This is a genomic window from Nonomuraea sp. NPDC049750, assembly GCF_040659625.1.
Taxonomy (GTDB): Bacteria; Actinomycetota; Actinomycetes; order Streptosporangiales; family Streptosporangiaceae; genus Nonomuraea.
Genome location: NZ_JBFANB010000032.1, coordinates 56,841 through 113,064, shown reverse-complemented (window position 1 = coordinate 113,064; position 56,224 = coordinate 56,841). Strand labels below are relative to the sequence as shown.

At 69.8% G+C, this 56,224-nt stretch carries 52 protein-coding genes and 2 pseudogenes (2 of these 54 only partly in view); 31 read left to right on the top strand and 23 right to left on the bottom strand.

Translation table 11 applies throughout. The annotated features are described in order from the left end of the window. From AB0J16_RS48265 to AB0J16_RS48255, 3 genes and pseudogenes are all read left to right on the top strand, one after another. Nucleotides 1-312: pseudogene (locus AB0J16_RS48265) on the top strand (IS5 family transposase); its annotated part reaches 115 nt to the left of the window's first position; the annotation flags it as partial. A gap of 94 nt (nucleotides 313-406) precedes the next feature. Further along, nucleotides 407-916 (top strand): DUF5946 family protein, encoded by a 510-nt coding sequence (locus AB0J16_RS48260; protein WP_357619408.1) that lies wholly within the window; start codon nucleotides 407-409, stop codon nucleotides 914-916. Between the two features lie 239 nt (nucleotides 917-1,155). Next, the gene (locus tag AB0J16_RS48255; protein WP_358552869.1) at nucleotides 1,156-2,388 is read left to right on the top strand and encodes a serine hydrolase domain-containing protein; all 1,233 of its coding nucleotides are present in this window, start codon (nucleotides 1,156-1,158) and stop codon (nucleotides 2,386-2,388) included. 381 nt (nucleotides 2,389-2,769) lie between these two features. On the opposite strand, the gene AB0J16_RS48250 is transcribed toward AB0J16_RS48255, so the two are convergent. The 3 genes from AB0J16_RS48250 to AB0J16_RS48240 all read right to left on the bottom strand — a co-directional run bounded on the left by AB0J16_RS48250 (nucleotide 2,770) and on the right by AB0J16_RS48240 (nucleotide 4,912). Beyond that, the gene (locus tag AB0J16_RS48250; RefSeq protein ID WP_358552867.1) at nucleotides 2,770-3,105 is read right to left on the bottom strand and encodes a hypothetical protein; all 336 of its coding nucleotides are present in this window, start codon (nucleotides 3,103-3,105) and stop codon (nucleotides 2,770-2,772) included. A gap of 915 nt (nucleotides 3,106-4,020) precedes the next feature. Then, complete coding sequence (locus tag AB0J16_RS48245) at nucleotides 4,021-4,431, bottom strand: hypothetical protein (protein WP_358552865.1); 411 nt, start codon at nucleotides 4,429-4,431, stop codon at nucleotides 4,021-4,023. Nucleotides 4,432-4,660: 229 nt separating this feature from the next. After that, nucleotides 4,661-4,912, bottom strand: coding sequence for a hypothetical protein (locus tag AB0J16_RS48240; protein ID WP_358552863.1), 252 nt, complete (start codon nucleotides 4,910-4,912; stop codon nucleotides 4,661-4,663). Nucleotides 4,913-5,745: 833 nt separating this feature from the next. Here AB0J16_RS48240 and AB0J16_RS48235 point away from each other — a divergent pair. Beyond that, a complete protein-coding gene (locus AB0J16_RS48235) occupies nucleotides 5,746-6,651 on the top strand; it encodes an erythromycin esterase family protein (protein ID WP_358552861.1) in 906 nt (301 codons plus the stop codon). A 52-nt stretch (nucleotides 6,652-6,703) separates the two neighbouring features. Continuing rightward, complete coding sequence (locus AB0J16_RS48230; protein WP_358552859.1) at nucleotides 6,704-7,870, top strand: hypothetical protein; 1,167 nt, start codon at nucleotides 6,704-6,706, stop codon at nucleotides 7,868-7,870. Nucleotides 7,871-7,901: 31 nt separating this feature from the next. Here the strand turns inward: AB0J16_RS48230 and AB0J16_RS48225 are convergent, their stop codons facing one another. The 3 genes from AB0J16_RS48225 to AB0J16_RS48215 form a co-directional block, all read right to left on the bottom strand. Beyond that, a complete protein-coding gene (locus AB0J16_RS48225) occupies nucleotides 7,902-8,483 on the bottom strand; it encodes a dihydrofolate reductase family protein (RefSeq protein ID WP_358552857.1) in 582 nt (193 codons plus the stop codon). 65 nt (nucleotides 8,484-8,548) lie between these two features. After that, nucleotides 8,549-9,388, bottom strand: coding sequence for a helix-turn-helix domain-containing protein (locus tag AB0J16_RS48220; protein WP_358552855.1), 840 nt, complete (start codon nucleotides 9,386-9,388; stop codon nucleotides 8,549-8,551). A gap of 125 nt (nucleotides 9,389-9,513) precedes the next feature. Further along, nucleotides 9,514-10,698: a PHB depolymerase family esterase gene (locus AB0J16_RS48215; protein WP_358552853.1), complete on the bottom strand. Its 1,185-nt coding sequence runs from the start codon at nucleotides 10,696-10,698 to the stop codon at nucleotides 9,514-9,516. A 173-nt stretch (nucleotides 10,699-10,871) separates the two neighbouring features. On the opposite strand from AB0J16_RS48215, the gene AB0J16_RS48210 reads away from it, so the two are divergent. The 4 genes from AB0J16_RS48210 to AB0J16_RS48195 all read left to right on the top strand — a co-directional run bounded on the left by AB0J16_RS48210 (nucleotide 10,872) and on the right by AB0J16_RS48195 (nucleotide 14,608). Continuing rightward, nucleotides 10,872-12,113, top strand: a complete 1,242-nt coding sequence (locus tag AB0J16_RS48210) for an MFS transporter (RefSeq protein ID WP_358552851.1) — start codon at nucleotides 10,872-10,874, stop codon at nucleotides 12,111-12,113. A gap of 280 nt (nucleotides 12,114-12,393) precedes the next feature. Further along, the gene (locus tag AB0J16_RS48205; protein ID WP_358552849.1) at nucleotides 12,394-12,852 is read left to right on the top strand and encodes a MarR family transcriptional regulator; all 459 of its coding nucleotides are present in this window, start codon (nucleotides 12,394-12,396) and stop codon (nucleotides 12,850-12,852) included. A gap of 40 nt (nucleotides 12,853-12,892) precedes the next feature. Further along, entirely contained in the window at nucleotides 12,893-14,281 is a 1,389-nt protein-coding gene (locus tag AB0J16_RS48200; RefSeq protein ID WP_358552847.1) for an MFS transporter, read from the top strand. A gap of 33 nt (nucleotides 14,282-14,314) precedes the next feature. Beyond that, entirely contained in the window at nucleotides 14,315-14,608 is a 294-nt protein-coding gene (locus AB0J16_RS48195) for a DUF1330 domain-containing protein (RefSeq protein WP_358552845.1), read from the top strand. 116 nt (nucleotides 14,609-14,724) lie between these two features. Here the strand turns inward: AB0J16_RS48195 and AB0J16_RS48190 are convergent, their stop codons facing one another. From AB0J16_RS48190 to AB0J16_RS48180, 3 genes are all read right to left on the bottom strand, one after another. Then, the gene (locus AB0J16_RS48190) at nucleotides 14,725-15,432 is read right to left on the bottom strand and encodes a nucleotidyltransferase domain-containing protein (protein ID WP_358552843.1); all 708 of its coding nucleotides are present in this window, start codon (nucleotides 15,430-15,432) and stop codon (nucleotides 14,725-14,727) included. 97 nt (nucleotides 15,433-15,529) lie between these two features. Further along, on the bottom strand, nucleotides 15,530-16,141 hold the full coding sequence (locus AB0J16_RS48185; RefSeq protein ID WP_358552841.1) for an AAA family ATPase: 612 nt from the start codon (nucleotides 16,139-16,141) through the stop codon (nucleotides 15,530-15,532). Nucleotides 16,142-16,288: 147 nt separating this feature from the next. Continuing rightward, nucleotides 16,289-16,894, bottom strand: a complete 606-nt coding sequence (locus AB0J16_RS48180) for a hypothetical protein (protein WP_358552839.1) — start codon at nucleotides 16,892-16,894, stop codon at nucleotides 16,289-16,291. 260 nt (nucleotides 16,895-17,154) lie between these two features. On the opposite strand from AB0J16_RS48180, the gene AB0J16_RS48175 reads away from it, so the two are divergent. Together AB0J16_RS48175 and AB0J16_RS48170 are read left to right on the top strand one after the other, a co-directional pair. After that, nucleotides 17,155-18,075 (top strand): alpha/beta hydrolase, encoded by a 921-nt coding sequence (locus AB0J16_RS48175; protein WP_358552837.1) that lies wholly within the window; start codon nucleotides 17,155-17,157, stop codon nucleotides 18,073-18,075. Between the two features lie 7 nt (nucleotides 18,076-18,082). After that, complete coding sequence (locus AB0J16_RS48170) at nucleotides 18,083-18,394, top strand: hypothetical protein (RefSeq protein ID WP_358552835.1); 312 nt, start codon at nucleotides 18,083-18,085, stop codon at nucleotides 18,392-18,394. Between the two features lie 141 nt (nucleotides 18,395-18,535). Here the strand turns inward: AB0J16_RS48170 and AB0J16_RS48165 are convergent, their stop codons facing one another. After that, nucleotides 18,536-18,904: a hypothetical protein gene (locus AB0J16_RS48165; RefSeq protein ID WP_358552833.1), complete on the bottom strand. Its 369-nt coding sequence runs from the start codon at nucleotides 18,902-18,904 to the stop codon at nucleotides 18,536-18,538. A 1,088-nt stretch (nucleotides 18,905-19,992) separates the two neighbouring features. Here AB0J16_RS48165 and AB0J16_RS48160 point away from each other — a divergent pair. Both AB0J16_RS48160 and AB0J16_RS48155 read left to right on the top strand, forming a co-directional pair. Further along, the gene (locus AB0J16_RS48160) at nucleotides 19,993-20,487 is read left to right on the top strand and encodes an ATP-binding protein (protein WP_358552831.1); all 495 of its coding nucleotides are present in this window, start codon (nucleotides 19,993-19,995) and stop codon (nucleotides 20,485-20,487) included. A 195-nt stretch (nucleotides 20,488-20,682) separates the two neighbouring features. Continuing rightward, a complete protein-coding gene (locus AB0J16_RS48155; RefSeq protein ID WP_358552829.1) occupies nucleotides 20,683-21,441 on the top strand; it encodes a maleylpyruvate isomerase family mycothiol-dependent enzyme in 759 nt (252 codons plus the stop codon). Nucleotides 21,442-21,474: 33 nt separating this feature from the next. Here the strand turns inward: AB0J16_RS48155 and AB0J16_RS48150 are convergent, their stop codons facing one another. Both AB0J16_RS48150 and AB0J16_RS48145 read right to left on the bottom strand, forming a co-directional pair. Next, nucleotides 21,475-23,373 (bottom strand): LCP family protein, encoded by a 1,899-nt coding sequence (locus AB0J16_RS48150; protein WP_358552827.1) that lies wholly within the window; start codon nucleotides 23,371-23,373, stop codon nucleotides 21,475-21,477. Between the two features lie 135 nt (nucleotides 23,374-23,508). Beyond that, nucleotides 23,509-24,495, bottom strand: coding sequence for a neutral zinc metallopeptidase (locus AB0J16_RS48145; RefSeq protein ID WP_358552824.1), 987 nt, complete (start codon nucleotides 24,493-24,495; stop codon nucleotides 23,509-23,511). 624 nt (nucleotides 24,496-25,119) lie between these two features. Here AB0J16_RS48145 and AB0J16_RS48140 point away from each other — a divergent pair. Beyond that, nucleotides 25,120-25,989, top strand: a complete 870-nt coding sequence (locus AB0J16_RS48140; protein WP_358433634.1) for a LysR family transcriptional regulator — start codon at nucleotides 25,120-25,122, stop codon at nucleotides 25,987-25,989. 137 nt (nucleotides 25,990-26,126) lie between these two features. On the opposite strand, the gene AB0J16_RS48135 is transcribed toward AB0J16_RS48140, so the two are convergent. Beyond that, nucleotides 26,127-27,473, bottom strand: a complete 1,347-nt coding sequence (locus tag AB0J16_RS48135; protein WP_358552822.1) for an ATP-binding protein — start codon at nucleotides 27,471-27,473, stop codon at nucleotides 26,127-26,129. Next, complete coding sequence (locus AB0J16_RS48130) at nucleotides 27,466-28,140, bottom strand: response regulator transcription factor (RefSeq protein WP_358552820.1); 675 nt, start codon at nucleotides 28,138-28,140, stop codon at nucleotides 27,466-27,468. Before AB0J16_RS48130 ends, AB0J16_RS48135 begins: the two co-directional genes overlap by 8 nt. A 145-nt stretch (nucleotides 28,141-28,285) precedes the next feature. On the opposite strand from AB0J16_RS48130, the gene AB0J16_RS48125 reads away from it, so the two are divergent. The 3 genes from AB0J16_RS48125 to AB0J16_RS48115 are packed head-to-tail and all read left to right on the top strand — an operon-like array spanning nucleotide 28,286 to nucleotide 31,363. Next, a complete protein-coding gene (locus AB0J16_RS48125) occupies nucleotides 28,286-29,446 on the top strand; it encodes an outer membrane lipoprotein carrier protein LolA (protein ID WP_358552818.1) in 1,161 nt (386 codons plus the stop codon). Then, the gene (locus AB0J16_RS48120) at nucleotides 29,443-30,426 is read left to right on the top strand and encodes an ABC transporter ATP-binding protein (protein WP_358552816.1); all 984 of its coding nucleotides are present in this window, start codon (nucleotides 29,443-29,445) and stop codon (nucleotides 30,424-30,426) included. The genes AB0J16_RS48125 and AB0J16_RS48120 overlap by 4 nt, the downstream gene beginning before the upstream one ends. Continuing rightward, a complete protein-coding gene (locus tag AB0J16_RS48115) occupies nucleotides 30,413-31,363 on the top strand; it encodes an ABC transporter permease (RefSeq protein WP_358552814.1) in 951 nt (316 codons plus the stop codon). The genes AB0J16_RS48120 and AB0J16_RS48115 overlap by 14 nt, the downstream gene beginning before the upstream one ends. A gap of 116 nt (nucleotides 31,364-31,479) precedes the next feature. On the opposite strand, the gene AB0J16_RS48110 is transcribed toward AB0J16_RS48115, so the two are convergent. Together AB0J16_RS48110 and AB0J16_RS48105 are read right to left on the bottom strand one after the other, a co-directional pair. Beyond that, nucleotides 31,480-32,229 carry a YcnI family protein gene (locus tag AB0J16_RS48110; RefSeq protein WP_358552812.1) on the bottom strand — a complete coding sequence of 250 codons (750 nt, stop codon included), beginning with the start codon at nucleotides 32,227-32,229 and terminating at the stop codon, nucleotides 31,480-31,482. Nucleotides 32,230-32,280: 51 nt separating this feature from the next. After that, nucleotides 32,281-32,814: an MFS transporter gene (locus AB0J16_RS48105; protein ID WP_358552810.1), complete on the bottom strand. Its 534-nt coding sequence runs from the start codon at nucleotides 32,812-32,814 to the stop codon at nucleotides 32,281-32,283. A 129-nt stretch (nucleotides 32,815-32,943) separates the two neighbouring features. On the opposite strand from AB0J16_RS48105, the gene AB0J16_RS48100 reads away from it, so the two are divergent. Further along, nucleotides 32,944-33,417, top strand: a complete 474-nt coding sequence (locus tag AB0J16_RS48100) for a hypothetical protein (protein WP_358552808.1) — start codon at nucleotides 32,944-32,946, stop codon at nucleotides 33,415-33,417. Nucleotides 33,418-33,471: 54 nt separating this feature from the next. Here AB0J16_RS48100 and AB0J16_RS48095 read toward each other — a convergent pair whose 3' ends face one another. Genes AB0J16_RS48095 through AB0J16_RS48085 form a run of 3 tightly spaced genes read right to left on the bottom strand, consistent with a single transcriptional unit; the run spans nucleotide 33,472 to nucleotide 35,913 of the window. After that, on the bottom strand, nucleotides 33,472-34,233 hold the full coding sequence (locus tag AB0J16_RS48095; protein ID WP_358552806.1) for an ATP-binding cassette domain-containing protein: 762 nt from the start codon (nucleotides 34,231-34,233) through the stop codon (nucleotides 33,472-33,474). 2 nt (nucleotides 34,234-34,235) lie between these two features. Next, nucleotides 34,236-35,024 (bottom strand): ABC-2 family transporter protein, encoded by a 789-nt coding sequence (locus AB0J16_RS48090; protein WP_358552804.1) that lies wholly within the window; start codon nucleotides 35,022-35,024, stop codon nucleotides 34,236-34,238. Continuing rightward, on the bottom strand, nucleotides 35,017-35,913 hold the full coding sequence (locus tag AB0J16_RS48085) for an ABC-2 family transporter protein (protein ID WP_358552802.1): 897 nt from the start codon (nucleotides 35,911-35,913) through the stop codon (nucleotides 35,017-35,019). Before AB0J16_RS48085 ends, AB0J16_RS48090 begins: the two co-directional genes overlap by 8 nt. A gap of 130 nt (nucleotides 35,914-36,043) precedes the next feature. Here AB0J16_RS48085 and AB0J16_RS48080 point away from each other — a divergent pair, with 130 nt between their 5' ends. From AB0J16_RS48080 to AB0J16_RS48060, 5 genes are all read left to right on the top strand, one after another. Further along, on the top strand, nucleotides 36,044-37,018 hold the full coding sequence (locus AB0J16_RS48080) for an alpha/beta hydrolase (protein WP_358552800.1): 975 nt from the start codon (nucleotides 36,044-36,046) through the stop codon (nucleotides 37,016-37,018). Between the two features lie 162 nt (nucleotides 37,019-37,180). Beyond that, nucleotides 37,181-38,014: a siderophore-interacting protein gene (locus tag AB0J16_RS48075; protein ID WP_358552798.1), complete on the top strand. Its 834-nt coding sequence runs from the start codon at nucleotides 37,181-37,183 to the stop codon at nucleotides 38,012-38,014. Nucleotides 38,015-38,208: 194 nt separating this feature from the next. After that, on the top strand, nucleotides 38,209-39,744 hold the full coding sequence (locus tag AB0J16_RS48070) for a protein kinase (protein WP_358552796.1): 1,536 nt from the start codon (nucleotides 38,209-38,211) through the stop codon (nucleotides 39,742-39,744). A gap of 92 nt (nucleotides 39,745-39,836) precedes the next feature. Continuing rightward, nucleotides 39,837-42,482: a protein kinase gene (locus tag AB0J16_RS48065; RefSeq protein WP_358552794.1), complete on the top strand. Its 2,646-nt coding sequence runs from the start codon at nucleotides 39,837-39,839 to the stop codon at nucleotides 42,480-42,482. A 2-nt stretch (nucleotides 42,483-42,484) separates the two neighbouring features. Next, complete coding sequence (locus tag AB0J16_RS48060; RefSeq protein ID WP_358552792.1) at nucleotides 42,485-44,710, top strand: protein kinase; 2,226 nt, start codon at nucleotides 42,485-42,487, stop codon at nucleotides 44,708-44,710. A 95-nt stretch (nucleotides 44,711-44,805) separates the two neighbouring features. On the opposite strand, the gene aceA is transcribed toward AB0J16_RS48060, so the two are convergent. Continuing rightward, on the bottom strand, nucleotides 44,806-46,092 hold the full coding sequence (aceA, locus tag AB0J16_RS48055) for an isocitrate lyase (RefSeq protein WP_358552790.1): 1,287 nt from the start codon (nucleotides 46,090-46,092) through the stop codon (nucleotides 44,806-44,808). Nucleotides 46,093-46,383: 291 nt separating this feature from the next. Between aceA and AB0J16_RS48050 the strand changes: the two genes are divergently transcribed. Next, nucleotides 46,384-47,823: a helix-turn-helix domain-containing protein gene (locus AB0J16_RS48050; RefSeq protein WP_358552909.1), complete on the top strand. Its 1,440-nt coding sequence runs from the start codon at nucleotides 46,384-46,386 to the stop codon at nucleotides 47,821-47,823. On the opposite strand, the gene AB0J16_RS48045 is transcribed toward AB0J16_RS48050, so the two are convergent. Both AB0J16_RS48045 and AB0J16_RS48040 read right to left on the bottom strand, forming a co-directional pair. Further along, nucleotides 47,820-48,476 carry a response regulator transcription factor gene (locus AB0J16_RS48045; RefSeq protein ID WP_357957377.1) on the bottom strand — a complete coding sequence of 219 codons (657 nt, stop codon included), beginning with the start codon at nucleotides 48,474-48,476 and terminating at the stop codon, nucleotides 47,820-47,822. The genes AB0J16_RS48050 and AB0J16_RS48045 overlap by 4 nt on opposite strands. Then, nucleotides 48,473-49,612, bottom strand: a complete 1,140-nt coding sequence (locus AB0J16_RS48040) for a HAMP domain-containing sensor histidine kinase (RefSeq protein ID WP_358552788.1) — start codon at nucleotides 49,610-49,612, stop codon at nucleotides 48,473-48,475. The genes AB0J16_RS48045 and AB0J16_RS48040 overlap by 4 nt, the downstream gene beginning before the upstream one ends. Before the next feature lie 85 nt (nucleotides 49,613-49,697). Between AB0J16_RS48040 and AB0J16_RS48035 the strand changes: the two genes are divergently transcribed. From AB0J16_RS48035 to AB0J16_RS48015, 5 genes and pseudogenes are all read left to right on the top strand, one after another. After that, a complete protein-coding gene (locus AB0J16_RS48035) occupies nucleotides 49,698-51,209 on the top strand; it encodes a hypothetical protein (RefSeq protein ID WP_358552786.1) in 1,512 nt (503 codons plus the stop codon). Between the two features lie 67 nt (nucleotides 51,210-51,276). Further along, nucleotides 51,277-51,558, top strand: coding sequence for a metal-sensitive transcriptional regulator (locus tag AB0J16_RS48030; protein ID WP_358552784.1), 282 nt, complete (start codon nucleotides 51,277-51,279; stop codon nucleotides 51,556-51,558). 18 nt (nucleotides 51,559-51,576) lie between these two features. Beyond that, nucleotides 51,577-51,786: a cation transporter gene (locus AB0J16_RS48025; RefSeq protein WP_358552782.1), complete on the top strand. Its 210-nt coding sequence runs from the start codon at nucleotides 51,577-51,579 to the stop codon at nucleotides 51,784-51,786. A gap of 135 nt (nucleotides 51,787-51,921) precedes the next feature. Further along, nucleotides 51,922-52,233: pseudogene (locus AB0J16_RS48020) on the top strand (heavy metal translocating P-type ATPase); the annotation flags it as partial. 316 nt (nucleotides 52,234-52,549) lie between these two features. Then, the gene (locus AB0J16_RS48015) at nucleotides 52,550-53,524 is read left to right on the top strand and encodes a hypothetical protein (RefSeq protein ID WP_358552780.1); all 975 of its coding nucleotides are present in this window, start codon (nucleotides 52,550-52,552) and stop codon (nucleotides 53,522-53,524) included. 342 nt (nucleotides 53,525-53,866) lie between these two features. Here AB0J16_RS48015 and AB0J16_RS48010 read toward each other — a convergent pair whose 3' ends face one another. Continuing rightward, nucleotides 53,867-54,451, bottom strand: coding sequence for a TetR family transcriptional regulator (locus AB0J16_RS48010; RefSeq protein WP_358552778.1), 585 nt, complete (start codon nucleotides 54,449-54,451; stop codon nucleotides 53,867-53,869). Between the two features lie 229 nt (nucleotides 54,452-54,680). Between AB0J16_RS48010 and AB0J16_RS48005 the strand changes: the two genes are divergently transcribed. Both AB0J16_RS48005 and AB0J16_RS48000 read left to right on the top strand, forming a co-directional pair. After that, nucleotides 54,681-55,847 (top strand): MFS transporter, encoded by a 1,167-nt coding sequence (locus AB0J16_RS48005; protein WP_358552776.1) that lies wholly within the window; start codon nucleotides 54,681-54,683, stop codon nucleotides 55,845-55,847. 130 nt (nucleotides 55,848-55,977) lie between these two features. Further along, nucleotides 55,978-56,224, top strand: partial view of an acyl-CoA dehydrogenase family protein gene (locus AB0J16_RS48000; protein ID WP_358552774.1) — the 5' end (the start) only. Its footprint extends 962 nt past the window's final position; only the first 247 of its 1,209 coding nucleotides appear in the window; the start codon lies at nucleotides 55,978-55,980; the stop codon falls past the right edge of the window.

The following is a 56,224-nucleotide window of genomic DNA, read 5'->3' as shown; positions in this document are numbered from 1 at the left end:
CACGGTTCATTCCGCTGATGGAGTCCATCCGCATCCCGCGCCGCGGGGCGCGGCCGTCCCCGCAAGCGGCCTGGCCGCGCGATGGGCGACAAGGCGTACTCCTCCAAGGTCAATCGTGCCTCCCTGCGCAGACATGGTATTCAGGCGGTCATCCCCGTCAAAGAGGACCAGAAGGCCAATCGGCTCAAGCGTGGCTCGGCCGGAGGCCGCCCGCCCAACTTCGACGCCGAGCGGTACAAGGAGCGCAACACCGTCGAGCGCTGCTTCAACAAGCTGCGGCAGTTCCGGGCGGTGGCCACGCGCTTCGATAAGCGCGAACGCATCTACCAGGGAACCATCGACGTCGCGTCCATCAAGATCTGGCTCCGCGACCCGGTTCGGCGATCAAGAACATAACCTGAACCGCATGAGTGTGTGCCCCGGGTGCCGCCTTGAACTGCCCGACGAACGACGGACGAGCAACGAAACCCGATACAACGCCTCGCCCGAGTGCTTGCGGCTTTCTGGCGAGGTCGCCGCGTTCAACCATGCCCATCCCGCCCGGCTCGCCATCTGGCACCAAACTTGTGTGGACGCCTACGGCGCCCAACACGTCAGCGCAGGCACCAAACCGATCGCCGTGGCGTTCGCGCTGAACGGCCTCTACCTGGTCTTTGAACGCGGATTCACCGGTCTGCAAGCTCGCAACGCCCACGGCTACCTGGCCAACACCGTCCCGTCTTGGCCCCGCTTCACCCCGCCAGACAACGTCGGCAAGGTCACGGTCTTCGACGTCACTATGGCCTCCTCCGTGGGCGAGCACATCGACCTGGTCCAAACCTGGGGCCGCAGCGTATGGGCCGCCTGGAGCCACGTCCACAACGAGATCGCCACCATGACCGACGCCCAGCTCGGTTCCTGGCACCCACACTCCTGATCCGAGCAGATCCTGCACAGAGCCGAATCCAGCCACCGTCAACTCCGGGAAACACGCCCTAGCGTGCCCACTGTCACGGAGTCCCGGTCGAGATCAGGGGTTGTCGAGAAACGGTGACATCACGCGCGCGGGCCGGTGATATTCGCGACGAAATATCGCAGCCATGACCAACAGCGCGCGGGACCATCGCGTCCCTCAACGAGCACTCGCCTCCTGCCTAGTGCGGGGAGGGCGATGACATGGGCTCGGATTCCGTACGTGGTGTCGAGCGGCGGCGGCTGCTCGGATGGGGCGGGCTGGCTGCCGGTGCGATGGCGGCCGGCACGCTGTTAGACGCCGGGCTCGGCACCGCCCCCGCCGCCGCGTCCGAGCCGTCCGAGCAGGACCGGATCCCGCCGGACACCCGGCCCGGCGGGGCCTACGACCGGTACGTGGCGAAGCTGGCCGCCGAGGACAAGTTCTCCGGAGTGGTACTCCTGTCGCACCGGGGCCGGACGGTGCTGTCGCGCAGCTACGGCATGGCCGACAAGGAGAAGGGGATCGGTAACCACGAAGGTGTCGCGTTCAACCTCTACGGCGGACCGTTCGTCAGCCTGTCCATTGTGCAACTGGCGCAGCGGGGCAAGCTGAAACTGTGGGACACGGTGGGCACCTACCTGACCGGTTTCGCCAAGGAGATCGCTGAGCAGGTGCGCATCCACCACCTACTCATGGGCACCTCCGGGTTGTCCTTTCCGGAGCACGACTACAAACGCGTCTTCCGCAGTAAGGAGGAGCAGCACGAGTACTACCAGCAGTACACCCGGCAGGCGAAGCTGGTGGCCGCCCCCGGCGCGGGTTCGGAGAAACCCGGCTGGGGCGCGGATGTCACCGTGCAGATCGTCGAGGCGGTGACCGGCATGACGTTCTGGGACTACGTGCGTGAGCACATCTTCGGGCGCTGCGGCATGGCCGGCTCGGCGTACTACACCAGGCCGCAGTGGCTGGCCGACGAGCACATCGCGCACTCGTACATGAAACAGGCCGACGGCAGCTGGGTGGACGCCGTCCGCAATCTGGACAAGGACAGCCCGAGCCCGGGTCTGGCGGGCCGGAACAATGCCCGCAACTTCGTCCCGGACGGCGGGTTCGTCACCGCACCGGACCTGATCCGGTTCGCGGAAGCGTTGTACGACGGCACCGTGCTCGACCCGGCCTGGGCCGACGTGTTCACCTCGGTCAAGGCCCCCAACTTCCGAGGCTCCCCGGGGTTCAGCACCTACGGGCCGACAGCCCACATCGTCGAAGGCCAGTGGGAGCTCTCGCGCAGCGGCGTCCACCCCGGCAGCTCCACCCACTGGAGCATCTACCCGGACGCCGGATGGGTCGGCGTCGTCCTCAGCAACTACGACGACATACCGCTGCAGGAGATCACCGGACAGCAGACGCGGGCCATCATCGGGGCTTCACCCGGCGGCGGTGGTGGCGGCTGACGCGCGGCCATGGCATAGCCGACCTGAAGAAAGAGGCGCGGGCTGGGAAATCCGCTGGCTCGGGACGGGTGGATTCCCCGGCCTGGCAACCAGATCGCCCGACGAATCATCGCCTCCGGCGGCGGCAGCGGCGATCCTCATGCTCGGCGCCGACCCGGCGAGCCATGGCTGATCGCCACGGTGCCCGTGGTCGGCTACCGCATGGACGTGACCGATGGCGACACGGCCAGGAGGTGGGGCGGAAGCGGCGAAGCCGCAGGCTGTTGGTGACGACGAAGATATGCGCCCGCCAAGAACTGGTCCGCGTCGAGACCTCGCTTCCGCCCGGCAGCGAGATCGAGCAGAACCGCACCGGTTGCGGATCCAGACCGGAGCGGCCACTCAAGCCGCAGTGGCACGTCGACGCGGATCGTCCGACCGCCGGTGATCCGGAATCGGCGGGCTGGCTTCCGCCTCGTGACTTCGACACATCCGGAGGCTACCGGCAGCTGAGGGAGCCCGCCCGTTCCAAGCCCGACCCTCGGGCTCCTGGGCGGCGGTGCGCAGCAGTGGGACACAGGCGGTGTAGAAGGCCTCGACATCGGCCGCGGCGGCGATGACCAGGTCCTCGATCTGCCGTTTGCCGATCACGTTCCCGCACCGGTCGATGATCGCGGCATGCGCGGCATCGACCGCCATACGTAACCCCGCGCTACGGACCAGCATCCGCTGCTTCATCTGGGCGAAGCTCCGCTGACAAAGCGTCCGCCCTTTCCGACGGATCAGAAGGTTGAGGTTTCGAGTACCTCCGGCCGCACACAGCATCAAGGTCCGTTACCAGGGAAAACCTGGAACGGGCCTTTGTGTTTGTCCTGGCAATATCTGGATCTTGCTGACACCGCTGCTAACAAGGGGTGCTCACTCGTTGATCGCCTGGGCGAAGATGTCCGCCGCCGACGCGTCCGCTGCGCGGATCACGTGGGCATAGACCCGGAGAGTGATCTCGACCCCACCGACTTGGCTGCCCCCCGGGAGAGCCGGGGACGCGTCGTGTCGCCGGCCTGCGAAGGGAGGAGGTCGCAGCCGGGGCGGCGATCAGCCAGGACTAGTACATCCGCATCAAGCAGGGACGCCTGACATCCGCGGAGCCGGTCCTCGAAGCCATCGCTCACACGCTGCGTCTCACCCCGGATCAGGGCATCTACGTCGAGAGACTCGCGCAGTTGGTGCCGGTCGAGGCTGGCGTGGGTGTCGAGCAGGCGGGCGCGGTCGTAGCTGAGGCGGGCGACGGCCGGTGTGCGGGCAGATGTCGCCGGCCGCCGGCCGACGCGCCGGGACAGGGCGCCGCTCGGACAGGGCGCCGCTCGGACAGGAACAGCGGGCCTGGCGAGGGTGACATGCCCGCCCGCAGTGCCGCGATTTTCGGCGCGGCGCTCATGCCGGCCCGCTGCCCCGGCTGGGGGCAGCGGAACCTGGAATGGTCGCCGCGGTCGGGCTACTACAAGTGCAGCGAGTGCGGCCACACATGGCTGAGGAAGAGGCAATGGAGTTTGGTGAGCGAGGAGACGGGAGCGTGATCGAGAACGCCGACGGGCCGTGGGCGCTAGCCGGACCCGGGCATCGCAGTCCGGCTAGCCCTGGCTGGCTTGTGTCCTACCTCCAGTGCAGTATGGCCTCACCGGTATAGGTGTGGGTGCCGGACGGTTCGAAGAAGGTGGCCTGGTACGTGAAGGGCTGTCCGATCCTCAAGCCTTTACTTTCGTAGTCGTAGACTCCGATGCTGGTCTCCCAGGTTCCCTGAGGGCTGCAATCGTCGTCGATTTTGGCTGACCACGTCCCCTCGTAGACGAAACCTACGATTCTCCCTTCGGGTTTCTCGCAGGTGCCGCGCCAGCGCAGGCCGATGTCCTTGGGGGAGGGCATTGTCAGGGCTCCTACGAAGGAGAAGGTGTCTTGCGCGGCGGCCTGCGCGGTGCGGGCTTGGGCGGGTGACACTGTGCCGACGAGCGCGCCGATCGCTACAGTGGCCACTGCCGTGGCGGCCAGGCGTGCGAGGTGCTTCATAGCGGTCGTGCCTTTCTGCTTGGCTGGGCGAATTGGTCGAGGGCGTGCTCGGCTTGGGGCAGGTCGCTCTTAGGTGCTGGCCGGGACGATCGCAACAGCCTCGCCCGCATCCTCGGCAACCTGCAGCACGTCGCCGGCGACGGCATCGTCCCAGCTCGCCTTGAGCCAAGGAGAACGGGGGCCGTGACGGCGGTGCCTGGTCCGGCTTTCCGGTGCGGGCTCCTCGCGATCAGGCCAGAGTGTCCTTGACCTTGATCTGGCCGCCGTCGATCACGCACTTCTGGTTGTTGTGGTTCATGCACTGCCACAGGCGGACATCGGTGCCGTTGGTGCGGTTGGGGGCGTCGATGCACATGGGGGTCCCGGCCTGGGCCGCAGGCCCAGCGATCTGCCGGGCGGAGGCCGCGGTCGGCTGGGCGAGGAGTCCGCTGATGGCGGTGGCGAGGACGGCTGCGGACAGCAGACGGGGGAAAAGCAGCATGGGTGTTCCTCCGGGAAGTGGATCAAACCAAGAACACCATGCCGTCACTTAGAGTAGTCATGCAATTACTTTAGTTGATATTCGCCTCACTCAAGAGATGGGGGAGTGACGCCATCCCTGGAGGGATGGCGGCTGGGCGCGCCGCTCGACGGCCCCGTCCAGATTCGCCTGGAGGGCCCGCACTAGCGGAGACCAGGGATCGCGACGGCCTGGTGGCCCTGGCGGTCGTCGTGGCCGTCCCCGCGCCTGCCACGGCATCCGCCTCCCCGGCGGCACATGGACGAGTGCTGGCCGGCACATGCAGCTCGAGCAGCCGATGTCGCGCCGCGCGGCGGCGCGGCTATGGCGACGAAGATGCCGACCAGGACCGCCGTGATCGCGTAGCTTCCAGGATCGTGGGTGCCGACGACTCTACCCAGACACCACCGAGGCGCTCTCGGAGTCGATGAACCCACTCCGCGGGGAACCTGCGGGGGCCGTCTGAGGCGCGGCATACGATGATCCGCGTAGGCGCCTGAGAGGCACGCAGCCGTACAGCAGTCCGTACAGCAACCTCGTCTCACTCGACCACATACCGCCGCTCCACCATCACCGCCTGGACGGGGCGGTATCTCGTTGACAAGGGCTCTGCCCTACCCTGCGGATCAGAGGGTTGGTTTCGAGTAATCGCCGGACGCTCTCAACCGTTTGAATGTGAGGCGCGTCCAACGCATTGAACGAAGTCGCGCTGTCCGAGTCACTGGGGCATCTCCTTGATTCCTCGCGGGATCCAGCGGAGGGGGGAGTAGGCATGGGGATCTTCAAGCAGGACACGAACGACGCCTTGGCGGCCAGTGCCCGAAACGCCGCAGCTGAGGGACGTACGGTGTTCACGGCTCAGATCATCGGAGCGGCCCGTACGATTCGCCGGCTGCCTGGCCGGGAGCCCGCAGGCGGCGCTCGACAAGGTCGCGGCCTACCTGCGCGACGCGGACCGGGACGCGCTGCCGCTGGCCGAGCGGGCCTTCCGGCTGGCCGGTGGCGGACGCGACGTCCCCACCATGAAGATCTTCACTGACCACACGCGGCTGGCGCCCGCCGTACAGGATGAACTGAGCGCGCTCATCAGCAGACTGGTCGTCTGCATGGAAACCATGGCCGCCTACCAGCGCGGTCAGGGACGCGGGCGTGAACACGCGCAGGCGCTCCACCACCTGCGCAACGCCTGGTACCTCGACCACGCCGCCCGCGACTTCACCGGCCGGGGACTCGCGGTGGGCTCGGCGTGCATGGACGCCGCCGGAGCCGACACCGTTCTGCGGCTGCTGGAGGGCGGCGAGAAGGTGGTGGTCGCCACGCACAACACGCACATCCGCAAGACGGCCATCGAGCACGAGGGCGACTTCGGGCTGTTCCCCCAGGGCTACCATCTGGCCCAGGCGCTCGGCGACGACTACGTGTCCATCGCCGCCACCAGCGTCGCCGGCCGTACCGCGACCGGGCAGGTGGCGCCCGAGCACCCCCTCGGCATCGAGACCTTCGACACCGAATTGCCCCCGCTCACCGACGACTGCGTCGAAACCGCCTTCGACACCGGCGCTGCCTTGGCCATCGCCGATCTGCGCGGTGAGGATCCGGACAGGTACCGGCGGATCAGGATGCTCGACTACTTCATGGACCTCCCGGTCGCCCAGGCCTTCGACGCGGTCGCCTGCGTCCCCGAAACCCGCAGCGTCTCCGGGATCGAGCCGAGGCGATGACCGGCGACCGGGGTACGGCACGGCCCCCGTAAGATTCCGATGAGGAGGCGGGGTGCGAGAGATCGAGTTCCGGCGGGCAGGCCACGACCTCATTGAGATCGTCATCGACGGCGTTCGGTTGCTCGACCTCGTGCGGGAGGCGGAGCTCCCGTACGCGCGGTCCGAGCAGCTCGAACGAGCCGAGGAGTTCGCGCCCGAGCCCGCCCCACTGCTCGCGGGCGAGTACAGCTACTTCCCGGGGACCGGCTGGCCGAGCCGGCATTACCTGGGCGAGCCCACAGAAGTGGCCTACAACCAAGAAGACGACGAGACCATGTTGCTCGGCTGCACCTGCGGCATCCCGGAGTGCTGGGCGCTGCTGGCCAGAATCGAGGTCACAGACACAGAGGTCCGCTGGTCGGGGTTCTCCAACAGCGCCAGGGATTGGGACCTGTCAGCGACTCTCGGACCGTTCGTCTTCTCCCGCCGGCAGTACGAACAGGCCCTGCGTGCCACCGCCCGCCCCGCACCTGCGCCGCCGACGCCGGTGGTCCATGATGACGTACGGCTGGTACCAGTGATCGACGCGCTGTCCGATGTCGTACACGAGCTGACCGAGGACTATCCCGCACTACCGGATGATGAGTCGCTGTGGGATGCCTACTGGTTGAAGAGGATCGCCGCGGCAGGGCTGCCGAAACCGATGCCGGACAACCCGCGGCTGATTCCGCTGTCGGGTTTTCTCGCGGGAGGTTACCTGACAACGCTGGTCCGAGCCACGCTCCAACGGTCGCTCGGCGGGGGTGAAGAGGGCGCGCTCGACAACGTCAGCTGTCTGGAAGGGGGATATTGCCTGCTGGTGTCGGGCAAGCTCGTCGTCGAGCCGGGATGCTGCAGTGATCTGACGGACTTGGCGAGCTGGCGCGAGGCCGCCCGATACCGCGAGCCGTCTCCTTCGATGGTGTGGATCGGTCATCCCTGGCTCCATGTCGCCGCGGACGGCGACAGACTCCTGTTAACCGGTCCGACGGACACGGACGACCCGGGCCACGAGCTGGCCTGGGTCTCCCGCCGAGCACTTGAGCACGCTGTTCGGCGAGCCGCCGCAGAGGTTCGCTACTTCGCTCGGCCGCTCCACGCGCTCTGCACTTCTCAGACGGATGGCGGAAAAGCGGATGCGCTGTGCTCGGCGCTTCTGGGAGCCTCCTGGCTTCGCTCCGGCGGCGACTGGCCGGCATGAACGAGCTTCCTCGCGTACCCGTTCAGATCAGTTATCGGCGCACCCGATAGCGCAGGTGAAGCACCCGGTTGCCCTGAATCACCACGTCAGGGTCCTCCAACAGGTGCTGCGCGTGGACCGACCCGAAGTAGCGCTTGCCGGACCCCAACACGACGGGTACGACGTCCATGCGCACCTCGTCGACCAGGCCCGCGGCAAGCACCTGGCCACCGACGTCGCCGGCGGCGACCTCGACCATGCGGTCACCCGCGAGCTCCTGCGCCTTGGCCATGGCGGCCTCGACGCCGTCGACGAAGTGAAACGGCGCCTCGGGGTCCCAGCCCTCGGGCATCGGCCGGTGCGACACGACGACCACGTGGTCGATCCCGGCCGGAGGTTTCCCGTCCCAGCCATCCGTCATGTCGAAGACGTGGCGGCCGACGATCGTGACTCCGATCTGGTCCCAGTACGGCCGGGTGTAGTCGTAGGACGTCTGCGACACCTTCAGCTCGCCGCTCTCGTCCAACGGGACGTCACCGCTGGACAACCAGTCGAACAGCGGTCCGGGCTGGTCATTCTCGTCCGCGACGAAGCCGTCCACCGACACCGAGCTGTACATGACCACCTTGCCCACGGGGCTCTCCTCTGCTTTGGGGTGCCCCAAATTAGCGTGTCGTGAGCTGTCGCTCTTGTAAGAAATCAATCGGCCGGCAGCGGCCAGCCGTCCATCACGTGGCCGGGATGTTCGCGCAGGAACCGCCGCCGGACTTCGACGTACCGGGTCGGCGTGAGCCCGGTGAACGCCCGGAACTCGTGGCCGAAGTGGGCCTGGTCGAAGTAGCCTGCGCCGGCGGCGAGCTCGCCCCACTCGATCGGTCCGGCGGGGTCGATCGCGAACGCGGTGGCGGCGAAGCGGTAGGTGCGGGCCAGCCGCTTCGGCGTGACGCCGATGAGCTCCTTGAACCGCCGCGCCAGATGAGTGCTGCTGACACCGGCTGCCACGCTCAGGTCGCCGATCGCCACCGACCCGCTGGTCGCCGCGATGACGCCGCTCGTATGGCGGACCAGCCCCAGGCCGGCGGTCTCGCACAGCCGTCGCATCAGCTCCTGCTCGAGCAGCGTCAGCATCTCGTGCGGTCCGTTCGCCGTGGCCAGCCGGTCCCGCAGCTCAGCAATGGCGGGCCGGCCCCAAACCTGCTCCACCGTCACCGGCCGGTCACACAGCTCGGCCGCGGGCATCGGCAGGAACGGCGCCAGCCCCCACGGCTTGACATGCACGCCGACTGACCGGGTCCCCGGCGGATAGCCGAACTCGAAGGCGCGGGTGGGCATGGTGACCACGCAGCCGTCGGCGTACTCGGCCGTCTCGATGTCGGTGCCGGCGCGGATGCGGAACGGCGCCCCGAGGTTGACGATGAGCAACGCCGACGGCATCGGCGGCAGCGTCAGCCGGGCGTACGGCGGTGCGCCCTCCAGGTAGTAAAGGTCGTCGATCAGCCCGTCCAGCGGTGGTCGCGGCACTCTGGACACGTACTTCACGCGTCACAGCATCGCCGATGTACGGGCGGACCGCCAGGTCGTCGCACGCCGTCCGCCGTCCGCCGTAGGACGGCGGCGGGCGCTTCTTCTCCTTCAGCGCCTGATGATCAACCGTCCACTCTGACCTAGCAGGTGGTGCCGGCCACCTCGTAGTAGTTCGGTCCCGTCTGCCGCAAGGTCGTGGTCACGAACGTGTTCCACAGGCCCATCGCCTGGTCGGAGCCGTTGGCATAGGCGTAGCCGCCGGACTGGTGGGCCCGGCCCGCCTGGGTGTGCGCGTAGTTGGTGGCGGTGAAGCAGGGCTGCGGCGATGGGGTGGGGGTGGGCGTCGGTGTGGAGGTCGGCGGCGATCCCGTGTCGAGGCCGAAGAAGTGGGTGTCGTAGTACGCCGAGCAGATGGTGTCGAGGAAATAGGCGCCCGCCGTGCCGCACTGCTCCGCGGCGCCGCCCGGATCGACCGGCGTGCCGTGCCCCATCCCGGCGATTCGGTAGAAGCGGACCTCACCGCCGCCATAGGTCTCCATCGTGGTGCCACCGGGCAGGCTCGTCGTCGAGGCGGGGGCCTGTGACAGGCCGAGTACGTCGGTGAACTGGTCCCTGAGTTCCACGCCGTTGGCCTTGTTGACCACGTAGTCGGCCTGGCCGTGCCAGATCGAGACCCGCGGCCGCGGGCCGGTGTATCCGGGGTACGCGCCGCGCACCAGGGCACCCCAGTCCTTGGGGGTCTTGGTGACCGGGCCGTTCATGCAGGTGCTGGTCGAGGCGGGTGGGGAGCAGCGGTACGGCAGGCCCGCGACGATCGACGCCGCGTCGAACAGCTCCGGGTACGCCGCGACCATGACCGCGGTCATCGCGCCGCCCGCGGACAGGCCGGTAATGGAGATGCGACCGGGGTCGAGCTGGTAGGTGCTGATCGCGTACGACACCATCTGGGCGATGGACAGCGCTTCGCCCTGGCCGCGCCCGATGTCACCCTCCTGGAACCATTGGAAACAGTTCGACGGCGGGGTGGTGGCCTCGGGGAAGATCAGCGCGAAGCCGTACAGGTCGGCGAACTTCCGCCAGCCGGAGTTGGTGTAGTAGGCGTTGGCGCTCTGCGTACAGCCGTGCAGAGCGACGACGGCGGGGGAGCCCGCGGGCAGACCGTCGGGGCGGTAGACCCACATGTTCAGGGCGCCCGGGTTCGAGCCGAACCCCGTGACCTTCGTCAGGGAGGCCGCCCGGGACGGGCGCGCGACGGCGAGTAGGGCGAGGATGAGGACGAGCGCCGTCACGGCTCTGACGACGGCTCGGCTGGGGAGTGGAAACATCGGCGACTCCGTGGTTCACACGCCTGGCGATTGCCCGTGACGGTACGTTCCTGGCGAACGGCCTGATATGTGGCACGCACCAGAATTCCCGGAGGCGCACATGTGAGTCCGGCCCATACCTCTGTCGCGGACAGCCTTGTCAAGCTCGGCGACCGACCCCCCATGATCTATACGTGAACATCCGACAGGACAGGAACGCGCGGCGGATGCCCGCCGGGTTGGTCGCGCTCGCGCTCGGCGGCTTCGGGATCGGCCTGACCGAGTTCGTGATCGCGGGCCTGCTGCCCCAGGTGAGCCGCGGCCTGGACGTCTCTGAAGCCACGGCCGGGTGGCTCATCTCGGGATACGCCCTGAGCGTCGCGATCGGCGCGATCCTGCTGACCGCCGCCACCACCCGCATCCACCGCAAGGCCGTCCTCGTCGGGTTGGCGGCGTTGTTCGTCCTCGGCAACCTGCTGTCCGCCGTCGCGCCCAGCTACGCCGTGGCGCTGCTCGGCCGCGTCGTCGCCGCCCTGTGCCACGGCTCCTTCTTCGGCATCGGCTCGCTCGTCGCCCGGCGCATGGTCCCACCGGAGCGGGCCTCGCAGGCGGTCGCCGTGATGTTCGCCGGGCTGACGGTCGCCAACGTGCTGGGCGTGCCGTTCGGCGCTCTGGTCGGCGAACGCTGGGGCTGGCGCGCCACGTTCTGGGCCATCACCGGGATCGGCGTGCTGGCCGTGGCCGCCATCGCCGTGTGGGTTCCGGCCTGGGCGGGCGCCGTGCACGAGGCCCACCGGCCGGTCGGTCCGCGCCCCCAGCTACGCGCCTTCCGCTCCTGGCAGGTCTGGCTGACCCTGGCCGCCACCGCCCTCGGCTACGGCGGCATGTTCGGGGCGTTCAGCTACATCGCGTACACCTTTACCGAGGTCACCGGCTTCACCAGCGCCGATGTCGCCTGGCTGCTCGTCGTCTACGGCAGCGGCCTGGTGATCGGCAACGTCGCCGGGGGCCGGGCGGCCGACCGCGACCGCGACCGCACGCTGATCGTGTCCCTGGCGGGACTCGCCGCCACGCTCGCGGCGTTCGGGCTGCTGGCCGACGGGCGGGTCGCGTCGGTGGTCCTGGTCTTCCTGCTGGGCGTCTTCGGGTTCGCCGGCGTGCCCGGCATGATCACCCGCGTCACGGACGCAGCGGGCGGCGCGCCGCTCGCCGCCAGCGCCAACGTCGCGGCCTCCAACGTCGGCAACGCCCTGGGCGCCTGGCTCGGCGGCCTCGCGATCAGCGCGGGCCTTGGTTACACCGCGCCGCTGTACGTAGGCGCCGCGGTCGTGGCGCTCGGCCTCGCCGTGATGGTGGTCGCCGCCCGCACCGGGCGTGCCGCCTCAGCTCCGGCGTCCTTTGGTCAGGCGTCTGTCAGCCTCCGCCGTCTGCCGTGACGCGGTTGCTCGCCCAGCGCCCTCAGCCTGCTCAGCTTGCGGTCCATCGGATCGCCCGCGGCCACCTCGAGCGGATACGACTTCAACAGCGCTTACGTGTCGCGGGTCATGTGCAGGCGGCCGTGGTCGGAGGTGGTGACGGCGTCGGGGTCGATGTCGGCGCAGCGCAGAGTCTCGAAGTAGGTGGGGCCGTGGTCGAGGTGGAGCGACAGGGCGGTCGCGGCGCCCAGCGCAGCACCATTTCCATAAACTATGAATATAAAAATGCTATGCTTCGGGCATGAGTCGTCAAGACACCGCTCCTGGCGCGTCCGCCGCCATCGGGGCAGCCCTCTACGGCCTGGCCACCAGGGCCGCGAGACGCCTGCCCCGGGACATGAGTCTGACGTCCGCCGCCACCCTGGCCACCCTGGACCGGACCGGCCCGCGGCGCATCACCGATCTGGCCGCGGTCGAGGGCGTCACCCAGCCCGCGATGACCGCCCTGGTCCGGGTGATGGAGGAGTCCGGCCTGGTCGAGCGGCGGGGCGACGCGTCCGACAAGCGGGTCACGCTGGTGTGCCTGACCGAGGCCGGCGCCTCCTATGTCCGGACGCGGCGCCAGGCGGGCGTCCACGCGTTCGAGCGGTTGATCGGCGAGCTCACCGGCGAGGAGGTCGAGGCGCTGGTGGCGGCCCTTCCGGCGCTGAAGCATCTGGCAGAGCTCGAAAGCCAGGACCGCGAAGGGCCGAAGCAGTGACCGGCAGCCGGTCGGCGGGGTCGCGGTGAAGGCGTTCCCGGTGGCGCGTTCCGAGGCGCGGCTGCTGGTCCCCGCCCTGATGTTCATCGCTCTGGTCGTGGCGGCGGTCGCCAGCCTCGGGACGCCGCTCATCACCAGCGTGGCGACCTCGTTCCACGTCTCGCTCGGCAGCGCGCAGTGGACGCTGACCGTCGCGCTGCTCAGCGGCGCCGTCGCCACGCCGGTCCTGGGCCGGCTCGGAGCCGGCCCGCACCGGCGGGCCACGATCCTCGCCACGCTGGCGGTCGTCGTCGCCGGCAGCGCGCTCACCGTGCTGCCGCTGCCGTTCGCGTGGCTGCTGGCCGGCAGGGCGGCCCAGGGCGTCGGGCTCGGGCTGACGGCGCTGATGATGGGCGTGGCCCGGGACCACCTCCCCGAGGAGCGCAGCGCGGCCGTGATCGCCCTGATCTCGGTGGTCTCGATCATCGGGGCCGGCGTCGGCTACCCGCTGGCCGCACTGCTCGCCGAACTCGGCGGGGTACGGGCCGCCTACGGCCTCGGCCTGGTGGTCACCGCCGCCGCCCTCCTGACCGCGTGGCGCTCCATGCCCGAAGCCCCCGAAGGCCGCTCCGCCCACGTGGACGTGGCAGGCGCGGTCGTCCTGGCCGCTGCGCTGCTCCTGGTGCTGTTCCTCGCCGGTGAACGGAATCTGTGGAGCCGGCACCTCGCCGTGGCGGCGGGCCTCGCCGTCGTCGCGGTGGTGCTGCTCTGCGTCTGGGCCGTCATCGAGCTGCGCACCACGACGCCCCTGGTCGATGTGCGGGCGGTGCGGCACCCGGCGGTCGCCGGGGCGAACCTCGCCATGTTCGTCGGCGGGATCGGCATGTACCTCCTGCTCACGCTCATCACCCGGTACGCGCAGACGCCGCACGGCGCCGGCTACGGCTTCGGGCTGACGACCTTCGTCGCTGGGCTGGTCCTCATCCCGTTCTCGGTGCTGGGGTTCGTCGCCGGCAAGCTCACGCCGCGGGTCCGGACGCGGATCACCGACCCCCTGCTCCTGGCCGGCAGCGCCGTCGTGGTCGGTGGCGGGTTCGCCCTGTTCGCGGCGGCCCGATCGGACCTGACCGAACTGTTCGCGGCGATGGGCGTGCTCGGCTTCGGCGTCGGCGGCTTCTCGGCCGCGATGCCCGGCGTCATCCTGGCCGTCACCCCCAAGAGCGAGACGTCGAGCGCCATGAGCTTCAACTACGTCGTCCGCAGCGTCGGGTACTCCCTGGGCAGCGCCATCGGCGGCCTGATCCTCACCGCGGGCACCGGCCTCGGCCACCTCTTCCCCGACGACAGCGCCTACACCACCGCGGCGCTGGTCGGCATCGGCGCCATGGCGATCACGACGCTGACAAGCCTCGCTCTCGCCCGCCGACGCTCGTCCGAGACCAACCCGTAAGTCAGATGCACTCATCCCAACACTGGAGGTTCCATGCCCAAGGGCTACTGGGTCAGCGCCTACCGCACCATTTCAGACCCTGAGAAGCTGGCTGCTTACAACAAGCTGGCCGGTCCGGCCGTCGCGGCCGGAGGCGGTCGGGTCCTCGTTCGTGGCGGTCGGGTCGTGGCGCATGACGCCGGAATCGCCGAGCGCACCGTCCTGATCGAGTTCGACAGCTTCGAGCAGGCCGTCGCGGCGCACGAGAGTGCGGCCTACCAGGAAGCGTTGGTCGTCCTCTCCGACGGCGTCGAGCGCGACTTCCGCATCGTCGAAGGCATCGACTGACCGAGGTCAAGATGGTGGATCTTCACTGAAGATCCACCATCTTTCTCCGCGCCCAACACAACCAGTTCCTGAGCCGCCCCGGTAGACAGCGACAGCCGTGGTCCGCAGCAGGGCGGTCAGCGCTCGGCCGGTGGATTCCAGTGGGCGATGCGGACCTCGCGCAGCCAGGCTTCGACCGTGGCGGCGTCGGGCTGGGCGGGCAGCGGCGTGGGCGCGGTGTCGAACGCCTTCTCGGTGGCCGCCAGGAGGTCGTGGGCCTCCTGGGTGTTGCCTTCTGCGACCCTTTCGCCGAAGGCGCGGATCGCCTCGGGGTCGGGGAGCCGGATCGGCAGGTGGCCGGTCTCGTACAGCTCGCGCCCCTGGTGCAGGAGGCGGGCGAGATGGCGGGCATGCTTGCTGGTCCGCTTGCGGGTGTCGGCCGAGAACGAGCCGTCGCCGCGCCGGTCGAGGCGCTGGAACTGCTGAGTGGCGTACCCGAGGTAGGCGTCGCGGACCCGCGGGCCGGACAGGAACGCCGTCCGGATGGCGATCAGCTGGTCACCGAGCGGGGTACGGGTCTCGTACAGGTCGTCGGGCAGCCACACCAGCTCCATCACGGTCGGATTGCCACCCAGCGCGAGAGAGCACCACTTGCCCACCTCGTGGAGCGTCCGGTCGGGGTTGGTGTGGACGATGCTGTCCTTGGGCCGGGACAGACCGACCATGGCCAGCGTGGGGGTGGCGAAGATGCCAAGCCGGTCGACGTCGGAGTCGGGCCCGGCCAAACCGTAGGCGGTGGAGCCGACGACGCCGGCCAGCAGCACGGTGCCGGGGATGTTGGTCACGGGAGGTCCTTCGGGGGCGGTGATCGGGCAGCGCCCGCAGGTGGTGGGTGTCGTAGGAACCTCAAGGCTCCTGCCGCGGGGCCAGGCGCGCGTGCGGTCAGCGGGGGACAGGCCCGTCGAAGTGGATGCCTTCGAGGAGGTCGGCGGTCGGCCGGTCCAGGACGTGCGCGCCGGTGGCCGGGCTGGTGCGGCCGGCCCGGACCCGCCCCAGCAGCGCCTCCCAGCGGCGATTGTGCTGTGCGAACGTCCGCGTCGTCACGACCCGGCCCCTGGCCTGCTGGCCGGCCAGCGCGTCCGCGGGAGGGGCGTCGAGCAGCAGCAGGTGGAACGGGACCGCCGATCGGCGCGCCAGCCAGGCGAACCCGTGCAACACGGCGGATCCGCAGCCGCGATTGTGCGCGATCACCGCGGTGCCGCCCCGCAACGCCCGGCCGATGCGCCACACGTGCGTCGTGAACACCACCGCGGTACGCAGCGGCTTGGGCGCCCAGCCCAGACTCGTGCTCCACCGCAGGCGTGACTGCGCCGAGTCGATCACCACCACCGCGCCCGCCACGACCGGGCGGCTCTCCGTGCCGTCCAGGGCGTACAGGCGGCGCAGCAGCGTGGTCTTGCCCGCGCCGGGCAGGCCGGTCAGGATCACCAGGGAGCCGGCCGGGTAGCGCAGCGTCCCAGCGGCCTCCGGAACCGCCGGCACCGAGATTGTCAAGACCCTCACCTTCACCCCGATAGTACGGACACGTGCGTTGGTCACATTTTGCTGCACGTCAGGTGACAAGAGTGCCGTATCGGCGTGTTTATCCGCAGATCTAGGGGGATGGCGTCACAGACTGTTCCCTTGGCGGCGGGCCAAGGATCAAGGGGCATCGGTCCAGCGGCGCTTTCGCCACGGGAACGGCGCGATCTCGATGCGCGAGTTGACGGAGCCGTTCCACTTGGCCTCGACCCCGTGAGCGGTGAGGGTGTCGCACACCTCTTGTGCGATGGCGGCGCTCGCCGCGTCGCTCTTCGCCTCGTCGTCTTCGAAGGCGCCGAACGCCAGCATCAGCCCGTCGCCCTGAACCCCGGACTCGAGGTCCTGGCCGTGATAGAAGACCGCGCCGCGGGGCTTGTCCGGCAACTCCGAGGCGGCTTCGAGCGCGTCGGTCCAACCGTCGGACATCGTGAAACCCGCGTTCTGCAACGCGACGAGGCCGCGCTCGTTCAGCTCCTCGAATGCCTGGTCGATGGCGTCGTTCACGGTGGGGGTGAGCCAAGTGTCCTCACGCGCCCGCTCCTGCCGGAACAGCTCTTCCGCGTACGCCTTCAGCTCCTCCAGCAGATCTTCGTCGGTCGTTTCGTCCTCTAGCCAGTCCTCTATGTCGTATTCATCGTCGAAACCACCGAGAACTGCGAGTTCGATCTGCTCTCGTAAGAATGCGCGTTCCGTTGCCAACTCATCCGCACCGTCGTCACCATGCATGCGAGGAACCTACATGATCACTCCGACGCATCTTGCGGCCGCGTGGACGGCCGGTGAATGTCGATGGTGCGTGCGGGCCGCGACGCGTACGCCGACGGTGTCCGGGGGCCGACCTCATCGGCCGGGGTCGGCCGGCAGCGCCAAAGATGGCGGGAAAGCGCTTTCAAGGAGGGCGTCCCATGATCCGCCAGGGCTCACGCTGATGGCCCCCATCGCGCTGTGCCACACCGATCGCGGCGAGGGCGAGACCCCTGCTCCTCGTGCACGGCTGGGGCGGTCACGCCCGTACGTGGGCGCCCATCGCCGACGCGCTCCAGCCGGGTCACCGGGTGATCGCCGCCGACCTGCGCGGGCACGGCGGGTCGCCGGCGCCCATGGCCGGCTACCGGCCCGTCGACCTGGCGGGGGACCTCGTGGCCCTGCTCGACCGCCTCGACGCCGGACCGGTCGTCGCCGTGGGGCACTCGATGGGCGCCCAGGTCGTCACCGCCATGGCCGTGGAGCACCCCGAGCACGTCTCCGCGCTGGTGGTCGTCGATCCTGCCTATGGTGCGGACGCCGCCGAGGAGCGGCTGTTCGGAAAACGGCTGGCCGCCCTGCGGTCCAAGGGCGCGGCGGCGGCCGTCCGCCAGCTCGGCACCCTGCCCGCCGAGGTACGCGCCCAGTTGCTCGCCACCCCCGGTCACGTACTGGCCGCCTGCTATGAGGGCATGTACCTGGGCCCGGACGCGTTCGGCGCCCGGCCCGCGACGCGCCGCTACCTGGCCAGGCGCACCCGCCCGGTCCTTTGCGTCCGCTCGCTGAGCGAGCCGGCGGCGTGGGAGTCCTCTATCCCCGCACCTTCCGGGTCGCAGATGGTCACGTGGGACGGCACCGGGCATTTCCTGCACCTGGAACGCCCCCAGGCCTTCCGGCCTCCTTCGCCGCTGGCTGGCCACCCTGCGCCCGCACGCCCGCGCCCGCGCGTAGCGCCAGGCCTTACCCGTCCGCGACGTCACTGCCGCAGCAGGGCGAAGTCGGCGCGATCGTACGCCTGCCGTTTCAGCGGCTCGGCCTCTGCGACCGGCAGCCGACTTCAGCCAGGCCAGGGGTCAACGCATCCTCAACATGACCTCAACATCCCCGCTCCTATGGTCGGCGTGACATTTCGGACGGAGAAAACGGAGAAAGGGGACACGTAAGATGAGCATGAGAGGAAAGATCCGACTCGCGGCGATGGCGGCACTCGTCTCTGCCGCTCTGGTCGTACTTCCTGGCTACAGCGCCTCGGCATCGACCGAGTCGGCCGCCCGGGACGGCGCCCCCGACTGCGCCACGACCTGGACTGGACACGACTACAACAAGTGGGTCAAGGTCCGCAACGACTGCGGGCACACCATCCGTGTCAAGATCGTCATCCAGTACAACTTCGACAGTGAGTGCAAGGTGCTCAAGCCGCACAAGACCTTCCTCTTTCGGCACGGCTGGGGCTCCTACCTCGACGAAGTCAGGGCCTGCTGACTTGGCGATCGTATGAATGCCGGATCGCGAATTCCGGTACGAAAAGGTGCCTTCCACTCTGCCTCCGCTGCGACCCCAGCATGTCGCCGCCAGACAGGTGAGAAGGCACCTTTTCGCGCTATCTCATATTTCGCCGATAAATCAGGACCGTTGCCAACCCTCGGGAAGAGGGGCCTGCTTCGCGGAAGGGGCCGCGTCGTAGAGGATGAAGAGCGCCCAGTCCCGCCCGTTGGTCGCACAGGCCGAATGGTCCCAGGTCCACCAGCCCTGACTGGCGCCCCATCTACGCTGCGCTTCGCAGGTCCCCTCGTCCGGATAGAAATTGAAGATGTACCAGACTCCCGCCGCGGCGTTCGCCTGCGTGATGGACGATGCGCTTTCCGCCCAAGTCGGCGCGGCCAGCGTCATGCCGCCGGCGGCGAGAGCGGCCGTGATCGCGAGTGTCGTCGCGGCTTTCTTGATATTCCGCACTGTTCTCTCCTGAGTGTGATTCATCGGATCGAAGGTCACGGGGAGGGGTCGTAGACGACCCAGAGGGCCCACTGGCCGTTGAGGGGCCGGCAGGTGAATCCAATAGCTCCGTTTTGGTGGACGTATGCCCGGCCGACTTCGGCGCAGCTGTCCAGGCTGGAATACCAGCCGCCCCATTCCGTGTGGCTCTCCACCTGCGCGGGGCCCGCCACTTGCCGGGTCGACGAGCTGCTCTGCGCCGCGAATGCTGGGACCACGGGAGTCAGGGCCAAGCCCAGGCCGACTAGGCCGACGGCTATTCGCCTCGCCATGCGATTGTGCATACTTCATCCCTTCTTCTGGATCGAAAACCCTTAGACGGGGACGGAGACGCTGAGGCGGTCTCCGACCGGCACGGGACTCGTACCCGGAGCGATGATTAGGGACAGTCCCTGGCAGTGCGTTCCTTGGTAAACGGTGACAGCGACATTCGTGCGATTTGTGACATTGCTGAAGGCTGATGCGGTGCTGTAACAACCGGCCGTGGGATTGTTATACATGATTCTTTGCCCGGCAGGGCTGATGGAAAGAATCAGTGTTCCCGTGGCGGCGTTCGCGGGCGCCGCGACGAGCGCCATGCCTGCGACCAGTGTCGTCATCGCGAGTAACCGTGCTGTCGTTCTCAAGGCGACTCTCCTTTTGTCGCGAATCTCCAAGGGATTTCGAGGCCGCGGACATCATGCTCGCCGCTTCGGCTTTCGTATCGCTGGCGTGGCGCTGACATGTCCTTGTGGAAGGAGTCAGTGCGGCGAAAGGGGATCAGCGTGCGGGGCAATGGTCCGATCGGACGGGCCGCGGTTTGCTGCTGGGGGCGGGGCTTACCGGGCAGGCCGTGATGGAGAGTCGCCGAGTGTAAAGGCCGCCGGGTCGCGGTGCGCGGCGGGCAACGGTGCGGAGCGGGCCACTATGTGTGGCGGGTCGCGGTGCGCGGGGGGCCACTATGTGCGGCGGGTCGCGGTGCGCGGGAGGCCATCATGTGCGGCGGGTCGCGGTGCGTGGGGGCCGGCGAAAAACGATTTTTCAAGATCCGCCTTTTTTGACCTCTCTTCCGTACACGTTTCGACAGTTGAACGCGGAAGGAGAAGCCAATGACCCCACTGCGATCCGTCCCGCGAACACACGCCGAGCATGCCTGGCCCCTGCGCGAAGACGTGCAGGCCGTCCGGTATGCCCGAACGGTCGTCCGTGACGCGCTGACCGGACTGGAACTGAGTCCCGATCTCGTCGATGACGCCGTGCTAATGGCCAGCGAATTGGTGACAAATGCCTTTCTGTATGGAGAGGCACCCTATGAGCTGGTGCTTCACGCCGATCCCGAGGAGATCGTGTGCATGGTGGTGGACTGCGGTCCACCGCTGCCGGTGGCCCGTGTGGTCGACGCCGACGCCGAGCGCGGGCGGGGGCTGTGCATCGTCGCCGCGCTCTCCGAAGGCTTCTGGGGATGCCATCCCCAGAAGTACGTCACCAGTCCGGGGCGTATCGGGAAGGCGACGTGGTTCGCGTTGCCGTACCGGCGTCCGAGGATGCCGGCCGTACGGCGGGGCGGGCTGTTCGCCGGGAGAGGGCCCGGAAGCGCCGCCTAGCGCCTGACGCCGGAGCGGGAGAGGAACGGGCGCTGTGGGGGCGCCTGTTCGATCCGCGAGCTGTTCACAACGACACACCGCTGGCCTAAGGCGATACGCCACCGGCCAGGCAAGGCACGCTGCCGGCTTATATGGCGACACGCCGCCGGTTTAATGCGATGCAGTGTGCCGGCGATGCGTGGTTGGGTGGGTGCCATGGATGCCCCTCGCTTGCTGGCCTGTCTGGCTGACGAATACGGCCTGCTCAGAGCCGCGGCCTCCGCCGCGCCGGACGCGGCGCCCGTGCCTAGCTGCCCGGGGTGGACCGCCGCCGATCTGGTCGCGCACATCACTGAGGTCTACCTGCACAAGGCCGAGACGATGCTGCGCGGGGAGTGGCCGACCCCATGGCCGCCCGACCTGTCCGGTGAGGAGCCGTTCGCGGTGCTCGACCGGGCCTTTGCCGAGCTGATGGCGGAGTTCGCCGCTAGGGCCCCGGACGACTACGCGCTCACCTGGTACGAGCCCGACCAGAGCGTCGGGTTCTGGATCAGGCGCATGGCCCAGGAGACGGTGATCCACCGCGTCGACGCCGAACTCGCGGCCGGCCTGCCCGTGACGCCCGCCGCCGACGACCTGGCCCTCGACGGGGTGGACGAGGGACTCAAGGTGATGCTCGCGCACGAATTCGCCCACTACCCCGAAAGCTTCGCCGAGGCCCTGCGCCCCGACCTCAAGGGGGCGATCGCGGTCGTCGGCGGAGAGCGCGCCTGGCTCGTACGGGCCACGCCCACCGAGATCACCGTCGCCGACGAGACCGCCGACAGGGCGGTCGAGCAGGCGCGGACCGTCGTGTCGGGGGCGCCCGACGAGTTGCTGCGCTGGGTGTGGGGCAGGGGCGGCGAGGTGTCGGTCACCGGCGACCCCGAGCAGGTCACCTACCTGCGCCGACTCCTCTCCCTCGCGACCCAGTAACCCCAGCGACCCGAGCGACCCGGGCGGCGGGCCTTACAGCCCGCAGAGCTCCGACAGGCTCTGGGCGGTCTTCTGGCTGTTCTGGGTGGGCGTCTGGGTCGGCTTGGCGGCGGCGTACGAACGGGTCGGCTTGGTCGTGGGCGTCCCGGGCGAGGACGTGACGTCAGCCGCCTGCGCGCTCCGGGTCGGCCGGACCGAGTCCTTGATCGCCTTGTCCGCGGCCCGCCGGATCTTCAGCCAGTCGGGACGCCCCGACAGGAACTCCGGCGGTACGAACTGCAAGCTGGTGATCTTGGCGCTCTTCACCTTGACGGCCAGCGCCACGAGCGGCTCGACCAGCTCCTGCGGGATGTTCGTCTGCGCGAGCCGCTTCGTCGCATCGGCGATCTTGCCGAAGTTCAACAGGATCTTGTCGGGCGTCGCCTGCTGCGCGAACGCGCCGATGACGCAGCGCTGGCGGGCCATGCGCGAGAAGTCGTCGCTGTCCACTCGCGACCGGCCGTACCACAGGGCCTGCTCGCCGGTCAGCTTCTTGTAGCCCGCCTTGATCGTGCCCGCGGTGCCGAAGTGGCCGCCCCACTTGATGTCGCGCTCCACGCGGATCTTGAGGCCGCCGATGGCGTCGACCAGGTCCGCGAAGCCGTACATGTTCATCATGGCGTAGTAGTCGATCTTCAGGTTGAGCGTGTAGCCGATGGCGTCCATCAGCGCGCGTGGGCCCCTGTTCTTGCCGCCCATGATCTGCGGGTTCTCAGTGGCGTACTGCCAGACCTCGTTGAGCAGGCCGCCGTTGGGCAGCTCCGCCATGAAACCGTTGGGGAACTGCTTGCGCAGCGGCGAGGACGTCGGGAAGTGTACGTGCTGCAGGTTGCGCGGCAGGCTGAACAGGACCGTCTTGCCCGTCGCGATGTCCACGCTGGCGATCGTCATGCTGTCGGTGCGCACGCCGGTACGGTCGCCGGCCGCGTCGCCGCCGATCAGCAGGAAGTTCACCCGGTCCTTGCCGTTCCAGGGATCGTCCTCCTTGATCGGCGCGACACTCGGGTCCGTGCTCAGGGCGATGGGGACGAAGATCTTCTGGGAGGCGTTGCGGAAGGTCAGCACGGTGTCCGCGACGAAGGCGAAGGGGGCCATGACCGAGACGCAGAGCACGCCGACCACGATGCCGGAGACGATCTGGCCCTGCTGGTGCAGCCGGTTGGGGCCGAGCGCCACGTACGACAGCACGATGATGGCGAACCAGGCCAGTGCGAGCACAGCGGCGATGACGATGACCGTCAGCTGCATGTCGGCGCCGACCAATTGGGCGATGTTGTCCTTGTTGCGCGTCAGCCCGAACGCCAGCCCGGCGAGCAGCAGCACCACGTACGCGCCGAGCATGACCAGGCCGGTACCACGGCGCCCGGCGCGCAGGTGAGCGGCGCCGGGGACGATGGCGGACAGCAGGGTCCAGCCGAGCAGGCCGCCGGTGGAGAGCGGCTTGGCGAACTGGGGCGCCGCCGAGGCCGCCCGCGGCCGGGGCTTGGGCCGCCCGGCGCCGGAGGACGCGGGACCACGAGCGCCCTTGCCGCCCCGGCCCTTCCCACCCGGACCCTTCCCACCCGGACCGGTGCCACCCGGACCGGTCTCGCCCGGGCCGGTCCCGCCGGGACTCGTGGGATGCGTGCCAGCCGGACGCGTGCCGTGGCCGCCTGCGGACGGGGGGCTGTCGCCGGGGGCGTCGCTCTGCGGTGAGCTGTCCGCGGGGGTGCGGTTCTGCGGTGAGCTGTCTGCGGGGGTGCGGTTCTGGGGTGAGCCCGCGTCCGGCGGTTCGCCCGTACGGCCGGCGTCCGAACCCTCTCCTGGTCCGGTTTCGGACCCTGTGCCCGAGCGGCGGGGAGCGCGCCGTTTTCTGCCCTCGGGCGCGGTGTCCACCCCATCGCGCTTGCTCACACCGGCTCCTTCACACGCCTACCTGGCGAAACCCATGGTTTTTGCACCCCGTAGGGCACAAGATTGCCAGGAGTCTAGCTCCCATATAGGGACATCCAAGACATGTACCCAACCTGAGATGAACAGGCCATGACATCAGGAGGTCGTGGACGAAGCCGCCATCCAGGTGTTGCACTGGAACGCCTGGTTCCTCTCCCAGCCCTGACGGAACCACCGGTTGTTGTTCACTCTGTTGCCGTGGTCGCGGGGATATCCGGGATAGTCGCCCACCTGCCCGTAGAACCAGAAGAGGCGGGCGCGGTTCGCGGTGTTGACCGGGTAGGACGCGGCCACCGACCGCATCCACATGCCGCCGAAGCAGGTCGCCTGGAGCTCCAGCTTCCTGCTCAGTGCCAGCTTGCCGCTCCGGCTGCTGGAGTCGACCGTCTGCTTCCACCAGGAGTCCATCACGCCCGAGATGTTCTGGACGTGGTGCCCGTACTCGTGGGCCAGCATGCTGATGATCCCGCCGTGCCAGGAGATGATCTCCCCGTAGCCGCGGGCGTTCCCGTTGCCCCTGGCCATGGCCGAGGTGGAGGCGTAGATGGTGTTGTTGCGCGGGCAGTAGTACGGCACCATGCTCCCCGGCGACGGATAGTCGCCGCAGGCGCCCCTGCCGCGCGTGGCCACGATCGAGTAGCTCGGCGGCGTGAACCGGATGCCCTGCCGCTGCATGATCGGCCCCCAGGCCCGGTCCATGCACCTGCCGGTCTTCAGGATCAGCGCCTTGAGCTGGCTGTGGCTGAAGATGCTCGCGCCGCCCGCCGGGCAGGCCACCCTGGGCAGGGCGCCGACCCGGTACAGGGTGTTGTTCCTCGTGCTCGTGTTCAGCGTGGGCCGGGCCGGCGTCTCGGGCTCGGTGGACCGCGTCGCCGTCGGCTCGCTCGACCGGGTCTGGCTCCGCGACTCGGACGGGGACGGCGTCTCGTCGTCGTCATAGGAGTCGGTGTAGGAGGGGATGGCGACCGGCGTGGTCGTGTCGTGTCTGGACGAGCCTTTGAGCATCGCCGTCGCGATCACGAGCAGCACGAACAGCGCCGCCATCGACCCGAAGACCGCCCCGAGGATGCCGATCACCCCCATGCCCGACTTCTTCCGCGGCGGCGGCCCCCACGGCCCCGGCGGCATGGGCGGACGCGGGGGAGGAGGCGGCTGCTGCGGATGCCAGGAGCCGCCCTGTGGCGGTCCGTACGGCCCGCCCGGCGGGTGCGGCTGCCCTTGCCCGCTTAGCGGGTACGGCTGCCCCTGGGGCGGGTACGGCTGCCCCTGGGGCGGCGCCCCGTACGGCTGGCCCTGCGGGGGATGCACCGGCCCCTGCGGATAGACGGGCCCCGGCGGAGGCGGCGGATAGACCGGTCCAGGCGGGGGAGGCGGCTGCTGCCCCGGATGACCGTAACCCTGGGGCTGCGGCTCGCGGTGGCCCGGCGGCGGCCACGGACGCGACGGTGGCCGCAGGGGCTGACCTGGCCCCTGAGGCGGGGGTGGATGCTGCCCGTTGCCTGTCACCGTGTATCCCCCTTGACTCGGTTGTCCGTAAAGGGTGACTTGGTACGTCACTGGTTGGACATTTGCCGAATTTGGGGCAGAAGCATACCGATTTATCACCCGTCACAGAAGTCGCAGTGCCCGGCTACGGTCCGAAATCATTCGAGGTGATCTCTGCTATGTCCCGGACCGCACGGCAGCTGGTGTCCTAGCTTCTTTGACATGAACCTCCAGCAGCTCCGCTACGTGGTCGCGACTGCGGAGCACCGCACCATGACCGACGCGGCCAGATCGCTGTATATCGCGCAACCTGCGCTTTCGCGCGCGATCCGCGATCTGGAACGGGAACTCGGCATGACGCTCTTCGCCAGGTCCGGACGCGGTGTCGTCGTCACCGCACAAGGCCGGCGGGTGGTCAAACTGGCAAGGGAGGCTCTTGATGCCGTACACGAGATCGAGAGCCTGTCCAATCACGGCAGCACAGGGGAGGCGGAGCTCCGCATCGCCTCCACACCCAGCCTCGAACCCGGCCTGGCCGGACGGCTGCTGCCCGCCTACACCGCCGAGCACCCAGGTGTCCGCGTGCACATCGTCCGTTGTGACGGCCGTGACGCCGTCGTCAACGCCATCAGGGATCAGCGGGCCGACCTCGGCCTGACCGATCTGCCCGTACCCACCGATCTCATCACCCATCCGCTCGAACGCCAGGAGATCGTGCTGATCTCCCCGCCCGGCCTCGAACTGCCCAATCCCGTGCCCATGGGCAAGCTTGACGGGATGCGCCTGGCCCTGCCCGCACGGGGCAGCGTCCGGCGCAGGGAACTCGACGCGATGTTCGGCAAGTACGCCGTCAGCCCGGTCGTCGTGCTCGAAACCGACGAGCGCAACGGCTGGCTCAACGCCGTACGCACCGGCCAGGCGTCACTGCTGTGGTACCGCGGCATGGCCGAACAGGCCGGCCGGGCGGGCCTGGTGGTGCGCTCGCTGGAACCCGCGGTCCGCCGCGTCATCGCCGTCGTGCACGCCCGTCGCCGCCTGCCGCTGATCGCCCAGGACTTCCTGGCCGCCGCCGAAAAGGGCAGCGCCGCCTGACCCGTCCTGAGCACATCGCCTTCGGCCGCCGCCGCGCCCGGCCGGAAGCGAGGACTCACCCCCGCACGAACCCCCCGCACGAACCCCCGCAGAACCCGCACGAACCCCGCACGCACCCCGTGCGCGAACCCCCCTCCTCACCTCGCCACAGGCAACCGCACGACCGCACGCAGCCCCGGTGCGGCGTCCTCCAGATGCACCCCGCCCCCGTGCGCCCGCACGGTCTCCCGGACGATGGCCAGGCCCAGCCCAGCGCCGCCCTCGTCGCGGCTGCGGCCCGAGTCCAGCCGGGTGAACCGGTTGAACACCCGCTCGCGATCCTGCTCGGGAATGCCGGGCCCGTCGTCGGTCACCGTCAGCACCCCGTCGGCCGTCAGCGCCACCTCCACCTTCGACGAGGTGTGCCGCACCGCGTTGTCCACCAGGTTCGTCAGCACCCGGCTCAGGTCCAGCGCGTCGCCGCGGACCACGACGGGATCGCACACGGTCAGCCGGGCCTCGCCGTACCTGTCGACGGTCTGGCGCACCACCTCGTCGAGATCGACCGGCTCGCGCCTGGCCGGCACGCCGCCGCGCTCGTCCAGGCGGGCCAGCGCCAGCAGGTCCTCGGCGAGCCTGGACAGCCGCATCGCGTCCTCCATCACGCCCTCGGCCGTCTCCGGCCAGTCCTGGCCCTCCGGATGGCCGAGCGCCACCTCTAGCTGCAGCCGGATGCTGGCCAGCGGGCTGCGCAGCTCGTGCGCGGCGTCGGAGACCAGCGCCCGCTGACGCTGCTCGGCCTCCTCCAGCCGGGCCAGCATGTCGTTGAGCGTGGTGGCCAGCGAGTGCACCTCGTCGCGCGACTCGGGCACCGGCAGCCGGCGCGACCTGGCGGTGTGCGTGATCTCGGCGGCGCCCCTGCGCAGCGCGGCGATCGGCCGCAGCGTCCGGCCGATGACCACCCAGCTGGCCACGGCCAGCAGCACGATGAGCATCGGCGTGCCGACCAGCAGCACCCGGCCGGCCGTACCGAGGCTGGTCTGGATCTCGCCGATGGGCCTGGCCGCGACCACGGTCCTGCCATGGTCGGCGCTGATGACCACCACGCGCAGCGGCCCCGAGATCGCGAACGGCCGGCCGTCCAGGAACGTGGCCTGGCCGTCGCGCAGCACCTCGGCCCGCTCCCGCGCGTCCAGCAGCGGGACCAGCCGGTCGGCGCCGTACGTGACGTCCGTGATGCGGCCCGACGCGTCGATCACCTGCACGATCGTGCCGTCGTGGGTAGCGATCGGGCTGGTCAGCGTGCCCGCGTCGGCCTGCACCCGCACGGTCTGGGCCTGCTGCCTGGTCGAGTCGTCGACGGTGCCGATGAGGGCCCGGTCCAGGACGGTCAGCAGCACCGACGCCGAGATGGCCAGCGCGAGCGCGAGGACGGCGGCGGCCACGACCGTCAACCGGAAGCGCAGCCCCTGGCGCCGCCACCACAGCAGCGGCGAGTCAGCCACCGTCGCCCGCCAGCCGGTAGCCCGCGCCGCGCACGGTCTGCAGGGCGTTCCTGCCGAACGGGGCGTCGACCTTGCGCCGCAGGTAGCCCACGTAGACCTCCACCACGTTCGGGTCGGTGTCGAAGGTGTCCCACACGTGCTCCAGGATCTCCGACTTCGACACCACCTCGTCGCGCCGGCGCAGCAGATATTCCAGCAGCGCGAACTCCCTGGGCGTCAGCTCGATCACCTGCTCACCCCGCTCCACCCGGCGCCGCGCGGGGTCCAGCGTCAGGTCGCCCGCCGTCAGCACGGCGGGCCGCCGCCCGGAGTCGCGCCGCAGCAGCGCGCGCAGCCTGGCCACCAGCACCACGTACGAGAAGGGCTTGGTCAGGTAGTCGTCGGCGCCCAGATCGAGGCCGTCGGCCATGTCGTACTCGCCGTCCTTGGCGGAGAGCATCAGGATCGGCACCCAGTTCTCCTCGGCGCGCAACTGCTTGCACACGTTGTAGCCCGACAGCCGGGGCAGCATGATGTCGAGCACCACGATGTCGTAGTCGCCGTGTCTGGCCGCGTGCAGTCCCTGCTCGCCGTCGTGGGCGAGGTCCACGGCGAAACCCTCGGCCTGGAGCCCCCGCTGCAGCGCGGCCGCCATCCGCCGCTCATCCTCGACGACAAGTACTCTCATGTGGCGATTCTCCCGTTCCTCCCCTGTGACCACGCTGAGAAGGCTGAGAGCCGTCTCAGCTGGTCTCAGGCTCGCCTAAGCATGCATGACGCAGGCTCTGGTCATCGACATACCGTTAAGGAGTGAGATGCGCAGAGGAACGTTCGTGAGATGGGGAGTTCCGATCGCGGCCGCGGCCGTGATCGCGGGAGCTATGGGGGCCGGTCCGGTCATCGCCGCGGTCAGCGGCGATCCGGTGCTGCCCGAGCGTACGGCGCAGCAGTTGCTCGCCGACGCCGCGGCGGCCACCAAGGACAAGGCCGGCCCGCCGCCCATGTCCGGCACCGTGCAGCAGACCGCTTCGCTCGGTCTGCCCGCACTGCCCGACATGGGTGGCACGTCGCCGCTGAGCCTGCTGTCCGGCTCACATGAGGTGAAGGTCTGGTACGGCGCCGGCGACAAGCTGAGGGTCGCCATGCCGACGCAGTTCGACGAGTCCAACCTGATCGTCAACGGCGACCAGGTCTGGTACTGGGACAGCGGCGACAACACGGCGACCAAGATCAAGATGGCCAAGGGCGCCGCCGGGAAGCCGCACGAGCTGCCCACGCCGGGGCCGGCCGATGTGACCCCGCAGCAGGTGGCGGCCAAGCTCCTGGCCAACGCCGACGAGCACACCGCCATCCGGGTGACCAACAACGCCCAGGTGGCCGGCCGTGCCGCCTACCAGCTCGTGCTCGCCCCCAAGGACGAGGGCTCGCTGGTGCAGGAGGTGCGGCTGGCGCTCGACGGTGAGACGTACATGCCGTTGCAGGTCCAGGTCTTCGCCAAGGGCTCGGCCGAGCCGGCCTTCCAGGTCGGCTTCACCCAGGTGACCTTCACGCCGCCGGCGGAGGAGAACTTCGCCTTCACTCCGCCCGCGGGCGCCAAGGTGAAGGAGGAGACGCTCGGTGCCGGCGGCGACGCCGAGCACGCCGAGCAGCAGGCGGAGTCGGCCAAGGAGGCCCGCAAGGACACGAAGGTCGTCGGCGCCGGCTGGACCAGGGTCGCGGTCCTGCCCGCCACGCTGGCGGACCTGACGGCCAAGCCGGCCGAGACCCCGTCCGACGGCAAGCCGGGCAGCCACTGGAAGGGCGGCTCGGAGGGCGCCGACCCGAGCGCGCTCGTCCAGAACGTGCTCAAGACGGCCACCCCGGTCAGCGGCACGTGGGGCTCGGGCAAGCTGATCAAGACCAAGCTCGTCACCGCGCTGCTGACCGATGACGGCCGGCTGCTGGTCGGCGCGGTCACGCCGGAGGAGATCACCAAGGCGGCGGGCACCAAGTGACCGTTGTCACGCATGAAGCGGGGGCGCCCTTCGGGGCGGCCCCGCCCTCCGGCGACTCGGCGATCGTCACCCAGGGCCTGACCAAGCGCTTCCGCGGCGGCCAGGTCGCGGTCGACGCACTGGACCTGACCGTGCCGCGCGGATCGGTCTTCGGCTTCCTCGGGCCCAACGGCTCGGGCAAGACCACCACGATCCGCATGCTGCTCGGCCTGGTGGCGCCCACGGCCGGCGAGTACTCCGTGCTCGGCCTGCCCCTGGCGGACGCACTGCCCCGGGTGGGGGCGCTGGTCGAGGGGCCGGCGTTCTACCCGTACCTGTCGGGCGAGGCGAACCTGTACCGCTTCGACGCCGCCGACCCCACCGCCCCCGGCCGTACCGCGAAGACGCGGGTCGCCGAGGCCCTGGAGCGGGTCGGCCTGTCGGCGGCCGCGGGCAAGCGCTTCCGCAACTACTCACTCGGCATGCGCCAGCGCCTGGCCATCGCCGCCGCCCTGCTCGGACCCCGTGAGCTGCTCATACTCGACGAGCCCACCAACGGGCTCGACCCGCAGGGCACCCGCGAGGTGCGCGCGCTGGTCAAGGAGATCGCCGCCGACGGCACCACGGTCTTCGTCTCCTCGCACCTGCTGACCGAGGTCGAGCAGATGTGCACGCACGCCGCGATCATGCGGGCCGGCAACCTGGTCGCCCAGGGCACGATCGCCTCGCTCAACGGCGGCCTCACCACCCGCGTCAGAGTCGAGACACCGGACGTCGCCGACGCGGCGCGGGTGCTCGGCACGCTCGGCCTGGCCGACGTGCGCACGCCTGACGAGGGCGTCGCGGCGGTGACGGCGGACCTGGGCGCGCACGCGCCCGAGGACATCAACGCGACGCTGGTACGGGAGGGCGTCGCCGTGCGCGGGCTGGCCGTCGTACGGCCGAGCCTGGAGGACGTGTTCGTGGGACTGACAGGGGAGGGATTCGATGTCGACGGCTGAGACGCAGGAGCGCCGGACGCCGGGGCTGGTGCCGGTGACCGAGACGATGCGCACCGCCGAGCGGCCGTCCTCGGCGCCCGGTTCATCCGAGCCGGCCGAGCCGGCCGGGCCGCCGGTGCGTCTGGCGTCGGCGTTCTGGCGGCTGCTCGGCTCCGAGCTCGGCCTGACGTTCCGGCGGCCACGCAATCAGGTGATGCTGGCCGTCCTGGCGAGCGTGCCGGTGCTGATCGGCATCGCGCTGCGCATCGCCAGTGCCGACGAGGCGGTCGGCGGGCTCATCGGGGCTGTGGCGGGCAACAGCCTCATGCTGACCTTCGCCTCGTTCTCCTTCCTGGTGCTGCTGCTGATGCCGATCGCGGTGAGCGTGGTCGGCGGCGACTCGATCGCCGGCGAGGCGGGCGCGGGGACGTTGCGCTACCTGCTCGCCGCGCCCGCCGGCCGGACGAGGCTGCTGGTCGTGAAGTACCTCAACGCGGTGGTGTTCGGCTACGCGATCACCGTCGTGGTGGCGCTGTCGGCGCTCGTCACCGGGCTGATCCTGTTCCCGGTGGGGCCGGTGACGCTGCTGTCGGGCAGCACCATCTCGGTGGCCGAGGGCCTGCTGCGGATCCTCATCACCGTCGGGTACGTGGGCGCGGGCATGGCGGCCCTGGCGGCCGTGGCGGTGGCCCTGTCGACGTTCACCGAGGTGTCCATCGGCGCCATCGCGGCGACGATGGTCCTGATCATCGTCACCCAGGTGCTCAGGGCGATCCCGCAGCTCGAGGCGATCACGCCCTACCTGCTGCCCAGCTGGTGGACCAAGTTCGACGCGGTGCTGCGCAGCCCCATCGACTTCGCGGGCCTCGGTCAGGGGCTGCTGGTCTTCGGGGCGTACATCCTGCTGTTCGGCTCCATCGCGTGGGCCCGCTTCTCGGGCAAGGACATCACCTCCTGAGCGGTCCGGGCCGGTGAGATCCGACCCGGACCGTCTCGGCGGTCCGCCATCAAATTAGAGCCGCCCGTACGTCAGGACGGGCGGCGGCGCAGGCCCGGACTTCAGGAAACGCGCGGTCAGGACGGGCGGCGGCGCAGGGCCAGGACGGCGACCACGATGCCGATGACGCCCACCACGAGTCCGGCACCGCCCAGCAGGCGCGCGGTGCCGTCCGAGGACGAGCCGGCCGCTACCTTGCTGACCGATGGGGCCATGCCGTCAGCGGAGGCCGGCGCCGAGGCCGCGGGGGCTGACGCGGCGGCCGACGGGGAGCCGCTGTGGTGCGAGTCGGACGCGGTCGCGGGAGTCAGCTTGAGCGTCGGAGCCGGGTGCTCCGCCTCGCTGCCGTCCGCCTTGGGGGCGTCCGCCCACTTGACCACCTCGCCGCCGGAGTATGTCTGCGTCGTCGGGAACGCGAGCTGATCGGTGTCGGTGGGCAACTGCCCCATGGATACCTCGAACTCCTGGAACTCGCCCTTACCGATCTTCCCGCCCGACCAGACGACCTTGGTGACGGCCTCCTTCAGATCGCCGTACTCGGTCTTGACGGGCTTGGGCAGCTTGCCCTCGGTGACTTTGACGCTCCATCCCGGCACCGGCTTGACCGAGACGAACGCCAGCGGGTGGTCGGTGGGGAAGGAGACCTCGACCTTGACGGTCGAGGCGTCGTCGCGCTCGTTGGGCACCCGGAAGGCGACCTTGCTGAAGCCGCCCTGCTCGGCGGTGCCCGGGTTGATCGAGACGTGGGCCAGCGCGGGAAGGGCGAGGCCGGCGGTGATGGCGGTGGCGGCGGCCAGAACCGTGGCCGTACGTCGCACGAAGGACATGATGGATCTCCACTGGAATGAGCGGGGGGGGGTCGAAAAGGTGTCAGAGGATCAGGCGGGCAGTGGAGGACCACGCCTGGCGACACAGTGCAGGAGCAGCGGATCGACCGGGACGATCCGTACGATCACCATCGGGACGGCCGGCCGCACGGCGGGAACGGCGAGCGGGCGCAGCAGCGCCAGACGGTGACCGAGGCGGCGCAGCAGCGCCCAGAGCGCGCTCTCGCCGCGCGCCAGCCACCACCCCGTGATCAGCGTGGCCGTCAGGTGCGCCAGCAGCATGCCGGCGGCCTGGCCGAGCCCGCGGCCGTGCGCGTGCGAGATGACGTAGGCGGTGCCGTCGGCGCCGAACAGCTCGTGCAGCCCGAACTGGGCGCACACCAGCGCGACGTTGATCGTCGCGGCCGAGCGCTCGCGGGCGCTCAGCGCCAGGGCCGGCAGCAGCACGGCGCCGAGGCCGAGCGCGGCCGTGTGCGGCGGGGGAACCGAGCCGCCGCCCATCGCGTGCGCGAGCGCGGCGAGTCCCACGCAGACGGCGGCGAAGGCGGCCGTCCGCGCGAGTCTGAGGGGAAGTTCCGCGCGCATGGGTGTGTCACATGCTCTCACGGGGGCAGGGTTCGGGGAGACCGCTACTCCCATGCCGCGCAATGCTGGTCGATTTGCGGCAATTGTCGCTAGGGTCGTGCCGAACACGTTGACATTGAGGTGAGAACGTTGCGGCACTTTGCAGGATTGCTCATCGGCGTCGTGGTGACCGCAGCGGTGCTGGGAGGCGGCGGCTGGGCCGTCCAGCAGGCATTATCCAGTGCGTCGGCCAACCCCGCCGGCGGCCAGCAGATGTGGATCGCCCTCGGCGCGATGGCGGCGGTCGGGCTGGTCGTGGGACTCGTGGTGGCGGGCCGGGTCTCGCCGATGGCCACGTTCGTGCCCTCGATGGTGCTGCTGGCCTGGACCGTGGTCTACTCCCTCGACGTCAACCGGGCGATCTCCCTGATCCCCGCCGAGCCGTCGGTGAACCAGATCATCAGGGACGTCGGCACCGGTGACAAGCTGCTGCTGACCACGGGCGTGTTCGCCCTGCTCGGGGTCGCCCTGTTCATCCCGGTGCTGATGCCGTCGCGCTGGTCGCGGCGGCACGAGGACGAGGACGAGGACTACGAGGAGAGCCCCCAGGGCGGCTATTACTGATCGTCGTCCTCGAGGTTGGCGATCGTGCGGGCCGGCGTCCGCATGAGCCGACGCTCAGCGGCTGCCCGTGTAGAGGTGGGTGACCACGTCCTCGATCGTGGACTTCTCGGGCGCCGTGGCCATCAGCTCGTCGAGCGTGCCGTCGAACGCCAGCCGGCCGTGGTCGATCAGCATGACCCGGCGGCAGAGCCGTTCGATGTCGCCCAGGTCGTGCGTGGTCAGCAGGACGGTCGTGCCCTGCTCGGCGTTGAGCCGGCGCAGGAACGCCCGGATGCTCGACTTGCTGACCACGTCGAGCCCGATGGTCGGCTCATCGAGCACCAGCACGTCGGGCGCGTGCAGCAGCGCGGCGGCCAGGTCGCCGCGCATGCGCTGGCCCAGGCTGAGCTGACGCACCGGCGTGCGGGTGAAGTCACCCAGGTCGAGCGTCTCGGTCAGCTCGTCGAGCCGCGTCTTGAAGACCTTGCGATCTACTTTGTAAAGGAGTCGGATCAGTTCAAAGCTGTCCCGCAGCGGAAGATCCCACCACAGCGTCGTACGCTGCCCGAACACCACGCCGATGCGCCGCGCCAGCGTCGTGCGCTTGCGCGAGGGGTCGAGCCCGGCCACCCGTACCCGGCCCGACGTGGGGGTCAGGATGCCGCACAGCATCTTGATCGTGGTGGACTTGCCGGCGCCGTTGGGGCCGAGGTAGCCGACGAACTCTCCGGGCGCCACGGTGAACGACAGGTCGCGTACGGCGTGCACGACGTTCCCTTTGAGCTTGAGGCTCCTCCGCACCTTGAACGAGCGCCCGGCCTGGTCGAGCTCGATCATCCCTAACTCCCCGTGGATCGGTAATGCCGGATGCCCAGGCGCCAGGCGAACCCGGCGAGCAGGGCGAGGATCAGGGCCGCGACCGGCCCGAGGAAGCGCATGAAGCCCGGCGTGCCGAACGGGTCGTCCCGGTCCAGCACGTAGAGGGCGGGCTGCCAGTTGATGAAGGCCAGCGGCAGCGCGTAGGTCACCCCGCGCACCAGGTCACGGCCGTAGATCGCGAACGGATATTGCGTGAGCTGGCCGCTGCCGTAGGTGAAGGCGTTGGTCACCTCGGGCGCGTCGGTCAGCACGAACTGCAGCGCCCCGGCCAGCGTCCAGAGCGCCCCGAAGATGACCACCCCCGTCGCGATCATGACGGGGACCATCCAGAGCCGCCCGGAGTCGAGGCCGAGGGCGTTGATCGCGTAGCCGAGCACGATCGCCGCCTGCAGGACGCGGCCGGCACGGGTCGGCAGGAAACGGTCGGCCGCCAGCTGGATCCAGGCGCTCACGGGCCTGATCAGGATGGTGTCGAACGTGCCCGCCTTGATGTGCTGGCTGATCCGGTCGATGTTGCTGACGAACAGGTCGCACAGGCAGAAGGCCAGGTTCGCCGTGCCGTACAGGAAGAGCGTCTCCTCGCGGGAGAAGCCGGCCAGGGAGGTGGTGTTGGCGAAGATGATGAGGATCACCGCCACGTCGGTGCCCGCCACGAACAGGCCGAGCACGATCGTGAGGACGAACGAGGCCGGGTAGGCCATCGCGGCGCGGGTCCAGGTCCAGGCCAGCAGGAAATATGTGCTAACCACCCTGGATCACCACCTTGTGGCGGATCGCCCGCGTGCCGAGCGCACCGGCGGCGAGCAGCGCGGCGGCCCAGCAGCTCTGGAAGGCCAGGGTCTCCAGGACGGGCGCCTTGCCGAGGTAGAGGTCAGTGGGTGCCTGGACCATCGCGGCCCACGGCAGCGCCTTGGCCAGGTCGCCGAGCAGGCCGGGGAACAGGCCGAGCGGCAGCAGCATCCCGCTGAAGAGCGTGGTGAGCACCAGCGAGAACGCCCCCACGCCACGCTCGTCGATCAGCCAGCAGACCGACAGCGAGACCAGGTAGCGCCAGCCGAAGCTGGCGATCATCCCGGCCAGGAAGCCGGCGAGGAAGGCGAGCCACTGCCCGGGTCCGGCCGGATAGGTGACGCCGAACAGCGCGGCGCCCAGCAGCATCGGCGGGATGCCGCGTACCAGGAACAGGTAGCAGGCCCGGCCCAGGTCCTCCGACAGGGACCAGAGCAGGAGCGAGGCGGGGCGGACGAGGTCGAGCGCGATGTCGCCGCTGCGGATCCGCTCGGGGATGGCCAGGCCCGTGCCGAACAGCTGCATCGGGCCGATCAGGGCCTGGGTGATGAAGCAGAACGTGACGGCCTGGGTGACGTCGTAACCGGCCAGGCCGGGCCTGGCCTGCCAGAGGGCGATGAGGATGTAGGCGCGAAGGATGCCGAAGACGCTGTTGGTGAAGGCGCCCGCGATCGCGGCCCAGACGTAGGTGGCGTGTTTGCGGAAGCCGTACCGGACCAGCCGGGCATAGAGCGGTATGGTTTTGCACCTCCGGAGAGTGATGGCACGGTGACCAACCGTGCCCAGACCCGCACGCGGGTCGGTCGATGGAAGCCTTGAATTATCTGCTCCGCGGTCGGCGATTCGCAATGCGATAACGACGCGCGGGCCGCTATTCGGCCTGGTGTGACACATCGCGGAAATAGTCCCGTAAGCGAGGAGATACTTACTTGCGAGTAGAGCGATGTTCTGGGGGGAAGGAGATTCATCGGAGGGATATATGGACTTGGACAGGGACGTCGCTCCCGACTATCCACTGAGCTGGCAGGCTCGCGCGGTCACCGGTCTGATGCGCGGGACCCTCAAGCCGGCCTCCCACCTCCTGATGCGCCACCCCGTGACGATCGACTGCGCCGCCCGGCTTGGCGAGCTGGGCCGCCTGGTGCCGTTACGGCCGCCCGGCCACGTGGACGTCGAGCCGGCCGCCTTCTCCGCGTGCGGCGGTGAGTGGGTACGCGCGGGCGCGGCGCCCGACGAGGGCAAGGTGCTGCTGTACTTCCACGGCGGCGGCTACTTCTCCTGTTCGCCGAGGACGCACCGGCCGATCACCTGGCGCCTGTCCGTCGCGGCCCGCCGCCCGGTCCTCGCCCTCGACTACCGCCAGGGGCCGATCCACAAGCTGGCCGACTCCCTGAGCGACGCGCTGGACGCCTATGACTGCCTGCTGAAGCGGGGGTACGCGCCCGAGGACGTTCTGTTCGGCGGCGACTCGGCGGGCGGGCACCTCACACTCGCCACCCTGCTCGCCCTGCGTGACCGCGGCCTGCCGCTCCCGGCCGCCGCCGTCTGCCTGTCGCCCTGGGCCGACCTGACCGACCTGCCCAAGCGGGCGAACCGCTGGCAGGACCCGATGCTGTCGGCCAGTCGCATCCGCTGGCTGGCCCGGCGCTGGACCTCCGGCCTGGATTCGCGCGACCCCCTCCTCTCGCCCGTGCTCGGCGACTTCACCGGTCTGCCGCCGCTCATGATCGTGACCGGCTCGACGGAGGTGCTCAGGGACGAGGCCCGGCGCGTGGCGGTCAAGGCCAGGCTGGCGGGGGTGCCGGTGACGTACGAGGAGTGGCGGCGGATGCCGCACGTGTTCCCGATCCTGGCCGATGTGCTGCCCGAGGGCAGGCTGGCCTTCCGGCACATGGCGAGGTTCTTCGCCGCGGTCGCGGCGGTGCGGTCGTCCTCGCTGGAGGACGCGGCCTGACCCCTGGGGTCCAGGGTGGTCGTCGTGATGCGATGCTGGATGGGTCGCGGCGAGTGAATGGTGTGCAGGAACAGGTCTTTGTCGTTACCCGTGGCCGCTCGCCCTGACCGAACCGGTAATCAGGGTGTAGGTTAGGCATACCTAATATTGAGGAGTGTTCCGATGGCTGACAAGCCCAGAGATCACCATCGTGGCGTAGTGATACGTACGGAGCGGATCACGCCGCACATGATCCGTGTCGTGGTCGGCGGTGAGGATCTGCGGGACTTCGCCACCTCGGGTCTCACCGATCACTACGTCAAGCTGGTCTTCCCGCACGAGGGGGTCGACTATCCGGTCCCGTTCAACGTTCAGCATGTACGCGAGACCATGCCACGGGAGGTCTGGCCGCGGCTGCGCAGCTACACCGTGCGCGCCTGGGACCCCGACGCCGGGGAGATGACGCTCGACTTCGTCTACCACGGCGAGGAGGGCATCGCCGGGCCGTGGGCCGCGCGGGCCGTGCCCGGTGACGAGCTGTACATGCTCGGCCCCGGCGGCGCCTACGCGCCGCGCCCGGAGGCGGGCTGGCATCTGCTCGTCGGCGACGAGAGCGCGCTTCCGGCTATCGCGGCCGCGCTGGAGACGCTGCCCGGTGGCGCGACCGCCTACGCCTTCATCGAGGTCGACGGGCCGGAGGAGGAGCAGAAACTGCGGGTCTCGGGTGAGACGCGGCTCGTCTGGCTGCACCGCGACGGCGCGCCCGTCGGTGAGGCGCTGGTGAAGGCGGTGCGCGAGCTGGAGTTCCCGGACGGTGACGTGCACGCGTTCGTCCACGGTGAGGCGGGGTTCGTCAAGGAGTTGCGCCGCCATCTCCGAGTTGAGCGCAAGGTGCCGATGGAGCAGCTGTCGATCTCCGGCTACTGGCGGCTCGGCGCCGACGACGAGGGCTGGCGAGCCGCGAAGCGCGACTGGAACCGCCAGGTCGAGGCCGAGGAGGCCGCGGCGCTCGGCTAGGTGGTAAAACGCCACTTCAGGCCATCGAGTCACACCGCTTACTTACTGTGGAGGCACGACCGCCTTACCTCCGATACCCCTTGTGAAAACCATGCGGAAACCCCGCTCGAATGGGACGACAGTGTGCTTTGGCCGTGTCCCAGACAGCGAGCGGAGAACCGATGGCGCGTGGTGCGAGCGACATGCCTCCAGGCGTGCGGCCGCTTACGGTGGGCGACCCGGTCATCATCGGCAGATACCTGCTCCTCGGCCGCCTCGGCATCGGCGGCATGGGGGTGGTCTATCTGGCCGAACACCCGCGGGGCGGTCTGGTGGCGTTGAAGACGCCGCACGCGGTACACCTCAACGATCCCACGTTGCGGGCCCGTTTCGCGGAGGAAGTCGGATTTTCGCGGCGAATCGTGCCCTTCTGCACCGCGGCCGTGATCGAGGACGGCACCGACCGGGACCGCCCGTACCTGGTCACCGAGTACATTCCAGGCCCCGCCCTGTCCCAGGTCGTGATGGCGCGCGGTCCGCTCACGCCCGACCTGGCCTACGGCGCCGGGCTCGGCGTGGCGGCGGCGCTGGTCGCCGTGCACGACGCGGGGCTGGTCCACCGCGACCTCAAGCCGGGCAACGTACTGCTGTCCGAGGACGGGCCGCGAGTGATCGACTTCGGCATCGCCCGAGACGTCGACACGCTGGCGGCGCACACGCAGGCGGGGCAGGTCATGGGCAGTCCGGGCTGGGTGGCGCCCGAGCGGCTGACCGGCGGGCCCGCCGTGCCCGCGTCGGACGTGTTCGCGTGGGGCTGCCTGGTGGCGTTCGCCGCCACGGGGCACCACCCGTTCGGCGGCGGCGAGGCCGATGTGCTGACCCGCCGCATCCTGTTCGAGGCGCCGCGCGTCGAGGGCGTGCCCGCCCTGCTGCGGCCCGCGGTCGAGGCGGCGCTGGCCAAGGCGCCCGGCGACCGGCCCAAGGCCGCCGACCTGTTACGCGTCCTGCTCGCCGCCGGGGGCGTGGGCGATCCGTGGGACCTGCGGACCGCGGTGGCGGGCGTACTCGCCGAGATCTGGACGCCCGTGCCCTATCCGCCGGGAGCGGGCAGGCTACGGCTCGCGCCCGAGACCGGCGAAGGAGTACGGCTCGCGCCCGAGACCGGCGAGGAGGCGACGACCACGCCGAAGCGCGGACGCAGGGCCAAGGCCGGGGCGCACCTGTCGCACGCCACCTTCGCGGCGCTGGCCACGGTCTCCATCGCGGCCGTCACCGTGATCGCGGCGTCGGGCGGCGTTGGTGGTCCGAGCATCGGCGGGGCCTCTCCGCCGTCGGAGAACCGGCCCGTCGTCCAGCCGTACGAGACGGCCGACTCCACCAGGCGCCCCGCTATCATGCCTTTGACCAGCGTCCCGGCCACCGTCGCGGGCACGGCGATCACCTCGCCGCCGGTGTCCGCCACCCGGGCCCGCACGAGCGCCCCGGTCATCGTGCTCGACCCCTCGCCCGAGCGGAAGGCCGCCTGGCATCCGCCGACCACGTACGAGCCGGGCGAACCGGGCGACGCTGACACGGGCGGCTGCGCCGGCCCCGCGGGGAAGAGACGCGGCGGCTCGGCCAGGCGCGACTGCCCGCCACCGTCGGCGTCCATCACCACGATCCCGCAGGACGGCCCCGGCGAGTCGCCGGACCCGTCGATCACCCCATCGGTATCGGAAACGGCCACCGCTCCGCCCACCGGCTCCTCCTGAGTCCCGGATCGCTGGCAACCCCTGCAATTCCTGGCGGCAAGTCACCACAATTGGTGATCTACGGCCTGGTTGTGCCGGGAGGAGAAATCCGGATGCCGGAGTTCGAACCGCTGCGCGAGGAAGAGCCCGTCGAGGTGGGTGTGTACCGGTTGATCGGACGGCTGGGCCCGGACGTGTTCGTCGGCACGCCGAATCTCGCCGGAACGGATGAATCGCCGCCGCCGCCGCCGTCTTCGTCGGCGGCGGATGAGACGATTCCGCCGGCGTCGGCGGAGGATGGGTCGTCGTTGTCGCTGCCGTCGCCGTCGGAAGTTGAGCCGGCTCCGCCGTCGCCGTCGCCATCGCAGTTCGAGTCGGCTCCGCCGCCGTCAGCGGAGCTTGTCGTGGTGAAGCTGCTGCACCCGGAGATCGACCAGGAGCGCTTCCTGCGCCTGATCGAGCCCTTCCAGGAGGTCTCCGCCTTCTGTACGGCCCAGGTGCTCGGGTCTGGACTGCACGACGGCCGGCCGTACGTGGTGAGTGAGTACATCGACGGCCCCACGCTGGAGCGGACGACCGCGACAGGCACCCGGCTGCGGAATACGGCGCTGCACCGGCTCGCCGTCGGGACCGTCACCGCGCTGGTGGCCATCCACCAGGCGAACGTCGTCCACGGCGACATCCGGCCGGGCAACGTGGTGCTCGGCCCCGACGGGCCGCGGCTGATCAACTTCGGCATCGGCCGGGCGATGGCGGGCACGGCGTCCGCCACGACCCGCAAGGTGGACGTGCCCGCCTTCACCGCGCCCGAACGGCTCGCCGGGGCCGCCGCCGAGCCCCCGGCCGACCTGTTCTCGTGGGCGGGGACGTTGGTGTCGGCGGCGTCCGGCCGCTCTCCCTTCGACGGCGGCTCGATGGCGGGCACGGTCAACCGGATCACCAACGGCGAGCCCGACCTGCCCGACCTCGGGGACCTGCGCGACCTGGTGGTGGCCTGCCTGTCGAAGGATCCCGCCTCGCGTCCCACCTCGAGTGAGGTGCTGCTGCGGCTGGTCGGGGAGACCAACTTCCTGACCGCCCGGCTGCCGCCACCGTCCGGGCTGCCCTACAACCTGCCGCCGCCACGGTTACCACCTGACTCGCAGCCGCGGCCTTCCTCCTCCCTGGATTCGCAGCCGCCCTCGCCGCAGTCGCCGCCGCCGTTATCGCCGGATTCGCCGCCGTCGCCGTGGCGGTCGTCGTTGGCTGGGCAGGCAGGGGAGGGGCAGGGGTCGACCGGGCAGGTACCGGAAGGGCGGGCGTCGGCAGGGCAGGAGCCGGATGGTCGGCGGGGGCCTGCTGGGCTGGAGCCGGATGGTTGGGGGCCGGACGGATGGGCGTCGGGCGGTCAAGGGCCGGACGGATGGGCGTCGGGCGGTCAAGGGCCGGACGGATGGGCGTCGGGCGGTCAAGGGCCGGACGGGCGGGCGTCGGACAGTCGAGGGCCGGATGAGCTGGAGCGGCAGGGGGCGGACGGTCGAGGGCCGGATGGGCTTGAGCGGCATGGGGCAGGTGGGCGGGCGTCGGACGGTGTCGCGGCGGCCCTGCCCGTGCGGCGGGGCCGGGGGGTGCTGATCGCCGTGGCCGCGTTCGTCGCCGGGGCGCTGGTGTCGGGCATCGGTGTCTACGCGCTGACCGGCCAGCGGCTCGTGGCGGCCTCCGGCCCGTCCGCACTCCGTTCGACTTCGACCGGTCCCGTCAGCCCCGGTCTCGTCAGTTCCGGTCCTGTTGGCACTGGTCCCGTACGGTCTGGTGCCGCGTCGGGTGCGCCCACCTCGGTCATCACCGCCGCGCCCCCGATCACCCCCAGCGTGACCAGCGCGCCGGTCGCCAGCGTCGCGCCCAAGGCCGACAAGGAGGTCAAGCTCCCCGACGTCGACGCCATCCTGCACGAGAACTCCGCCGACCCCGTATGGCTGGCCGCCTACCTCCAGGTCAAGAGCCCGTACAAGGCGTTCGCCAGGGACAGGTCCGGCCAGTTCAAGGAGGTCGGCCTGGCCGAGGAGCCGCGCCTGTCACCGACGGGCGACTGGGTGGCGCTCAACCCGTGGGTCAAGTTCCAGAGCTCCGACACGGATCAGGTGCGGTTCACCAACCTGAACACCAAGGAGTCCTTCACCGTCAACACGGTGAAGAAGCCCGCGCAGACCTGGTCCCCAGCCTGGTCGCGGGACGGCAGGCGGCTGCTGCTGTCGGTCTCGAACGCCAAACGGACGTTGATCACGGGCTTCGCGGTCATCGACGTCCAGGCGCGGACGGCCACCGTCGTGGAAGCGCAGTACGAGGACGCCAGCAGCCTGCCGTTCGCGTTCACCCCGGACGGCAAGATCGCCAGAGGTTACAGCGCCACCAAGAGTCAGGGCATCGAGACGTACGACATGTCGGGCAAGGTCATCCACAGCATGCACTGGGTGGGCAGGCCCCGCGACGTCTCCTGGTATTCCCCGTCGGGCAAGAAGTTCATGACGGTCTGCCCCAATAACAAGGAGATCTGCATCTGGGACGCCACGACCGGTGACCGCACGGCCACCGTGCCCGGCGTCAAGGACGACTCCTACGTGCTCGGCTGGTTCAACGAGGACAACATCCTCGTGCAGGAGTCCGCCAAGAAGGGAAGGGCCCACGTCGAGATCATGGACTTCCTGGGCAAGGTCAAGCGCGTCCTCGCGGACGTCGCCCCGAACAAAAGCGCCCGGCAGTTCGCGCCCAAGGCTCCGTGACCATGGAACCGCGCCCCTTGCTCGCGGGCGACCCCGCCCAGGTGGGGCCGTACCGCGTCGCGGGCCGACTCGGCCAGGGCGGTCAGGGGGTCGTCTATCTCGGCGAGTCGGCGGCGGGGGAGCGCGTCGCGATCAAGCTGCTGACAAACGCGACCGGGGATGAGGGGTGGGCGGGGTTCGCCAAGGAGATCGAGCTCGCGCGACGGGTCAAGGCGTTCTGTACGGCGACCGTGCTGGCGACCGGCGAACTGAACGGCGTGCCGTACGTCATCAGCGAGTACGTCGACGGGCCCTCCCTCGCCAGGGTGCTCGCCGAGCGGGGCCCGCTGCGGCCGGCCGAGCTGCGCCGCCTGGCGGTCGGCAGTCTGACCGCGCTGACCGCCATCCACCAGGCCGGGGTGGTGCACCGGGACCTCAAACCGGGCAACGTACTGCTCGGCAGGGACGGTCCACGGGTGATCGACTTCGGGATCTCCCGGGCGCTGGATTCCAGTGAACTCACCGGCGAGCATCTGGTGGGCACGCCGCCGTACATGGCTCCGGAGCAGTTCGGCGGCGCCGGCGCGGGGCCGCCCGCGGACCTGTTCGCCTGGGCGGCCACGGTGGTGTGCGCGGCTTCCGGCAAACCGCCCTTCGGCTCGGGAGACCTGCCGTCCGTACTGAACCGGATCCTGTCGGCGGAACCCGACCTCGGCGACCTGCGCGGCGACCTGCGTGACCTGGTGGCCCGCTGCCTGGCCAAGGACCCCGCGGCCCGGCCCACGGCTGCCCGAGCGCTGCTCACCCTGCTCGGCCATCCGGTTCCGCCCCAGGGCCTGCTCACCGAGGGCACCAGATCCGCCGCCCCGCCCACCCCTACTCGACCCGCCGGTGCCCCGCATACCGCCGCCGCCTCGCCCACTACCGCCGCACCCGCTGCCGCCTCATCGTCTGCGACCCCGTCTGGGGGATCGCAGTCCGGATCGCCGTCTGTGCCGCTGGCTTCTGTTGTGCCCTCCGTTCCCTCTGGGCCGTCCCCGTCGACGTTGGTTCCGGGTCGGCGCTCCGGGCGGCGGGTGGCGTTGATCGGGACCGCCGCGGTGCTGGTGGCGGTCGCGGCGGTGGCCGTCACGATCAGGCAGGCCGGTACGACCGTCCTGGGCGCCACGGGAACCGGCACCCCAGGGACCAGCGTCCCAGGGACCGGAGCCCCAGCCACTGCCCAGACCGGGGGCCCGTCCTCGACGTCATCCGGCGCGGCGACGACCGACGACGTGATGCCCACGACCTCGACAACCACGGTGAAGATCCCCGGCACCAAGATCACGTTGCACGAGAACCCCGCCGACCCCGTCTGGGTCAGCTCCGCCTACGGGACGGCGCAGCAGGGCGAGGGTTCTCCCGCCTATGTCCGCGACGCCAAGGCCGGCAAATTCCAGTATTTCGGGAACTTCCAGCAGCCGACGGTCTCGCCGCGCGGCACTTACGTGGCCGCCCTGTCCGTCACCACGCTGAGCCGTACCGACTACAACACGATCAGGCTGGTCACGCCGGCCACCGGCGAGGACGTCGAGCTCCGCACCGCGGACAAACCCGGCGACACGATGGACGCGAGGTGGAACGCCGACGGCCGTCACCTGCTCATGACCCTCTATACCGGCAGACCGGGCTCGCTGAACATAGCGGGATTCGTGATCGTGGACGCCGCCACCAAGAGCGTCCGGTCCCGCCTGACGCCCGGAGGGCGCAAGGGCGGCTATTCCTGGGGCCCGGACGCCTCGACGCTGCTGCGCCAGGAGACGGACGGCGCGATCTCTTTCGTCGGCCTGGACGGCACGGTGGCCCGCTCGTTCCGCGACAAGGGCGACCTGATGAACGTGGGCACCGCCACGCTGCGCATCGGTACGGTGACCGCCACGGTATTCGCCACGGCCTGCCCGGGCACGCTCAAGGGCGTCTGCCTGTGGGACGCGACCACCGGCGCCAGGCGAGCCGTCATACCGAGCGACAAGAGCTCGGGCGACAAGAGCCTGGGCGACAAGAGCCCGGGCGACAAGAGCCCGGGCGACAAGAGCAGGGTCTTCAACGGCTGGCTGGACTCCGAGCACTTCCTCGCCACGGTCACCAAGACAGGCACCACCCGGCTGGTCCTGGCCGACCTGAACGGCAAGACCCAGCGAGTCCTCGCCGAAGGGCCCGCGACGGAACTCAAGGCGGTCACCCTCTGGTACAGCAGAGCCAGGGCATGAGGTGGCCGCGCCAGGCCGGGGGGACGTCTGGCGCGGCCGGGTTCGCCGGGAGAACACCTGTCCATGCCCTGGAGGTGGCCGGCGAGACTGGGAAACTAGTGGGCGAACTGCTCTTCCTCCGTGGAGCCCCTGAGGGCGGTAGTCGAGGAGTCGGGGGCGATGGCGGTGCTGATCAGGTCGAAGTAGCCGGTCCCGACCTCGCGTTGGTGGCGGGTGGCGGTGTAGCCGCGCGACTCGGCCGCGAACTCCGCCTCCTGCAGGTCCACGTACGCCGTCATGCCGTCCGAGGCGTACCCCTGAGCCAGGTTGAACATCGAGTAGTTCAGCGAGTGGAACCCGGCCAGCGTGATGAACTGGAACTTGTACCCCATGTGCCCCAGCTCCCGCTGGAACTTGGCGATCGTGGAGTCGTCCAGGTGCTTCTTCCAGTTGAACGACGGTGAGCAGTTGTAGGCCAGCATCTGGTCCGGGTACTCGGCCTTGATCGCCTCGGCGAACTCGCGGGCGACGTCGAGGTCGGGCGTGCCGGTCTCCATCCAGAGCAGGTCGGAGTGCGGTGAGTAGGCCAGGCCGCGCGCGATGCACGCCTGGACGCCGTTGCGGACTCGGTAGAAGCCCTCGGCGGTCCGCTCGCCGGTGGCGAAGACCTGGTCGCGGGGGTCCACGTCACTGGTCAGGAGCGTCGCGGCCTGGGCGTCGGTCCGCGCGATGATCAGTGTCGGGACCCCGGCCACGTCGGCGGCCAGGCGGGCGGCGTTCAGCGTCTTGACGTGCTGGCCGGTCGGGATCAGCACTTTGCCGCCTAGGTGGCCGCACTTCTTCTCGGAGGCGAGCTGGTCCTCCCAGTGCACGCCCGCCGCACCCGCGGCGATCATGCCCTTCATGAGCTCGAAGGCGTTGAGAACGCCGCCGAATCCCGCTTCGGCGTCCGCCACGATCGGCGCGAGCCAGTGCGGGGCGTCCTGGAGGCCCTCCGACCAGGTGATCTGGTCGGCCCGCAGCAACGCGTTGTTGATTCGGCGCACGACGGCGGGCACGGAGTTCGCCGGATACAGGCTCTGGTCCGGGTAGGTGTGGCCGCCCAGGTTCGCGTCGGCCGCGACCTGCCAGCCGGACAGGTAGATGGCCTGAAGTCCGGCCTTCACCTGCTGCACCGCCTGGTTGCCGGTGAGCGCGCCGAGCGCGTGCACGTAGTCCTCGGTGTGCAGGAGGCCCCACAACCGCTCGGCGCCGAGCCGGGCCAGCGTGTGTTCCTCCTGGACGCTCCCGCGAAGCTTGATCACGTCCTCGGCGCTGTAGGTCCGTTCGACGCCCGCCCAGCGATGGTCGTTGTCCCATTCGTCCTGCAGCTGCTCAGCAGCTCCCTTGAGGCGATCGTTCATTTTTCACTCCTTTGTCGTCCCCTGGGGCCTGTGCCGAGTCTGTGCCCGGGCTGACGCGGCAAAATAGCCTCCTTCGAGCAGAAGAAGCAGCAAATTTCGCGATATATGAAGGTTTGTCCGTTGTTAAGCGGAGAATAAACGGCAAGTTTTCCATATGGACTAGACCAATGTGATGGGACTCCGGGAGCCTGTGGCACCCCCGGCACTCCGACCTCCGATGTCTAGAAAATGGCCGGAATTTCTGTCTAAGATGCTCGCATGGCGTCCTTGCTAGGCGAAGAACCGCTGTCTTTGACGCAGGAGCTTGATCTCCTCGCGTTTGGGCAACGCCTTCGTCACCTGCGCAAACAGCGTGGCCTGACCCTCTCCGACCTGGGGACGCGGGTCAGCAGGGCGCCCAGCCAGCTGTCGTTGCTGGAGAACGGCAAGCGCGAACCGAAGCTCACGTTGCTCAAGTCGCTGGCCGCCGCGCTGGGCGTCCCCGTCGAGGAGCTCCTGCGCCGTCAGCCGCCCAACCGCCGCGCCCAGCTCGAGATCGCCCTGGAAGAGGCCCAGCGCGACCCGATCTACGCGAGCCTCGGCCTGCCGCGGCTCAAGGTCTCCGCGCGCGTGCCGAACGACGTGCTCGAACACCTCCTCGGCCTGTACGGAGAGCTGCGCGCCCGGCAAGCGCGAGGCACCGCCACCCCGGAAGAGGCCAGGGTCGCGAACGCCGAGCTGAGACGCCGCCAGCGCGAGGTCGGCAACTACTTCCCCGAGATCGAGAAGGCCGCCGCCGAGGCGCTGACCTCGGTCGGCTACCGCACCGGCGCCCTGTCCCAGAGCACGGTCCAGGGCCTTGTCACCCATTTCGGCTTCACGGTGCACACGGCTCAGGACCTCCCCAGATCCGTACGCTCCATCACCGACCTCCGCAACCGCCGCATCTATGTCAAGCACGAGCAACTCGGTATGCACACCCCTCGGACGATCCTGCTGCAGACCCTCGGTCACCTCGCGCTCGGCCACGGCAAGCCGCGCGACTTCGCCGACTTCCTGCGTCAGCGCACCGAGGCCAACTACTTCGCCGCCGCCGTGCTCGTACCGGAGAAGGCCGCGGCCCTCTACTTGCAGGAGGCCAAGTCGGACCGGGCGCTGTCGGTGGAGGACCTGCGTGATGTGTTCGCGGTGTCCTATGAGATGGCCGCCCACCGCTTCACGAACCTGGCCACCCACCACCTCGATCTGGTCTGCCACTTCGTCCGCAACGACGCGGGCGGCACGATCTACAAGGCGTATGAGAACGACGGGATCGTCTTCCCCGCCGACGAGCAGGGGGCGATCGAGGGGCAGCGGATGTGCCTGCAGTGGTCGGGCCGCCAGGTGTTCTCCTCGCCGGACCGGTTCTCGGTGTTCTACCAGTACTCTGACTCGCCCACCGGCACCTATTTCTGCGTCGCGCACGTGGACCCGTCGCGGGAGCGGGACTTCGCGATCACGCTCGGGGTGCCGTTCAGGGAGTCGCGGTGGTTCCGGGGCAGGGAGACCACCAATCGCACCAAATCCAACTGCCCCAACGGCGACTGCTGCCGCCGCCCGCCCACCGAGCTGGCCGAACGCTGGGAGGGCTACGCCTGGCCCTCGGCCCGTGCCAACTCACACATCCTGGCCGCACTCCCGCCGGGGTCGTTCCCCGGAGTGGACGAGGCCGACGTCTACACCTTCCTGGAACGGCACGCCGCAGTGATCTAGGCGAGCCGATAGCCCACGCCGGGGGTGGTGGTGATGACCGGTGGTTCGCCCAGCTTGCGGCGCAGCCGCCCGATGGTCACGGTCACGGTGTTGGTGAACGGGTCGGCGTTCTCGTCCCAGACCCGCTCCAGCAGCTCTTCGGCGCTGAGGAAGCCGGGGCTCGCCCGCAGCAGCGCCTGCAGCAGGGCGAACTCCTTCACCGAAAGGTTCAGCTGCCTTCCGTCGCGCACGGCGGTCCGGTGGATCGGGTCCAGCTCGATCCCGGCGGCGCGCAGGGTCCGCGGGCGCGCGTCCGGCCTGCGGCGGGCCAGCGCCTGGACGCGCAGGACCAGCTCCGGGAAGTGGAACGGCTTGGCGAGGTAGTCGTCGGCGCCGAGGGTCAGGCCGCTGACCCGGTCGCCGGGCGCCCCGGCCGCGGTCAGCATCAGCACCATCGGGCGGTCCGGCCGCTCGCTGATCATCTGGCAGAGCGTGTCGCCGTGCAGGCCGGGCAGGTCGCGGTCCAGGACCACGACGTCGTACTCGGTGAGCTCCAGCTTGGCCGCGGCGCTCAGCCCGTCGTAGGTGATGTCGACCGCCATCCCCTGATCGCGCAGCCCCTCGGCGACCACCTCCGCGAGCGGCCGCGCGTCCTCGACCACCATGATCCTCATGCCGCCGCCCCGGCCGGCAGCGCGATCGAGACCCCCAGGCCGCCCTGCGGCCGGGCGAGCAGGTCGAGCCGTCCGCCGTGCGCCGCCGCGATCGCCGCCACGATGGACAGCCCGAGGCCGGAGCCGTTCTCGGAGCCGGTGCGATCGGCGCCGAGCCGTTCGAAGGGCCTCGCGAGCCGGTCCACGTCTCCCTGGGTGAGGACGCGTCCGCCGGTCTGTACGACGAACCGGACCTCAGCGCCCTCTCGGACGGTCTCGGCGTGGATCCAGCCGTCCTCCTCGTTGTGCGCCACGGCGTTGTCGATCACGTTCTGCACCATCCGGGAGAGCAGCGCGGCATCGCCCCGGACGTCCGCGGCCCGCAGTTGTGTGGTCACGGTCAGCCGTTTCGCCGCGATCCCGGCGGAATGGCCGCTCAGCGCTCGCGTGACCAGATCGTCCAGGTCGACGCCGGCCGCCTCGGCCAGGGCGCCGTGCTGGGCCCGGGCCAGCACCAGGAAGCCGTCGAGCAGCTGATCCACCTGGTCCAGCTGGGTGCGCAGCCGATCACCCACGACGAGCGTCTGCGCCGGCACGCCGGGCTTGGCGACCGCGACGTCCAACGAGGCCCGCATGGTCGCCAGCGGGGTCCGCAGCTCGTGCGAGGCGTTGGCGACGAACCGGCGCTGGGCGGCGAACGACGCCTCCAGCCGTTCCAGCAGGCCGTCGATGGTGTCGGCGAGGTCCTTCACCTCGTCGGCCGGGCCGCTGACGGCCAGCCGCCGGTCCAGATTGTCGGCGGAGATGCGCCTGGTCGCCGCGGTGATCAGCCGCAGCGGGCGCAGCACCCGGCGGGCCAGCGCCCGGCCGACCAGCAGGGACACGATCGCCATCACCACCAGCGCGAGCAGGGAGCCGACCAGCAGCTGCCGGGACTGGTTCGCCTCCGTGTCGCCCAGTTGCCGCTGCAACTGGAGAATGTGCCGCTGCGCCCCGGTCATGCCGTCGCCGCCAGGCGGGGGCGGTCCCACAGAGGCGACCTCGGTGTCGGACAACACGAAGGTCAGGGCCAGCAGCACGACGCCGGACAGCAGGAACACCCCGGCGTACAAGATCGTGAACCGGGCCCCCACCGTGCCCTTACGCAGCCTGATCACGCCCCCAGCATGCCCGAAGGGACCTAACAACGGTATGACAGGCCCGCTTCGGGTGATGTTAGGCCCGCGCCCATAGAACGAGCGCATGCTGAGCACCCAACTCCTCCACCGGGAATGGACGGCCTTCCGCCGTCCCGGCCGCCTGATCGCCCTGGCGGTGGCGGCCCTCATCGTGATCGCCATCGGCCTGGTCTTCAGCTCCACTGTCGACTGCGGCGATCCCTGCCCGGTCGCTCCGACCGCCGCGGACGGCTCGATCGTCGACGACCAGTTCTGGTTCCACCACCGCGACCTCGGCCCGAACGGCGTCATCACCGTACGGATGACCTCGATGACCGGCACGATCACCTACCCCCCGCCGAACCACGACCAGATCGTCTCCGGCCTGGTGCCGTGGGCCAAGGCCGGGATCATCATCAAGGACGGCGTCCGGCGGGGCTCCTCGTACGCGGCGCTCATGATGACCGGTCACCACGGCGTGCGGATGCAGGCCGACTATCGGCAGGACATCGCCGGGAGCTCGGGCGGCCTGTCGCCGGGATCCCCGCGCTGGCTGCGGCTGACGCGGTCCGGGGACACCATCACCGGCGCGGAGTCCGCCGACGGCCGGAGCTGGCAGACGGTCGGGACGGTACGCCTGGCGGGCCTGCCGGAGACGGTGCGGGCCGGTCTGTTCGCCGCCTCACCCGGTGACCTCACCTTACGGGAGGTCGGACTCGGCGGTGCCATCGAGGAGGTCCGGTTCACGCAGGCCACCGGGGTCTTCGACCACGTCGAGGTGACGGGCGCGGCCGGGGACGAGAACGTGGCGGGCGCGGCCGGCGGCAAGTGGCGCAGCGAGTCCGTCGGCGAGATGAACCACACCGACTGGGAGAAGCACCACACCGCCTCCGGCGCGGTCGAGAAGGACGGCGTCATCACCGTGAGCGGAACCGGCGACATCGGCCCGGGTGGGGGCGATGGCGGCGGCTTGACCGTCACGACCACGCTGTTCGGCCTGGTGATCGCACTGATCATCGTCCTGGTCGTGGCCGCCCGGTTCGGCGCCCGGTCCGGCACGCCGGCTTCCCGCCAGGTCCTGGCCGCGCGGGCCGTGGTGGCCGGCGGCGCGATCTTCGTGGCCGGGCTCGTCGCCGTCGGCGTGGCGGTGACAGCCGGCTTGGCGATCCTGACCGGTAAGGGCGTCAACCTGCAGCCGCTGTCACCGGTGACCGGCGCCCGGGTCGTCATCGGCCTCGCGGCGGTGCTCGCGCTGTGCGGTGTGCTGGCGTACGGGCTGGGGGTCCTGCTGCGGCGCGGCTGGGCGGCGATCCTGCTCGCGCTGGTGCTCGTCGCCGTGCCCTACACGGTGGCCGCGCTGCCGCTGCTGCCCGACACCGTGGCGCAATGGCTGCTGCGGCTCACCCCGGCCGCGGGCTTCGCCGTCCAGCAGACGGCGGTGGAGTATCCGCAGGTGACCGCGCACTACGCGCCGTCCGCCGGATACTTTCCGCTGCCCGGCTGGGCCGGCTTCGCCGTGCTGTGCGCGTACACGCTGGCGGTGCTGTGGCCGGGCGCGAAGCGTACCCCGGCCGGGCCACCCGCGAACTGGCGGTAGCGTCCGGCGCGCATAGGGTAGGGGGGTATAGTAAAGTCGACGGCGGAGCGCGGGAGAGGAGCGGCGAATGGCCGGCTACACCGACAACAAGCAGGACCACCAGCGGCGGTTGCGCCGGGTCGAAGGCCAGGTGCGTGGCCTGCAGCGGATGGTCGAGGACGACAAATACTGCATCGACATCCTCACACAGGTCTCGGCGGCCACCAGCGCCCTGCAGTCGTTCGCCCTGTCCCTGCTCGAAGAGCACCTGAATCACTGCGTCGCCGAAGCCACCCTCCAAGGTGGTCCCGAGGCCCAGGCCAAGGTCAAAGAGGCCAGTGACGCCATCGCCCGACTTGTTCGTTCCTGACCCGGAAGGTTGATCGATATGAGCACCGCCACCTACACCGTCAAGGGCATGACTTGCGGCCACTGCGTGAGCTCGGTCAAGGAAGAGGTCGGCGAGGTCGCCGGAGTCACCTCCGTGGAGGTGGACCTGGCCAGCGGACTGCTGACCGTGGACAGCGAGGGCCTGATCGACGAGGCGAAGATCGTCGCCGCCGTCAACGAGGCCGGCTACGAAGTGGCGAACCGGTGACGCACGGCGATCACTGACGCGAGAAAGGGGTGGTGAAGACCTCCCTGGCCGACGGCAACGTCGTCGAGCTCTCGATCGGCGGCATGACCTGCGCCCGCCCCACCCGCCCCACCCGCCGCCCCGGCGGGTGATGATGGCGACACCTTCGTCGTACGGCCGGGCGAGAAGATCGCCACCGACGGTGTGATCGAGGAGGGTTCCTCGGCCGTCGACGCCTCGACGCTGACCGGCGAGTCCATCCCCATGGAGGTGCGGCCCGGCGACGCGGTCACCGGCGCCACCGTCAACGCGGGCGGTCCTCTCGTGGCCCGCGCGACCAGGGTCGGCGCCGACACCCGGCCCGCCCAGATGGCCAGCTGGTGGAGGCCGCGCAGACCGGCGCGGGTCCAGCGGCTGGCCGACCGCGTCTCCGGCATCTTCGTGCCGATGGTGATCGGCCTCGCGCTCAGGCTGCTCAACCCGATGATCGCAGGTGCGGCGATGGCATTCTCGAGCGTCTTCGTGGTGGGCAACAGCCTGCGGCTGCGGCGCTTCAGGTAACGAAGATCGGAAGATGCCGACCGGCCGGCGTAGAACGGTTTTCGCGAACATCAGTTCGGAAGTGGAACGGAAGAGAAGCGGAAGTCCGATCTCGTAGCCTCCACAGATGTCGGCCATGACCAGGTAAGAGAAGCGCTGACCGAGCGCCGGTGCCTGGTGGCGACGCCCCCGCAAGGGGATCAGGCCACGTCATGGAGGTTTTGTGTTCAGTAGACGTCAGCTCATGCGGACGGTCGCGGTCGGCCTGCCGGCCGCCGTGTTGGGCGGGACGGTTTCGCAAGTGTCCCCTGCGCAAGCGCGCTCAGGGACGGGATCAATCGCCACCGAAGGGTACGAGCCGCCGGTGTGCGCTCCGGGCAGTGGCACGATCATCCAATGGGGTCCGTACAACGCCCCGGCAGTGCCGGAGGCCGGGTTGTCGGGAGTAACCGCCATCTCGGACGGAGCATGCGCGAACCTGTACAACCTGATGCTCAAGGACGGGCGGGTGACCCTCTGGGGAAACCTCAACCTCAATGACCGCAACCAGCAAAGGTTGGCTCGAGTACCTGTCGCGGTGACCAAGGACGTCACGGCGATCGCGACAGCCGGCTCGTATGCCTTCGCGCTCAGAGACGGAGGCGTGATCGTCTGGGGCGGCACCCACGACACCCAGCTGGCCCTCCCCGAAGCGGCGAAATCCGGTGTCACCGCGATCACCGGCGCGAACGGCGGAAACTCCTATGGCCTGTTTCTCAAGGACGGCGGCGTCATCCAATGGAATGGATATGTCGCCGTGCCCGACGAGGCGAAGGAGGGTATCGTCGCGATGTCCGCGAGACGCCATGCTCTCGCGCTGCGGGAGGACGGCCGCGTCGTCACCTGGGGGCCTGACCTTCCCGCGAACCTGACGGTGCCCGCCGAAGCACAGTCCGGTGTCACCGCCATCTCCGCGGGCGCCGGTTTCAGCCTCGCCCTCAAAAACGGTGCCGTGATCGCATGGGGCGACAACGAGTACGGACAACTGGAAGTCCCGTACGAGGCACAGTCCGATGTTGTCGCGATCTCCGCCGGGATCTGGGCCAGCATGGCCCTGACCGCCAGCGGCAAGATCGTCACGTGGGCGTACAACTTCTACGGGCAACTCGACATCCCCGCTGAGGCGCACTGCGGGGCGAGCGCCATCTCGTGCGGGTACGTGTGCATGGTGCTGCTGTGATGGAACTGTCGCGACTCGCCGCGTAGCGAGCGAGCAGTCCTCCGGGATGACGTCCGGCGGCATCGGGTACCAGGGCGCGGCCGCCGGCCACGACGGCCGCGCCCTCATTGGGTTCGGCGGGGGCCCATGGCGCGGGCCGGCATCGCCCCGATCGAGACCCACCAAGTGAACGGCCCCTTCCCGACGCTCTGACCAGGGATGGGACGGGGGGAGCTTGTCGCCGTCTTGTTGCGGCGCCCGGCCCTGTGCGGGCTCAGCGGCCGTATTCCTGGAGGCCCCAAGCCCTGGTCGGCGGGTGGGGCCCACCGGGCTTGCCGTACAAGAGACTGGTCGTAAAGGGTCTTAAGGGCGCGCGGCCAGGGCGGCGGCCTGGTCGCGGAGGGCGCGGCGGCCCGCGGGGGAGTCGGCGTCCTCGCCCAGGATGATACGTGCGAGCTGCGGCATCATCGACTGGAACAACGCCAGCCCCGTCAGCAGGAACAACCTGCGCGCCGTCGCCGCGTCCGGCTCCTCGCCCCGGCCCTCGGCGAGCGAGGCCGTCTTGCGCGCGCAGCGCGCGACGCGGGCCTCCTGGCCGGGCAGCAGGTCCTGGCCGCGGTAGTTGAGCGCCTCCCACATCAGCAGGCGCACCAGGTCGGGGTGCTCGTGGTAGTAGTCGGTCAGCTTGGCCACATAGTCGCCCGGATCGGCGCCCGGCAGCGCGATCTGCGCGGTCAGATCGTCGAGCGCCTCGGTGATGACGGCGTCGAACAGCTTCTCCTTGCTGCCGAAATGGCCGTAGATGCGCTCCTTGTTGACGCCCGCGCGCTCGGCGATGCGATCCACGCGGGCGCCCGCGACGCCGTACGCGGCGAACTCCCCCCGCGCGGCCTCCAGCAGGGCGGCTCGGGTGGCGGCGGTCGAGACCTTGGGTGCCATGGTGTCCATCTTGCCACCACCAACTGGTTGGTTGCAATCCAACCGTCTGGTTGACATCCAACTAGTTGGTTGGCTACCGTCCCGGCACATGGCTATCTCCTTTCCTCGTGTGATCCGCGGCCGTCGCGCCGCCCGCCCAAGCCCACGCCGGGCGCCGGCCACTTGCGATCGAACCGCGCCGACGTCGGTTCCTCGCGACCCTGCGGGTTCCCTTTCGACTGTCATCGCTCGTGAGCGTGTGCGGGCCGAACCCGCCCCGGCTGTCGCGCGGTTCGGGCGGACGATGGTGGCCTTCGTGCTCACCGCGGTCCTGGTCAGCGGCCAGCTGTACGTCGTGATCCCGCTCCTGCACGACATGGCGGCCGGTTGGGGCGCGTCCACCGGCGCCTTGACCTGGCTGGTCACCGCCTTCGGCATCGGGTACGGCGTTGGCTTCCTGGTGTTCGGTCCGTTGTCCGACCGGTTCGGGCGCAGGAGGCTGCTCCTGCTGGGACTGCCGCTGGCCGCCGTCACCACCGCGCTGGTGGCGTTGAGTCCCTCGCCGGAGGCGGCCTTCGTGCTGCGGGCGCTGCAAGGGGTGGCCGTGGCGATGTTCCCGCCGGCGGGCATGGCGTACCTGGCCGAGCGGGTCGAGCCCAGGCGCAGGGTCGTGGCGATCGCCGCGGTGACCGGCGCGTTCCTCGCCTCGGCCGTACTGCTGCAGGTCGCCGCCCAACTGCTGGTGGGTGTGCTCGGCTGGCGCGGGCTGTTCGGGCTGTCTGCGGCCGGGTTCGCGCTGGCCGCGCTCGGGCTGCGCGCCGTCATGCTGCCCGACCTGCCGCGGGAGGGGTCGGGGTCGCTGTTGTCGGTGTACCGGTCGGTGCCGGGGCTGCTGTTCGACCGGGTGTTGGTGCTGCGGTACGTCGCGACGATCGTGCTGATGGTCGGCTTCGTGGCCGTCTACACGGGATTGCAGATCTACGGCATGGCATCGCCGAGCGAACTGCTCCTCCTGCGCGCCGGTGGCCTGCCCTCGATCGTGCTCGTACCGCTGCTCATGCCCTGGCTGGGCCGGATCTCAGCGACCACGCGGGCCGTGGCGCTGCTGTTCGCGGGGGCCGTCGCACTGGCCGTCATCGGCTGGACGGCCGCCGCCGCACTCGGGCTGGTGCTCCTGCTCGCCGTCTATGTCGCCTCGATCACCGGTGGCCTGCCGAGCCTCAACGAAGCGGTCTCCGCGCGGGCGGGACAAGCGCGTGGCACGGCGCTGGCGCTGTTCTCCTTCGCCCTGGCCGTCGGTGGCAGTGTCGGCCCGCAGGTGGCCGCCGCGTTCGGTGGGTTCGGCCCGCTCATGTACGGCCTGGCGATCGCGATGGCCTTGGCCGCCGCGGCCGTACTGGCCTCGACCCTGTCCCGAGGCCGTTGACGCGTATGCCGGGCTTCCGGTGATGGGCTACTGGCCGGTAGGGTGTTACCAGTGGTAACGGTCGGCTCTGAGTGGCCGTACCGTGAGCGTGGTCTTGGGTGTTTGGCGGGATTTTTCAGGGAGTAACAGCATGGGCGGCTTCTGTCCGGAGTTAGGCGACGACGTCGCCGAGGTGCGGGACTGGGTGCATACGTTCGCCCGCGACGTGATCCGCCCAGCAGGCGCGGAGTGGGACGAACGCGAAGAGACCCCCTGGCCCGTCATCCAGGAGGCCGCCAAGATCGGCCTGTACTCGCTGGACTTCTTCGCCACCCAGTGGTTCGAGGAGAGCGGCCTGGCGCTGCCGGTGGCGTTCGAGGAGATCTTCTGGGGCGACG

Bases quoted from the DNA above. Each gene is read 5' to 3' on its own strand.
- AB0J16_RS48140 (WP_358433634.1), top strand. From the start codon at position 25,120: ATGAACCTCCAGCAGCTCCGCTACGTGGTCGCGACTGCGGAGCACCGC.
- AB0J16_RS48255 (WP_358552869.1), top strand. From the start codon at position 1,156: ATGGGCTCGGATTCCGTACGTGGTGTCGAGCGGCGGCGGCTGCTCGGA.
- AB0J16_RS48115 (WP_358552814.1), top strand. From the start codon at position 30,413: ATGTCGACGGCTGAGACGCAGGAGCGCCGGACGCCGGGGCTGGTGCCG.
- AB0J16_RS48105 (WP_358552810.1), bottom strand. From the start codon at position 32,814: ATGCGCGCGGAACTTCCCCTCAGACTCGCGCGGACGGCCGCCTTCGCC.
- AB0J16_RS48060 (WP_358552792.1), top strand. From the start codon at position 42,485: ATGGAACCGCGCCCCTTGCTCGCGGGCGACCCCGCCCAGGTGGGGCCG.
- AB0J16_RS48260 (WP_357619408.1), top strand. From the start codon at position 407: ATGAGTGTGTGCCCCGGGTGCCGCCTTGAACTGCCCGACGAACGACGG.
- AB0J16_RS48010 (WP_358552778.1), bottom strand. From the start codon at position 54,451: ATGGACACCATGGCACCCAAGGTCTCGACCGCCGCCACCCGAGCCGCC.
- AB0J16_RS48035 (WP_358552786.1), top strand. From the start codon at position 49,698: ATGCTGAGCACCCAACTCCTCCACCGGGAATGGACGGCCTTCCGCCGT.
- AB0J16_RS48045 (WP_357957377.1), bottom strand. From the start codon at position 48,476: ATGAGGATCATGGTGGTCGAGGACGCGCGGCCGCTCGCGGAGGTGGTC.
- AB0J16_RS48240 (WP_358552863.1), bottom strand. From the start codon at position 4,912: ATGCTGCTTTTCCCCCGTCTGCTGTCCGCAGCCGTCCTCGCCACCGCC.
- AB0J16_RS48130 (WP_358552820.1), bottom strand. From the start codon at position 28,140: ATGAGAGTACTTGTCGTCGAGGATGAGCGGCGGATGGCGGCCGCGCTG.
- AB0J16_RS48170 (WP_358552835.1), top strand. From the start codon at position 18,083: ATGAGAGGAAAGATCCGACTCGCGGCGATGGCGGCACTCGTCTCTGCC.
- AB0J16_RS48145 (WP_358552824.1), bottom strand. From the start codon at position 24,495: ATGGGGGTGATCGGCATCCTCGGGGCGGTCTTCGGGTCGATGGCGGCG.
- AB0J16_RS48080 (WP_358552800.1), top strand. From the start codon at position 36,044: ATGGACTTGGACAGGGACGTCGCTCCCGACTATCCACTGAGCTGGCAG.
- AB0J16_RS48205 (WP_358552849.1), top strand. From the start codon at position 12,394: ATGAGTCGTCAAGACACCGCTCCTGGCGCGTCCGCCGCCATCGGGGCA.
- AB0J16_RS48180 (WP_358552839.1), bottom strand. From the start codon at position 16,894: ATGCATGGTGACGACGGTGCGGATGAGTTGGCAACGGAACGCGCATTC.
- aceA (WP_358552790.1), bottom strand. From the start codon at position 46,092: ATGAACGATCGCCTCAAGGGAGCTGCTGAGCAGCTGCAGGACGAATGG.
- AB0J16_RS48250 (WP_358552867.1), bottom strand. From the start codon at position 3,105: ATGAAGCAGCGGATGCTGGTCCGTAGCGCGGGGTTACGTATGGCGGTC.
- AB0J16_RS48155 (WP_358552829.1), top strand. From the start codon at position 20,683: ATGGATGCCCCTCGCTTGCTGGCCTGTCTGGCTGACGAATACGGCCTG.
- AB0J16_RS48195 (WP_358552845.1), top strand. From the start codon at position 14,315: ATGCCCAAGGGCTACTGGGTCAGCGCCTACCGCACCATTTCAGACCCT.
- AB0J16_RS48095 (WP_358552806.1), bottom strand. From the start codon at position 34,233: ATGATCGAGCTCGACCAGGCCGGGCGCTCGTTCAAGGTGCGGAGGAGC.
- AB0J16_RS48030 (WP_358552784.1), top strand. From the start codon at position 51,277: ATGGCCGGCTACACCGACAACAAGCAGGACCACCAGCGGCGGTTGCGC.
- AB0J16_RS48160 (WP_358552831.1), top strand. From the start codon at position 19,993: ATGACCCCACTGCGATCCGTCCCGCGAACACACGCCGAGCATGCCTGG.
- AB0J16_RS48075 (WP_358552798.1), top strand. From the start codon at position 37,181: ATGGCTGACAAGCCCAGAGATCACCATCGTGGCGTAGTGATACGTACG.
- AB0J16_RS48025 (WP_358552782.1), top strand. From the start codon at position 51,577: ATGAGCACCGCCACCTACACCGTCAAGGGCATGACTTGCGGCCACTGC.
- AB0J16_RS48065 (WP_358552794.1), top strand. From the start codon at position 39,837: ATGCCGGAGTTCGAACCGCTGCGCGAGGAAGAGCCCGTCGAGGTGGGT.
- AB0J16_RS48015 (WP_358552780.1), top strand. From the start codon at position 52,550: ATGCGGACGGTCGCGGTCGGCCTGCCGGCCGCCGTGTTGGGCGGGACG.
- AB0J16_RS48245 (WP_358552865.1), bottom strand. From the start codon at position 4,431: ATGAAGCACCTCGCACGCCTGGCCGCCACGGCAGTGGCCACTGTAGCG.
- AB0J16_RS48215 (WP_358552853.1), bottom strand. From the start codon at position 10,698: ATGTTTCCACTCCCCAGCCGAGCCGTCGTCAGAGCCGTGACGGCGCTC.
- AB0J16_RS48110 (WP_358552812.1), bottom strand. From the start codon at position 32,229: ATGTCCTTCGTGCGACGTACGGCCACGGTTCTGGCCGCCGCCACCGCC.